We start from the raw sequence: 57247 nt of genomic DNA, 5'->3' as shown, positions 1-57247 counted from the left end.
GGCCGGAATTGTTGCGCGCGATGCGAACGGTTACCGCTTTCACGCCTCGGAAAACGCGTTCAACGATCTCGACGGACGCATCTTCGCCGACCCGCAGGCGGCCGAACGCGCAGCGCGCAAACTCATCGCGCGGCGGCGCGCGGGCAGCACGGCGGCGCGGGAGAATGCGCGCACCGGCGAGCGCGATTATCTGTCCGCGTGAATTCCGGCGTGCCTTGCCGGCCGGAGGACGGGCCGAATTTTGCCGGCCTCTCGTTCGCCGGCCCCTTGCAAGACGCCTTCGCTTCGGTCAGGAAAAGGGACCATGAATAGTCCCTCTCCCGGCCTCTCGTTGCAGCCGCCTCCCGGCGAGGCGGCTGCCCGCCCCGCGATCGTGCGCTTCATCGGGGTGGGCAAGCAGTTTCCCGCGCGCGGGGGAAGCGCTTCCGTCGAGGCGCTGACCGGCATCGATCTGGAGGTGCCGGCGGGCGGCGTGCTGGGTGTGATCGGCCGCAGCGGCGCCGGCAAGTCCACGTTGATTCGCCTCGTGAACGGGCTGGAGCAACCGACCGGCGGCCGGCTCATCGTCGACGGCGTCGATGTGACGCTGCTGCCGGAACGGAAGCTGCGCGATGTGCGCCGCAACATCGGCATGATCTTCCAGCACTTCAACCTGCTGTCGTCGCGAACGGTTTTCGACAACGTCGCCCTGCCGCTCGAAATCGCGGGAGCGCCGTCGCATGTCATTCGCGAGCGCGTCGAGCGGCTGACCGCCCTCGTCGGCCTGGAGGACAAGCGCGGGCGCTACCCGGCGGAGCTTTCGGGCGGGCAGAAGCAGCGCGTGGGCATCGCGCGGGCGCTGGCGACCGAGCCGAAAGTGCTGTTGTCGGACGAAGCGACGTCGGCGCTCGACCCGGAAACGACGTACGCGATCCTGTCGCTGCTCGCGACCATCAATCGCGAGCTCGGCGTCACCATCCTGCTGATCACGCACGAGATGGCCGTGATTCGCGCCATCGCGCGGGACATGGCGGTGCTCGACGGCGGCCGCATCGTCGAGAAGGGCGATGTTTTCGATGTCTTCACCCGGCCGCGGCATCCGACCACGCGTTCCTTCCTCGCCGCCGAGACCGGCCGCGCCCTGCCCTCCTTCGTCGCCGACCATCTGACGCAAACCTGCGCGCCGGGCATGGAAACGGTGATCCGCATCATCTTTCGCGGCCGCTTCGCCACGCATCCCATCCTGGCGCAGGTATCGCGGGAGTTCGGGATCGACGTGAACATTCTCGGCGGCACCATCGACGCCATCGGCGGGCGGCCGTTCGGCGTGCTCATCGTGGGGGTTCCGGGCGGCCCGGACCTGTCGGGGCGCTTCACCGCCTTTCTCGCCGCGCGCGATCTCGATACGGAGGTTCTGGGCTATGTCCCTGTCGGCGCTCTCGCTTGACATCCTGCGCCTCATCGGCGGCGCGACGTGGGACACGCTCTACATGGTGGCGCTGTCGTCGCTGGCGGGCTCGCTCATCGGCGTGCCGCTCGGTATTTTCCTCGCCACCAGCCAGCGGGGCGAATTGTTCGCCGCGCCCGCGATCAACGGCGTCGTCGGCGCGCTGGCCAACGCGCTGCGCTCGACGCCTTTCATCATTCTCGCGGTGTCGATCATTCCGTTCACGCGCCTCGTCGCCGGCACGTCGATCGGCACGACGGCCGCCGTGGTGCCGCTGACGGTCGCGGCCTTTCCCTTCATCGCCCGCCTCGTGGAAAGCGCGGTGCGCGAGGTCGACCAGGGCTTGATCGAGGCCGCCCGCGCCATGGGCGCAAGCCCCTTGCAGATCGTGCGCAAGGTGCTGGTGCCGGAAGCGCTGCCGGGCATCGTGCTCGGTCTCACGCTCGCCGTGGTGAGCCTGATCGGCTATTCGGCGATCGTGGGCGTGGTCGGCGGCGGCGGGCTGGGCGATCTCGGCATCCGCTACGGCTATCAGCGTTTCATGCCGGAAGTCATGATCATCGTCGTGGCGGTGCTGATCGTGATGGTGCAAGCGGTGCAAAGCATCGGCGATCTTCTGGCGCGGCGCGTCAACCGACGGATAAGACACAGCTGAGCGTTTTCGCACCTGAGAGGCCCCGCGGGATTGATCTTGCGGCGGCATGCTCTAGAACGTTGCGATCCGGTTGGGTCGCGCGTGGTGCCGGCGTCAACCCCAGATATGGTGTGAGCATTGGCGTTGCGCGTGGTGGAGACGGTTACCGGGGCCGTCAGGAAACTGGGCTCCCTCCTGGCCGAAGCGGCGATGGTGGGGGCCGTGCGGGGCGTGTTCGGTCTGCTGCGCCTGCTGGGGCCTGATCGCGCCAGCGATCTCGGCGGGACGGTGGCGCGTCTCGTCGGTCCGCGGCTTTCCGTCCACAAGGTCGCGCTCGCCAACATCCGCGCCGCCTTCCCGGACGCCGACGACGCCCGCGTGCGGGAGATAGCGCTCGGCGCATGGGAAAACCTCGGCCGCACCGGCGCCGAATATGCCCATCTCGACACGCTGTTCGACTACGATTATTTCGACCCGAAGCCCGATGCGCGCACGGAAGTGGTCGGCATCGACCATTTCATCGCGCTGCGCGACGACGGCAAGCCGGGCATCGTATTCTCCGCGCATCTCGGCAACTGGGAGTTGCCCGCCATCTGCGCCAGCCGCTACGGGCTCGACACCACGGCGATCTTCCGCGCCCCCAACGATCCCGCCGTCGCGCGGGCGGTGCACGAGGTGCGTTCGCGCACGATGGGCAATCTGGAGGCGGCGCGCCAGGGCGCGGCCTTCGTGATGTCGAGCGTGCTCGAAAAAGGCGGGCATCTCGGCATGCTGATCGACCAGCATTTCACGCGCGGCGTCGCCGTCCGCTTCCTTGGCCGCCCTGCCCTCACGAATCCGATTCTCGGCAAGTTCGCCCGCCGTTTCGACTGCCCTGTGCATGGCGTGCGGGTGATTCGCCTGCCGGACCATCGTTTCCGCCTGGAGCTGACGCCGCCGCTCGACCTGCCGCGCGACGCGGAAGGGCATGTCGATCCCGCCGGGGCAATGGAAGCGATGACGGCGGTCGTGGAAAGCTGGGTGCGCGAGCACCCGGAACAGTGGCTGTGGATGCACCGGCGCTGGCGTCTCCCCGCCGGCGAAAAATACGCGCCCCCGTCACCCTAACGTTACTTTCCTTCCGGGCTGCGTTGCTGTTCACTGTCTCGCAAAAGAACTCCCCCATGAACGGCGCCTCGGCAGGGATGCCGGCAGATTTGGGAAAGAGATGGCCCGACACGTCAACCGCCGCGCGCGATTCGCCTTGAAGCGCTTATCGATTGAATGGAATCGTTTCTCCGTCGGCATGGTCATCGGCGGTTTTCTGGGGGCATGCCTGCTGCTGCCGCTTGCCGCCGCGGCGCAGCAGAACGCGCCGGCAGGCCAGACGCGCGCCGTGGTGGAGCTTTTCACCAGCCAGGGCTGCGCCTCCTGCCCGCCCGCCGATCTGCTGATGTGCGATTACGCGCGCGACGCCAGCGTGGTGGTGCTCACGCTGCCCGTCACCTGCTGGGATTATCTCGGCTGGCGCGACACGCTCGCGAACGAGAAATTCACCAAACGCCAGCGCATCTACGCCAAGCTGCGTGGCGCGCGCCGCATCTACACGCCGCAGGCGATCGTGAACGGCGTGGCGCATGTGATCGGTTCCGACGACACGGCGCTGCGCAAAGCGCTCCACACGCAATCCGTCGCGTCCCGCGCGCCGCTGCCCATCGCCGTCCTCATCGCCCGGAAAGACGGCGGCTTTCGCGTCACCATCACGCCGACCGCGGAGGTGAGCCGCGAACCGGCAACCGTCGTGCTGGCGCCTTTCTACCGCGAACGGACGGTGCGCGTGGAAGGCGGCGAGAACAACGGCCGCGAGTTGCACTACTTCAATGTGGTGCGCGATCTGGTTCCGCTCGCCAGCTTAGCCGCCCAGCCGCACCAGACGCTCGATCTCCCGACGCCCGATGCAATGCCGGACGGCACCGACGGCTTCGCCATCCTGGTGCAGAGCGGCGACCCCGCCGCCCCCGGCCGGATGCTCGGCGCCGCCACGTTCACCGCGCCCGAATAGGGCGGCCCGGCAATTACTGCAATCCCGCCTGCGCCAGCGCTTCGGGAGAAGCGGGGTGGATCTCCACCGATTCGCCGCAGCCGCACGCCGAGGTCTGATTCGGATTGTTGAACACGAAGCCCGACGACAGCTTGTCGACCCGGAAATCCATTTCCGTGCCGAGCAGAAACAGCACCGCCTTGGGATCGACGACGAGCTTCACGCCCTTCTCCTCCACCACATCCTCGCCGGGAGCGATGCTTTCGGCATATTCCATGGTGTATTCCATGCCCGCGCAACCGCCCTTCTTCACGCCGAGGCGCACGGCCGCGACGGGCTTGTCCGTGTTCTCGATGATTTCCCGCAGCCGCTCGGCCGCCGCCTCCGTGAGCGTGAGAACCTGAAAACGGGGCCGCTTCCTCGCGGGAGCCGGCGCGGAACTGGTGACCGATGCCATGACGACGATCCTTCGCTCAGGGTTCAAGGCCCTGCACAAGACGCTTCGCTTCAGAAGATAGGATCGATCCCCGCCGCCGTCGAGGGGCTCACCACATATCCAGCGCTACGCGCGCCTCGTCCGACATGCGGCTTTGATCCCACGGCGGGTCGAACACCATGTTGACGGTGACGCCCTGCACGCCCTGAATGGCGCCGACCGCGTTCTCGACCCAGCCCGGCATGTCGCCCGCCACCGGGCAACCGGGCGCGGTGAGCGTCATGTCGATCTCGATATGACGGTCGTCGCTGATATCGACCCTGTAGATCAGGCCGAGTTCGTAGATATCGACGGGAATCTCCGGGTCGAAGACGGTTTTCAGCGCGGCGATGATGTCTTCGGTCAGCCGGTCGATCTCGCCTTCAGGCAGGCCGGAAGACGCGGGCGCTGCGCCGCTGTCGTTGTTCTTGTCGCTCACGAGTGTCTCCCCAGAACCATCAGGCGAAAAGCTGTTCCGCCTTTTTCAGCGACTCGACCAGAATGTCCACCTCTTCGCGCGTGTTGTACAGGGCGAAGGAAGCGCGGCATGTCGCGGTGGCGCCGAAGCGGGCCAGCAGCGGCTGGGCGCAATGCGTGCCAGCGCGCACCGCCACCCCGGCGCGGTCGATGACGGTCGCCACGTCATGCGGGTGCGCCCCGCGCATCTCGAAGGAGAGGATCGCGCCTTTCTCGCGCGCACGGCCCAGAATGCGGATGGAATTGATCGCGCCGACCTGCTGCATCGCGTAGTCGCGCAACTGCTCCTCGTGATTGAGGATGGCATTGCGCCCGAGGCGCTCGACATAGCGGATCGCCTCCGCAAGCCCGATCGCCTCCACGATGGGCGGCGTGCCGGCCTCGAAACGGTGCGGCGGCGTGTTGTAGGTGACGGAATCGAGCGTGACGCTCTCGATCATCTCGCCGCCGCCGTTGAACGGCGGCAAGGTCTCCAGCCAGCGCGCCTTGCCGTAGAGCACGCCGATGCCCGTCGGCCCATAGACCTTGTGACCGGTGAAGGCATAGAAATCGGCATCGATCTCCCGCACGTCGACCGGCAGGTGCACGGCGCCCTGGCTGCCGTCGACCAGCACCGGAATGCCGCGCGAATGGGCGATGCGCACGATGTCCCGCACCGGCAGGATCGTGCCGAGCACATTGGACATCTGCGAGATGGCGACGATCTTCGTGCGCGGCGTCAGCAGCGCCTCGAACGCGTCGATGAGGAAGTTGCCGTCATCGTCGACCGGCGCCCATTTCAGCACCGCGCCCTTGCGCTCGCGCAGGAAATGCCACGGCACGATGTTGGAATGATGCTCCAGAATGGACAGGACGATCTCGTCGCCCTCGCCGATATGCGCCCGGCCGAACGCATCGGCCACGAGGTTGATCGCCTCCGTCGCGGAGCGGGTGAACACGATCTCGTCGGTGCTTTCCGCGTTCAGAAAGCCGCGCACCGTCTCGCGCGCATCCTCGAAAGCCTCCGTGGCCGCGTTGGCCAGGAAGTGCAGCCCGCGATGGACGTTGGCGTAATGGTTCTCGTAAACGCGGCTCATCGCATCGATGACCGCGCGCGGCTTCTGCGCGGAGGCTGCGTTGTCCAGATAGACGAGCGGCTTGCCGTAGATCTCCCGCGACAGAATCGGAAAATCCTTCCGCACCGCCTCCACATCGTAACTGCCGCTCGCCACCGCGCTACTCATCGATCCCTCATTCCGCACCGCTTCATGTTGCGGTGCACATACCACCTATCAATCTACATTTATGCAAGAATGGCAAGCCTCTCCACCGCAAGGGAGTTCATCGCCGCGCGCAGGGCGTCGTCGGTCACAAGTTCGAGCGCCTCGCCGATGAACGCCTGCAACAGCAGGGCCTGCGCTTCCTCGCGCGGCAGCCCGCGCGCCATCAGGTAGAACAGCAATTCCGCATCCAGCTCGCCGCAGGTCGCGCCATGCGCGCATTGCACGTCGTCGGCCCAGATTTCGAGCTCCGGCTTGTTGTTCATCGTGGCGTCCGGCGACAGCAGCAGCGCCGCCGACATCATGCGCCCGTCCGTCTTCTGCGCGTCGGGACGCACGATGATCTTGCCCTGAAACACGCCGCGCGCCTCGCCGCCGACGACGGTCTTGAAGAGTTCCCGGCTCTCGCCGCCCGGCACCGCATGGTCGACGACGAGCGTTGTGTCGGCGTGGTCGCCGCCGGCAATGACCGTCACGCCGCCGAGCGTCACCCTCGCATCCTCGCCCTCGCAGGCGATGAACAGTTGATGACGCACCACGGCGGCGCCCGCGTGCAGGTTGACCGAGCGGAACGCCGCGCGCGCGCCCACAGCCGCCGTCACGGTGGAAAGCGCCAGCGTTTGCGCCGCCTCCGCATTGACGCGCACATGCTCGACGCGCGCATCATCGTCGAGCACGAACTCGACGACGCTGTTGGGCTGCACGGCTATATCGCCCTCGTGCGATTCGATCACCGTCAGCGCCGCGCCCTTGTCCAGCACCACGAGCACGCGCGGCGCGGTGGCGAAGGAAGCTGTGCCGTGATTGACGAAGCGCAGATGCAACGGCGCGGCCACCTCCCGCCCCGCCGCCACATGCACGACGACGCCGTCCGACAGGAAGGCGCGGTTGAGGTCATACGCGGCATTGCCGGCCGCCACCGTCACCCGGTTCAGGTTCGACAGCGCCGGATGCGCCTCCGCCAGCGCCTGCGCCAGGCCGATCACCGCCACGCCTTCAGGCGCGGCATCGTGCCCGGCGAGATGGCCGTTCACGAAATCGATCCGCACGGCCGCGACATCCGCGAACAGGCGCGCCCGCGCCCGCGCCGCCGCGATCTCGCTTTCCGAAGGGCGAGCGGCGGGGGCGGCCGCCTCGCGCAGCAGGGCGCGCAGGTCGGTATATTTCCATTCCTCGACCCGGCGATTGGGCAGACCGTCGCGCTCAAGGCGGGCCGCGGCGACCGCGCGCCCGATGACGCTGCCGTCGCCGTCAGGCAGACCGGGACGCTGCTCGCGCAGGTAGCCCAGCAACTGGGTCTCGGCCTGCGTGCGGATGGGCGTGATTTCCGTCATGTCTTCTTACGCCGCCTCGTTCACGTAATCGGCATAACCGCTGGCCTCAAGCTCAAGCGCCAGTTCCTTGTCGCCGGTGCGCACGATCCGCCCCTTCGACATCACGTGCACCGTATCGGGCACGATGTGATTGAGCAGGCGCTGGTAGTGGGTGATGACGAGGAACGAACGCTTGCCGTCGCGCAGCGCGTTCACGCCCTCGGAGACGATGCGCAGCGCGTCGATATCGAGCCCCGAATCGGTCTCGTCCAGAATGCAGAAGGAGGGCTCCAGCAGCGCCATCTGGAGGATTTCCATGCGCTTCTTCTCGCCGCCGGAAAAGCCGACATTGAGAGCCCGCTTCAGCATCTCCTGATTGATCTGAAGGCGTTCGGCGGCCCCCTTCACGCGGCGCATGAAGTCGGGCGTGGTCAGTTCCTCCTCCCCGCGCGCCTTGCGCTGGGCATTGAGGACCGCCTTGAGGAACGACATCGTGGCGACGCCCGGAATTTCCAGCGGATACTGGAAGGCGAGGAAAACACCTTTCGCAGCGCGCTCGTGCGGCTCAAGCTCAAGAATGTTCTCGCCGTCGAGCAGGATTTCGCCGTCCAGAACCTCGTATTCCTCCTTGCCGGCGATGACATAGCTCAGGGTCGACTTGCCGGAGCCGTTCGGCCCCATGATCGCGGCCACCTCGCCGTCATGCACCGTCAGGTCCAGACCGTTGAGAATGCGGTTGCCCTCGATTTCCACCACGAGATTCTTGATTTCGATCATTTATCTTTTCCCCATGACCTTCCACGCTGGCAATCGGGAGATCGTGTGTCCCGGCCTTGCCGGACAGCGAACGGATCTTCCGGTATCGGCGCGGCCTATCCAACCGACCCTTCGAGGCTGATCGAAATCAGCTTCTGCGCTTCCACCGCGAATTCCATCGGCAGTTGCTGCAACACGTCCTTGACGAAGCCGTTGACGATGAGCGCGATCGCCTCTTCCTCGTCCAGCCCGCGTTGCAGGCAGTAGAACATCTGGTCGTCGGAGATCTTCGAGGTCGTGGCCTCATGCTCGAAAATGGCGCTGGCGTTCTTCGACTCGATATACGGCACCGTATGCGCGCCGCATTTGTCGCCGATCAGCAGCGAATCGCAGTTGGTGAAGTTGCGCGCGCCGGATGCCCGCCGATGCGCCGAGACAAGGCCGCGATAGGTGTTTTCCGAGCGCCCGGCGGCGATGCCCTTCGAGATGATGCGGCTCGAGGTGTTGCGCCCCAGATGGATCATCTTGGTGCCGGAATCGACCTGCTGGAAGCCGTTCGAGATGGCGATGGAGTAGAACTCGCCGCGCGAATTGTCGCCGCGCAGGATACAGGACGGATATTTCCAGGTGATCGCGGACCCGGTTTCCACCTGCGTCCAGGAGATCTTGGAATCGCGCCCCCGGCAATCGCCGCGCTTGGTGACGAAGTTGTAGACGCCGCCCCTGCCCTCGGAATCGCCCGGATACCAGTTCTGAACCGTGGAATACTTGATCTCCGCCTCGTCAAGCGCGACAAGCTCGACGACCGCCGCGTGCAACTGGTTCTCGTCGCGTGCGGGTGCCGTGCAGCCTTCCAGATAGCTGACGTAGGCGCCCTTGTCGGCGATGATCAGCGTGCGCTCGAACTGGCCGGTGTTGCGCTCGTTGATGCGGAAATATGTGGAAAGCTCCATCGGGCAGCGCACGCCCTCCGGTACGTAGACGAAGGAGCCGTCCGTGAAGACCGCCGAGTTGAGCGTGGCGAAGTAATTGTCGGAGACCGGCACCACCGTGCCGAGATACTTCTTCACCAGTTCCGGGTGCTCGCGGATCGCCTCGGAAATGGAGCAGAAGATCACGCCCGCCTTGCGCAGTTCCTCCTTGAAGGTCGTCACCACCGACACCGAATCGAACACGGCGTCGACCGCCACGCGGCGCGAGGGCTCCACGCCCGCCAGAATCTCCTGCTCGCGCAGCGGAATGCCGAGCTTCTCGTAGGTCTTGATGATCTCGGGATCGACCTCGTCCAGCGACTTCGGCGCCGCGTTCTTCTTCGGCGCGGCGTAGTAGTAGAGTTCCTGATAGTCGATCGCCGGATAGTTCACGCGCGCCCAGGTCGGCTCATGCATGGTCGTCCAGCGCCGGAAGGCTTCGAGACGCCATTGCGTCATCCATTCCGGCTCGCCCTTCTTGGCCGAGATGAGGCGCACGATGTCCTCGTTCAGCCCCTTGGGCGCCTTGTCGACCTCGAGATCGGTCTCGAAGCCGTATTTGTACTGATCGACGTCGAGCGTGCGGACACGCTCGACGGTTTCCTGCACCGCAGGCATGGCATAACCTCCTGTCGCGGGTTCAAGGGCCGCGGGTTGGCAAGGACTGCCCGGTATGTCGCCGTCAGGCCGCGTCGCGGCCTCTCTGACGGGATATAAGCATACCTGCGACTTTTTCCAAAGCCGCAACGAACGAATCGACGTCATCCGCGCGCGACGCCCAGCCGAAGCTGACGCGCAACGCGCCCTCCGCAATATGCGGCGCAACGCCCATCGCCGCCAGCACATGCGAGCGGCGCACCTTGCCGGACGAACACGCCGAGCCGCTCGACACCGCCATGCCGGCGAGATCGAGCGCCATCAGCAGCGTTTCCGCCCTGAGGCCGGAGATGGCGAAGGCGCTGGTGTTGCAGACCCGCGCCGCACCGTCGCCGAAGATCACCGCCTGCGGAAACAGGTTCCGCAACCGGCGCTCGAATCCGTCGCGCAACGCCGCGAGATGCGCTGGATAAGCGCTCATCCCGCGCAATGCAAGCTCTCCCGAGGCAAGCGCCGCGGCGGCGCCGAAGCCCGCGATGCCGGCGACATTTTCCGTTCCCGCTCGCCGGCCGCGCTCCTGCCCGCCGCCGCGCACCAGCGGCGTTCCGGGCTCCACCGCCCCCGACGCCAGCACGAGCGCCCCCACGCCCTGCGGCCCGCCGAGCTTGTGCGCCGAGAGCGTCAGCATGTCGACGCCGAGTTCCCCGATATCGAGCGCCATCCGCCCCGCCGCCTGCACCGCGTCGGTGTGGATGACGCCGCCGGCCTCGCGCACCAGCGCCGCGATTTCCGCCACCGGCTGCAACACACCGGTTTCGCTGTTGGCCACCTGCACGCTGACGAGGAAACCCGCCTCCGGCTCCTCGACGGCGAGACGGGCCAGCCGCTGCGCCAGCCAGTCCGGCCGCAGCACGCCGTCGGCATTAACGGGTATCCGCTCGATCTGCGCCGGCAAGAACCGCCCGCCCGCAAGCACGCTCGGATGCTCGCTATCGCCGATGAAGAGACGCGCCAAGGGGCGGGAATCACCCGTCGCGCAAGTTCCCGCTCCCGCCGCACAGCGTCGCGACACGCGCACGAGCGGCGACAGCGCCATCGTGTTGGCTTCCGATCCGCCGCCGGTGAAGACGACATCCTCTGCCCGCGCGCCGACCAGCGCCGCGACCCGCGCCCGCGCATCCTCCATCAACTTGTGCGCCGCCCTCCCTTCCGCATGCACGGAGGAAGGATTGCCCGCCTGCGCGAGCGCGCGTGTCATGGCCTCCAGCACCTCGGGGCGCATGGGCGCCGTGGCGTTGAAATCCAGATAAACTCGCCTGTCGGTCATGGACTGTCTCACCCGCTCGCGCGAAACCGGCATGCAATGCGCCGGGATATCTCTCGGCCCATAATCTCTCGGCCCATAATCTCTTGGCCCATAATCTCTTGGCCCGCATCACCCGGCCGGCATTCCCTCAGCCACATGCCGCGCAATATGCTTGCTTTTATCCCCCCGGACCGTGATAGAAAGGCGCCGCGATCATTGCTGCGGCCCGTCGCGGGATGGGCGCGCATGCGCCGATTTGCTGATGCGACGTTCTTTCGATCCTCATCGGGATGAATTTGAAGACGACTATAATTATATGACAAAGTATCGTAAATAGACAAGCCATGCAAACACGGAACCGGGCCGGGCTTCGGCATTCGGATCCGCCGCAACCGGGTCTGTCCCGTTGCGATCGTCTGCTTTCCCTGTCGCGCGCTCCCCGCCGCGACGTCGTATATGGTGCCCGATGCCCGAGATCATCTTTTCCGGCCCCGCCGGCCGCATTGAAGGACGTTACCACCCCGCGAAGGAAAAGGGCGCGCCGATCGCGCTCATCCTGCATCCGCATCCGCAGTTCGGCGGCACCATGAACAACCAGATCGTGTACAATTTGTATTACACGTTCGTGAACCGCGGCTTTTCGGCGCTTCGCTTCAACTTCCGCGGCGTGGGGCGCAGCCAGGGCGTCTTCGATCACGGGGCGGGCGAATTGTCGGACGCCGCCGCCGCGCTCGACTGGGTGCAGTCCGTCAACCCGGAAGCGCGCAATTGCTGGATCGCCGGCGTCTCCTTCGGCGCATGGATCGGCATGCAATTGCTGATGCGCCGCCCCGAGATCGAGGGTTTCCTGTCGATTGCGGCGATGGCGAACCGTTATGATTTCTCGTTCCTCGCACCCTGCCCGTCGTCCGGCCTTTTCGTGCACGGCGAACAGGACAGGGTGGCGCCGCTGCGCGAGGTGATCGGCGTGATCGAAAAGGTCAAGACGCAGAAAGGCATCGTGATCGAGCACGCCATCATCCCCGGCGCCAATCACTTTTTCGACGGGCAGGTGGACCCGCTGATCACGACCGTCGAATCCTATCTCGACAAGCGGCTCGGCCCGAAACCGGCCGAAAGCGAAGCCGCCGCCGGCTGACCGCCCGCACCGCTCGCGGATTTTCGCGGCAACCGGCCTCGGCGCCGGACGAGAGCCGGAATCCCCGACCACTCTCAACCCGCCGGTCCTGTCAGGCGTTCTGACAGGACCGGCCTGCTTGCCAGGGAATATACACTCTCCAGAATTCGATCGGCTTCGAGGGCGGATGCATCTCGACGAGCCCTTCGGGGTCGATATCGGCGGTAAAGGCGGCCTCATCGTCAACCAGCCCGGGGGTGGCGCACGCGGTCGCGTGCGCCCGGCTCCACACGGTGTCGAACCGCCGCATCTGCCTGGCCTGACCGGCATTGTGCAAAGATACGAACACCGCAGCCGCTCCCAGCGCAACGCACACGCCCCCCAGCGCAATACGCCGGAACGGCAGTCTTCCCGCAATGGGGAACAGGCACATGACAGCGACGATCACGGCAAGATAGGACATTCTGCTGTCAAGATAGCCGCATTTGCTCCACTCCATACACTCTTGCTGGTACTTCGCGCTGATCGCGATCGGCAAATTCATGTAGATCGCCAGAAAGAGCGATACACCGGCAACGGCCCACGGCGCCCGAATGCGCAGGGCCGGGCCGATCAGGCGGCAGAGGCAAAAGACGACCGCCGCCCCGACGACGATTGCGGCCAGCACGTCGGGAATCTCGGCGGGGGGCAATCCTTCTCTCATGAACCGCGCGGGCGTCCCGGCGACGATGTGCCAGAACGCGGTGCCGAAGACGCGATCCGGTTCCAGCAATCCCCCGATCGAGTTGCCGGCATAGATGCTGGGATGCAACCACCGGAACAGCGCATAGGGAGCAAGCGCGACGCACGCCGCCAGCGCGTCCGAAACAAGGAAACGGCGCGCAAAGGATGCGCGAAACGCGGCAATCCACGTATTACCGGCGGTCCGCTTCCATTGCACCCGCGCCAGATATTCGGCAATCAACAGAGCAGTACCGAGGGCGACCGCAAATTCGCTGATGAACATGCCGAGCGCAAAACCCGCTTGCGCGGCCCCGACCGCTACACGCGAGGCGGTTTCACGCTGCCGCCGATCGAGAATGACCAGTCTCGAAGCCAGCACCAGGATGAAGGGCACCGTGTTCTGTAACGGATAGGCGTTCGGCGGCATGTTGTCAAAAGCAAGCGGATGCAGAACGACCAATAAAAGAAACAGGAGGAGCGCGACGTGCTGCCGGAGAAGCCTGGCGACGAAAGTCGCAAACAGCAGCAGCTGAATGACGTAAAGGGCGAGAAAAACAAAGCGCCACAAAGGGTTCCCGGCCAGAAGCGAGCCGAGAACATTCAGGGGCAACATCAGCAACTGGCCGATACGCCCCTGCTCGGTCGCCACCAGAACGGCGTGGTCGCGGACCGATACCAGCCCTTCCATCCCGACCTTCAGAAACCACACATCGTCGCGGGATAGCCGATAACCTGTGTAATAAGGTTGAAAAACGACGAGAACGAGCACGGCGACGAGCAGGAAGTTCCACGTTGCCGCGCGAAGATCCCCTTGAGGTTGCCCGTTTGTGGTATCACCGGCGGCGAATAAACTGGTCATGTGCGCTCATCTACCTTTGTCTCCATCACACGCCGTTTGCGCTACATCACGCGGGCTTCACCCCGACATGAAACGTAGATTGATATCGGACCCGTTTTACCAGAGCATGCCCCCTTAAACGGAATCATTTAATTGATAAGAATCTTCTGATCATACCCTTCCCTATCCTTTTATTTTCCATTAAAAACGCCGCGGAAGCTTGAAAAGCCGTGGACACGGCGCTTACGGCTGCGAGGAACGGCGCGCTTCAGGCTATCGGATTGCGGCGGATGGAGAAGCGCCCCGGATGCAGGCGCGTGACAGCAGCCGCAAGATATGCGCATCTTTCCCCAGGGAATCTTCGGAAAGCGGCGACGCTTCTTGAAGCGACCGCGTAAATCGGTCTACTCGTATGCAGCATGGCCGGCGTGTGCCCGGACATGAGACCGGAAGACCCTCTTGTGATGCGGACGTGGCGAAATCGGTAGACGCAGCAGACTTTAAAATTGGAGTGCCCGCGGGGAAATCCGCGGCGTAGAACCGCTCAAAGTCGGGGAAAGCTAACGGGCGGCACGCCCCAGGCCAATCCCGAGCCAAGCCCCCCGTGCGGGGAAGGTGTAGAGACTGGACGGGCGGCGCCTAAAACCCCTTGGTCATGGCGAAGGGACAGTCCAGACCACGAACGCCCGGCGCTCCGGGGCGGCGGCGAAAGCCGAAGTGGTATGAAAATCTGCTTCTCTATGAGAGTACGGGTTCGAGTCCCGTCGTCCGCACCATTTTTGTTTGCAAGCAGCCGCCACACCAACCCTGCTTGCGGGTACGGTTCGCGGTTTCACCTCTCATCCGCACCATTTCCCGCACCTCACGCCGTTCGCTGCTCTTGTGGCACGAGATGCGGTTGCGCCGCCGCGAGCGGCACCTTGCGCCCCGTCTCCTTGCCGAAGCAATGCAGGCGCGCCAGCGGCAGATGCAGCGTCACCGTCTCGTCGCCATGGCCCGCCCAGACGCCCGGCGTGCGCAGCACCACGTTCGGCGCCAGACCGGCGACGGATGCGTAGGCGAGGCTTTCCGCGCCGACCATCTCGACCGCCTCGATGCGCGCCGACAGGACAATGCCCGGCACGTCGGCCAGCTGCGCCGCAAGGGCGACGTCCTCCGGCCGGATGCCGACGACGCCCGCGCCCGCCGGCACGGCCTCCGGCAAGGCGGCGCCTGCGGCGCGCAACTGCGCGACATCGAGCAGGTTCATGCCCGGCGAGCCCATGAAACTCGCGACGAACAGCGTCTGCGGATCGGCGTAAAGATCCAGCGGCGAGCCTTGCTGTTCGATGGCGCCGGCGTTCATGACGACGAGCTTGTCCGCCAGCGTCATCGCCTCGAGCTGGTCATGGGTGACGTAAACCAGCGTCGTGCCGAGCGCGCGTTGCAACCGGCGGATCTCCACGCGCATGTGGCCGCGCAGCTTGGCGTCGAGATTCGACAGCGGCTCGTCGAACAGGAACGCCTGCGGTTTGCGCACGATGGCGCGGCCCATCGCCACGCGCTGGCGCTGGCCGCCCGACAACTGGCGCGGCTTCCTGTCGAGAAACGGTTCGATTTCGAGAATGCGCGCCGCTTCCTTAACCCGCGCATCGATCTCGGCGCGCGGCGTGCCGCGGTTCTTCAGGCCGTATTCCAGATTGCCGCGCACGGACATGTGCGGGTAGAGCGCATAGTTCTGGAACACCATGGCGATATCGCGCTCGGCCGGCTCCAGATTGTTGACCACGCGCCCGCCGATGGCGATCGTGCCGCCGGTGATGCTTTCCAGCCCCGCAATCATGCGCAACAACGTGGACTTGCCGCAGCCGGAGGGCCCGACCAGCACCACGAGTTCCCCGGCGCGAATGGAAAGATCGAGCCCCTTGATGACTTCGACGCCGCCGGGATAGGTCTTGCGGACATTCTCGATTGTGATGGTCGCCACTTTATTTCTCCGTCTCGACAAGGCCCTTGACGAACAGGCGCTGCATCAGGATGACGACGATCACCGGCGGCAACATGGCGAGCATGACGGCCGCCATGGCGAGATTCCATTGCGGCTCGGCATCCGACACCGCCACCATCCGCTTGATGCCCATGACGATGGTGTAGTAACGCGGGTCCGTCGTCACCAGTAGCGGCCACAGATATTGCACCCAGCCGTAGATGAACAGGATCACCGACAGCGCCGCGATATTGGTGCGCGACAGCGGCAGCAGGATGTCGCGGAAGAAGCGCAGCGGCCCCGCCCCGTCGACGCGCGCGGCTTCCGTCAATTCGTCCGGCAGCGTCATGAAGAACTGGCGGAACAGGAAGGTCGCGGTCGCGGAGGCGATCAGCGGCAGCGTGAGGCCGGCGTAGGAATTGAGCAGGCCGAGATCGGCGACCACCTTGAAGGTGGGCAGAATGCGCACCTCCACCGGCAGCATGAGCGTGATGAAGATCATCCAGAAAAACACCACCCGGCCGGGAAAGCGGAAGTAAATGATGGCATAGGCCGAGATGATGGAAATGGCGATCTTGCCCACCGTGATCACCACGGCCATGATCAAGGCGTTGCCGAGCATCAGCGTCAGCGGCGGCGTGCCGGCCGTCGCCATGCCGGAGCGGAACATCTCGCCGTAGTTGGCGGCAAGCTCGTTGCCCGGCAGCAACGGCATCATGTCGCTGAAGAAGGCGTTGTTGGGATGCGTCGAGGCGACGAAGGCCAGATAAACCGGCAGCGCCACGATGATGACGCCCGCGATCAGCACGAGATGCGTAAGAACGTTCAACCAGGGCCTGTTCTCGATCATCGTTTCACCTTCAATACTGCACGCGCCGTTCGACGTAGCGGAACTGGACGAAGGTGAGCGCGATCACGATCAGCATCAGGATCACGGACTGCGCGGCGGACGAGCCGATGTTGAGGCCCAGCACGCCGTCCGCGAACACCTTGTACACGAGGATGTTCGTCGCCCCCGCCGGCCCGCCGCCGGTGGTGACGTCGACGATGGCGAACGTGTCGAACATGGCGTAATTGATGTTGATGATCAGCAGGAAGAAGGTCGTCGGCGACAGCAGCGGGAAGATGATCGTCACGAAACGCTTCCACGGCCCCGCGCCGTCGATGGCCGCCGCCTCGATCAGCGACCGCGGAATCGATTGCAATCCGGCGACGAAGAACAGAAAATTATACGAAATCTGCTTCCAGCTCGCCGCCACCACCAGCATGATCATGGCATGGTCGCCGTTGATGCGGTGGTTCCAGTTGACGCCCGCGAACGAGAGCAGATAGGGCAGCAGGCCGATGGTGGGATTGAACAGGAACCACCACAGCACGCCCGCCACCACCGGCGCAACCGCATAGGGCCACACCAGCAGCGTGGTGTAGACGCCGCCCATCCTGATCAGCCGGTTGACCGCCACCGCCAGCAGCAGAGCGATCGACATCGAGCAGAAAGTGACGGCGACGGCGAATACCGCCGTGACCCACAGGGAATCGAGATAGGCCGGGTCGTCGAAAAGCCGCGTGTAGTTGGCGAACCACACGAAGGAGGTGGAAAGCCCGAACGGGTCCTCGCGCAGGAACGACGACACGATCGCCTGCCCCGCCGGCCACAGAAAGAACACCACCGTTATGGCGATCTGCGGCGCGAGCAGCGCGTAAGGCAGGATTTTGTTCGGGAAGATCGTGCGCTTGGTCTGCATGCGGGCGGGCCGATCCCATCGGAAGGCGGGAAGCCCGCGCCGGACCGGCGCGGGCTTCGCTCAGGGTGCCAAAGCTCGTGGTGCGAAAGCTCGTGGCGCCGGAAGCGCACTTACTTGTTGGCGGCCTCGAAGTCGCGCAGGATGCGGTTGCCGCCCGCAACCGCCGCGTCGAGCGCTTCCTTCGCGCTCTTCTTGCCGGCGAGCAGCGCCTCGAACTCGCTGTCGATCACGTCACGCGCCTGCGCGAGGTTGCCGAAGCGGATGCCCTTGGAGTTGACGCTCGGCTCGCCGCGCGTGATCTGGTTGATGGCGATGTCCGCGCCCGGGTTCTTCTCGTAGTAGCCCTGGGTCTTGCCCAGCTCGAAGGCGGCGTAGGTGATCGGCAGATAGCCGGTCGCCTGGTGCCATTCGGCCTGCACCTCGGGCTTCGACAGGTAGGAGAAGAACTTCGCCACGCCCTTGTACTCTTCAGCCGGGCGGCCCTGAAGCGCCCACAGCGTGGCACCGCCGATGATCGAGTTCTTCGGCTCCGCGATCACATCGTCATAGAAGGGCAGCGGCGCGAAGCCGACCTCGAAGGTCTTGGCGTTGGCGACCACGCCGGCGCGCGAGGCGGACGAATTCATGTAGATGGCGCATTCGCCCGAATAGAACTTCGGCGGCGCATCGTTGCCGCCCACCGGGCCGCCGTACTGGAAGATGCCCTCGTCCGACCACTTCTTCAGGTTCGTGAAGTGCTTGACCTGCGCGTCGCCGTTGAAGGTGAACTCCGCGCCCAGGCCGCCGAAGCCGTTCTCGAGCGTGCCGTAGGGCTTGTCGTGCAGGGCGGAGAAGTTCTCGAGCTGCACCCACGACACCCAGCCGGTGGTGAAGCCGCACTTCGCGGCGCCGGATTCCTTGATCTTCTTCGAGAAAGCCTCGACCTCGGCCCAGGTCCTGGGCGGCGTGTTGCGGTCGAGACCGGCCTTCTCGAACGCGTCCTTGTTATAATAGACGATCGGCGAGGAGGAGTTGAAAGGCAGCGACAGGATGTTGCCCTGCGTATCGGTGTAATAGCCCACCACCGGCGCGAGGAAGCTCTTCGGATCGAAGGGCTCGTCGTGATCGGCCATCAGCTTGTAGACCGGATAGACGGCGCCCTTGGCGGCCATCATCGTGCCCGTGCCGACCTCGAACACCTGCACGATCGCCGGCTGCTGCTTGGCGCGGAAAGCCGCGATGGCGGCCGTCAGCGTCTCGGGATAGCTGCCCTTGTAGACCGGAACGATCTTGTAATCTGCCTGCGTGGCGTTGAAGTTCTGCGCGATCTGCTCCAGCTTGACGCCAAGCTCGCCGCCCATCGCATGCCACCACTGGATTTCCGTCGCCGCGAGCGCGGGCGCGGTCAGCGCGAGCGAGACGGCAAGCGCCGCAACCGAGGTCATCACCTTGTTCGCCATTGTCATATCCCCCAAAGCCGGATGACCCCGCAACGCGCAGGGATGCATCGTCAATCCCACAAACACAGCACCACGCGCCCCTCGGGACGCGCGGCGCTCGATCCATTTGCTGATGCAATAGGCTGACGGGATGATGATTAGTTGACAGGGAGATGACGCTTTGACGACAGTCTCGGCGCATTGTGGAAGAAAACGTAAGCCGCCTCACGTCTGCGCGCGCCGATGCCGGGTAAGCCCGGGCGTTTCGCCCGTCCACAGGCGGAAGGCGCGCGAGAAGCTCTTTTCATTCTGAAACCCCACCAGATGCGCGATCTGTTTCAGCGGCCGGTCGCTGCGCTGCATCAGTTCGATGGCGCGTTCGCGCCGTACTTCGTCCTTGATCCGCTGGAGCGACGCGCCTTCCTCGCGCAACTGGCGGTGCAGGGTGCGGCTCGACATGTTCAGCATTGCGGCGAGTTCCTCCGCGTCCGGCAGGCCCGGCGCGGGGCTGTGGACATGGGCGCGGCCGGCCATCCGCGCCCTTAGCAGCATGCGCACGCGGTTCACCAGCAGGCGGTCGCGGCGGTATTGCAGCACGGTCAGCGTCAGCGCCTTTTGCAGCATCGTCCGTGTCGCCGCCTCGTCGCGCAAGGGCGGCAGCGCGAGATAATTGGCGTCGAAGCTGAAACCGGCTTCCGCCGCATCGAACCGCGCCACGCCCGGAAACATCGCCCGATAGGCGTCCGCGTGCGCGGGACGCGGGAACGGAAACGACAACGCGTTGAGCGGAATGCGCGAGTCGATCAACCAGCAGGCAAAGCCGTGCACCATGCGCAGCACGGACACGAGGCAGAATTCGCGCAGCGATTCCGGCACGCCTTTCCGCCCCGGCGCGCGGCGCTCGCGGATGGCAATGGTCGCCGCCCCGCCCCTCACGCTGAGCGCGAGCCGGATATCCTCGACCAGCAACCCGTGGCAACGGCACCAGCGCTTGAGCGCCACACCGAGGTCCGGCGCGGTGACGGAAGCCCGGCACAGCATGCCGTGGCTGCCCCACGGCAGGCGGCGCGAGAACCAGCCGAGCGCCTCGTCGTCCAGCTCGCGCATCGCATGGCCGGACAGCGCCTCGAACTGTTCGGCCGTGACGCGCGCGCTCTCGTCGCCCAGCAACGGCGGCGCAATCCGTGCCACCTCCAGGGCCCGGCCGAAGGGCATCCCGCGGCGTTCATAAGCCATTGATATGGCATTGACAAAGGCAATCGGCGTAATCGCCGCCGGCTTGTTTTCACGGCAATCCCTCATGGCTTCATCATTTCTCAGGATGGCGGAAATTGCAACCATTGTGGCGACAATCGGCGCGGAAGGCGGACTAGTCTTGCTCGAAACGAGCCGGCAACCGGCATGCATGCAATCGGGAGAAGCGCCATGACATCATCCCTCCTGGGCCTCGATTTCGATCTCGGCGAGGATATCGAAGCACTGCGCGAGGCGGTGCGCGCGTTCGCCGCGAAGGAGATCGCGCCCATCGCCGCCGATGTCGACGGAGACAACCTCTTTCCCGCCCCGCTGTGGCGCAAGCTCGGCGATCTCGGCCTGCACGGGCTCACCGTGAGCGAGGAATACGGCGGCACCGGCCTGGGCTATCTGGCGCATATCGTCGCCGTCGAGGAAGTCTCGCGCGCCTCGGGCGCGATCGGCCTGTCGTATGGCGCGCACTCCAACCTGTGCGTGAACCAGATCAACCGCAACGGCAACGCCGCGCAGCGTGCGCGATACCTGCCCAAGCTCGTTTCCGGCGAGCATGTCGGGGCGCTGGCCATGAGCGAGCCGGGCGCGGGCTCGGATGTGGTCGGCATGACGCTGCGCGCGGAGAGGAAAGGCGACCGCTTCGTCCTCAACGGCTCCAAGATGTGGATCACCAACGGCGGCGACGCCGACACGCTGGTGATCTACGCGAAGACCGATCCGGCGGCCGGGCCGAAGGGCATCACCGCTTTCATCGTGGAGAAGGATTTTTCGGGCTTCTCGGCCGGCGCGAAGCTCGACAAGCTGGGCATGCGCGGCTCCAACACCTACCCGTTGTTCTTCGACAATGTGGAAGTGCCGGAGGAAAACGTGCTCGGCGGCGTGGGCAACGGCGTGCGCGTGCTGATGTCGGGCCTCGACTACGAGCGGGCGGTGCTTTCCGGCGGGCCGCTCGGGCTGATGGCGGCGGCCGTCGACGCCATCGTGCCCTATCTGCACGAGCGCCGGCAGTTCGGCCAGGCCATCGGCGAATTCCAGCTCATGCAGGGCAAGGTGGCCGACATCTATACGACGTGGCAGGCGGCGCGCGCCTATGTCTACGCGCTCGGCAAGGCGTGCGACCGCGGCAATCACGCACGCACCTTGCGCAAGGACGCGGCCGGTGCAATCCTCTTCGCGGCCGAAAAGGCGACATGGCTCGCCGGCGAGGCCATCCAGACGCTCGGCGGCGTGGGCTATACGAAGGAATTTCCGGTCGAACGCCTGTGGCGCGACGCCAAGCTTTACGAGATCGGCGCCGGCACGTCGGAAATCCGGCGCATGCTGATCGGCCGCGAACTGTTCAACGAAACAGGAAACTGATCATGGCGGCCATCGACAGCAGGATCAGCCCCCGCGGCGCGGATTTTCAGGCGAACAGCGACGCCATGCAGGCGTTGGTGGACGACCTGCGCCGGCGCCTTGCGGAAGTGGCGCTCGGCGGCGGCGCGGCGGCGCGCGAAAAACATGTGGCGCGCGGCAAGCTGCTGCCGCGCGAGCGGGTGGAACTGCTGCTCGATCCCGGCACGCCCTTCCTCGAAATCTCAGCCCTCGCCGCCTTCAACGTCTACAAGGAGAAGGACGGCGGCGATTCCGCCCCTTCCGCCGGCGTCATCGCCGGCATCGGGCGCATAGCGGGGCGCGAATGCGTCATCGTCTGCAACGACGCCACCGTGAAGGGCGGCACCTATTTTCCGCTCACCGTGAAGAAACACCTGCGGGCGCAGGAGATAGCGCAGCAGAACAACCTGCCCTGCGTCTATCTGGTGGATTCGGGCGGCGCGAACCTGCCCAATCAGGATGAGGTTTTTCCCGATCGCGATCATTTCGGCCGTATCTTCTACAATCAGGCCAACATGAGCGCGGAAGGCATCGCGCAGATCGCCGTCGTCATGGGCTCCTGCACGGCGGGCGGCGCCTATGTGCCGGCGATGAGCGACGAAACCATCATCGTGAAAAATCAGGGCACGATCTTTCTCGCCGGCCCGCCGCTGGTGAAGGCCGCCACCGGCGAGGTGGTGAGCGCCGAGGCGCTCGGCGGCGGCGACGTGCATACGCGCCTGTCCGGCGTCGCGGACCATCTCGCCAACGACGACACGCATGCGCTGGCGCTGGCCCGCCGGGCGGTGGCCAACCTCAACCGCACCAAGAAAATCCCGCTCGACGTCATCGAGGCCAGACCGCCGAAATACGACACGCGCGAGATCTACGGCATCATCCCCACCGACACGCGCAAGCCCTTCGACGTGCGCGAGATCATCGCCCGCATCGTGGACGCTTCCGAGTTCGACGAGTTCAAGGCCCGTTTCGGACCGACGCTGGTGACGGGCTTCGCGCATATCGAGGGACTGCCGGTCGGCATCGTCGCCAACAACGGCATCCTGTTTTCGGAGAGCGCGGCCAAGGGCGCGCATTTCGTGGAGCTGTGCTGCCAGCGGCGCATTCCGCTCGTGTTCCTGCAAAACATCACCGGCTTCATGGTCGGCCAGAAATACGAGAACGAGGGCATCGCCCGCCATGGCGCGAAAATGGTGACGGCGGTGGCCTGCGCCAATGTGCCGAAGTTCACCGTCATCATCGGCGGCTCGTTCGGCGCCGGCAATTACGGCATGTGCGGACGCGCCTATTCACCGCGCTTCCTGTGGATGTGGCCCAACGCGCGCATCTCCGTGATGGGCGGCGAACAGGCAGCCGCCGTGCTCGCCACCGTGCGCCGCGACGGCATCGAGGCGAAGGGCGGCACCTGGAGCGCGGAGGATGAAGCCGCCTTCCGCGAGCCCATCCGACAGCAATACGAGCGCCAGGGCCATCCCTATTACGCCAGCGCGCGCCTGTGGGACGATGGCGTCATCGACCCCGCCGACACGCGCCGCGTGCTGGCGCTCGGCCTTTCCGCCAGCCTCAACGCGCCCATTCCCGAACCGCGCTTCGGCGTGTTCCGCATGTGAGGGAAGCATGAGCAACCTGCTGATCGACAGGAACGGCCCGCTCGCCACGGTGACGCTGAACCGCCCGGACGTGCGCAACGCCTTCGACGACGCGCTGATCGTGGCGCTGACGGACGCCTTCGCCACGCTTGGCCGCGACGAGGCAATCCGCGCCGTGGTGCTCGCCGCAAACGGCAAGGCGTTCTGCGCCGGGGCGGATCTCTCGTGGATGCGCCGCATGGCGGATTACACCCACGCCGAAAATCTCGCCGACGCGAGCGCGCTCGCCACCATGCTGCGCACCATCCACGAATGCCCGAAGCCGGTCGTCGCGCGCGTACAGGGCGACGTGTTCGCCGGCGGCATGGGGCTGGTCGCCGCCTGCGACATCGCCGTGGCCGCCGACACGGCCCGCTTCTGCCTGAGCGAGGTGAAGCTCGGCCTGATCCCGGCCACCATCGCGCCCTATGTCATCGCGGCGCTCGGCGCACGGGCGGCGCAGCGGTTTTTCCTCACGGCGGAAGTGTTTTCGGCGCAAACAGCCGCGGCCATCGGCTTCGTACATGACGCCGTGCATGCGGACGCGCTGGACGAGACGGTGACGCAAGTGCTGAAGCACTTCCTCGCCGCCTCGCCCGACGCGCTCGCCGCCTGCAAGCGGCTGCTGCGGGAAGTCGGCGGACGCGCCATCGACGATGTGCTCGTCGCGGACACCGCCGCCCGCATCGCGGATATCCGCGCCTCGGAGCAGGGCCGCGAGGGCGTGCAATCCTTCCTCAACAAGACGAAGCCGTCATGGCTGGCGCAATCATAGGCGGAGGATGACATGACAAGAAGAATCAAGAAAATCCTCATCGCCAACCGTGGCGAGATCGCCTGCCGCGTGGCGGCGACAGCCCGGCGCATGGCGATCCGCACCGTCGCCGTCCATTCCGACATCGACGCCCACGCGCAATTCGTCGCCGCCTGCGACGAGGCCGTGCCGCTCGGCGGCAACGCACCGAAGGACAGCTACCTGCGGGCGGAGAAAATCATCGCAGCCGCAAAAGCAACGGGCGCGGACGCCATCCACCCCGGCTACGGCTTCCTGAGCGAGAACGCGGACTTCGCCGCCGCCTGCGCGGAAGCGGGGCTCATCTTCATCGGCCCGCCGGCCGCCGCCATTTCGGCCATGGGGCTGAAGGCGGAATCGAAGCGCCTCATGGAGAAGGCCGGCGTGCCGCTGGTTCCGGGCTATCACGGCGCGGATCAGGATTTCGACCTGCTGGCGGCGGAGGCGGAGCGCATCGGCTATCCGCTGATGATCAAGGCGAGCGCCGGCGGCGGCGGCAAGGGCATGCGCATCGTCGCCTCCGCCGATGCATTCGCGGAAAACCTCGCCTCCTGCCAGCGCGAGGCCATCAACAGCTTCGGCAGCGCCGCCGTGCTGATCGAGCGCTATGTGCAGCGTCCGCGCCATGTGGAAATCCAGGTGTTCGGCGACGCGCACGGCAATTACGTCTATCTGTTCGAGCGCGACTGCTCGGTGCAGCGCCGCCACCAGAAGGTGCTGGAGGAGGCCCCGGCCCCGGGCCTGAGCGCAGCACGACGCCGGGAAATGGGCGAGGCCGCCATCGCCGCCGCGCGCGCGGTGGGTTATGTCGGCGCGGGCACGGTCGAGTTCATCGCCGAGCCCGGCTGCGACGGCGATCTCTCCTTCTATTTCATGGAGATGAATACCCGCCTTCAGGTGGAACATCCGGTGACGGAGGCGATCACCGGGCTCGATCTGGTGGAATGGCAAATCAGGATCGCGGGCGGCGAGCCGCTGCCGCTGCATCAGGACGAGTTGACCATCACCGGCCACGCCATCGAGGCGCGCATCTGCGCCGAGAACCCCGACAACGACTTCTTGCCGGCAACGGGCCGTCTCGACATTCTCCGCCTGCCGGCGCACGCGGCTTTCGCCGCCAACCCCAACGGCGCGCGCATCGACTCCGGCGTGCGCGAGGGCGACGACATCTCGCCGTTCTACGATCCGATGATCGCCAAGCTCATCGTTCACGGCGAAACGCGCGAGGAAGCGCTGGCGCGGCTCGATGCGGCGCTGGCGCAGACGCATATCGTCGGCGTCGCCACCAACGTGGCTTTTCTGCGCCGCGTGGCGGCCAGCCGCGCTTTCGCCACCGCCGATCTCGACACGGCGCTGATCGAGCGCGAGCGCGAGGCGCTGTTCGGCGTCGAGGGCCTGCCGTTCGCGACTACGGCCGCCGCCACGGTCGCGCATATCCTGCAAGCGGAACGGGCGCTGGCCGATGCCGATGCCCGCAAGGACCCCTGGTCGCACCGCGACGGCTGGCGCATCAGTGGGCCGGTGACGCGCCGGCTCGTGCTGGAACACGGCGAGGCGCGGGAAACCGTCGCCTTCACCGCCCTCGACGCGCGCAACGCGCGGCTCGACATCGCCGGAACGACGCACGATCTCGCCTTCGACAATGCCGGCGACCTCGTTCTCGACGGCCGGCCGCTGCATGTCGTCACCTACCGCACGGGTGAAATCTTCTCCGTTTTCGCCAATGCCGGCAGCGCCGTCGTTCATCTCGTCGATCCGCTGGCGCATGCGGGCGAGGCGGAGCAGGAGGCGGGCCGCCTCACCGCGCCGATGCCGGGCAAGGTCGTCGCCCTTCTGGTCGCGGCGGGCGACACGGTGGCGAAGGGCCAGCCGCTCGCGGTGATGGAGGCGATGAAGATGGAGCACACCATCAAGGCGCCCGTCGACGGCACCGTCGCGGAATTTTTCTATCAGATCGGCGATCAGTTGACGGAGGGCGTGGAACTGCTGCGCCTCGAAGCCATCCAGCAGGCGGGGTGAACCATGAGCGCGTTACCCGAAAAGGTAGGGATCGTGGAAGTCGGCCCGCGCGACGGGCTGCAAAACGAAAAACAGTTCGTGTCGACGGCGATCAAGGTGGAACTCATCGACCGCTTGCAGGCCGCGGGAATAAAGCACATCGAGACGACGAGTTTCGTGAGCCCGAAATGGGTGCCGCAAATGGCGGACAACGCCGCCGTGATGGCCAACATCACGCGCCGCGACGATGTGGTCTATTCCGTGCTGGTGCCCAACATGAAGGGGTATGAAGCGGCGTTGCCGACCGGCCCCACGGAAATCGAGGTGTTCGGTTCGGCGAGCGAAGCTTTCAGCCGGAAGAACATCAACTGTTCCATCGCGGAAAGCATCGAGCGCTTCGCGCCCGTCGTGGCGGCGGCGCGGGAGGCGGATATTCAGGTGCGCGGCGCCATCTCCTGCGCGCTGGGATGCCCATACGAGGGCGAGATCGCGCCGGACAAGGTCGCCTACGTGGCACGGCTGATGAAGGACATCGGCGTGCAGCATGTGGGCATCGCGGACACCATCGGCGTCGGCACGCCGCGCGAGGCGCGGGCGGCGGTGGAGGCGGCGCTCTCCGTCTACGACGTCGCGGACGTATCAGGGCATTTCCACGACACCTACGGACAGGCGCTCGCCAATATCCATGCCGTGCTGGCGCTCGGCATCCGCCAGTTCGACGCCTCGGTCGCCGGGCTCGGCGGCTGCCCCTATGCCAAAGGGGCCACCGGCAACGTGGCGACGGAGGATGTCGTCTACATGCTCCACGGCCTCGGCATCGAGACCGGTATCGATCTCGACGCGCTGGTGGATGCCGGCGCCTTCATCTCGGAGGCGATCGGCAGGCGCAACGGCTCGAAGGTCGCCAACGCGATTCTCGCCAGACGCGCGGGCTGATCATTTGATGAGCGCAATCGCCTCGCGGAAGGCGGGATGGTCGGCATTCTCCAGCCACTCGAAAATCACCATCTCGCCGGTCACGATTTCGATACCGTGATGCGCCAGCCGCCGCAGCGCGATCTCCTTGTTGAAGGAGGCGCGCGAGCCGATCGCATCCGCCGCCACCACGGGCCTGAAGCCGAGCCGCAGCAGCCCGAGGGCGGTTTGCAGCACGCAGACATGCGCTTCCCAGCCCGTCACCACCACTTGCCCGCGTTTCAGATCGAGGGCTTGCGGAAGGCCGGGCTCGCCGGCGGCGTCGAATGTGCGCTTGGCGATCACCTGCCCGGCCAGCGGCAGCAATTCCGGGCTCGTCGCGCCGAGTTTCTCGGGAATCTGCTCCGTGGCGATGACCGGCACGCCGACGAGCCCCGCCACACGCGCCAGACGTCCGGCAACGTCGATGGTCTGTTGCGCCCCGTCAATGACAGGGGCAAGGCGATGCTGAAAATCCACAAGCAACAGGGTCGAGTGTCGTGCAACCAGCATGGTTCCTCCCGTTCTACGATAGCGCCGACAATCGGGCGCGCCCGTTATGTGCTCCGCCTGCCCGGGCGCGAATCTCCCGGCGGAGATCCTGACGGCGCCGGGAGCGCGCGAGGGGCTTGAGCAAAAATGCGCGTCAGACAATACTGCCTCCGGACAACGCGCGAAAGTTCTGCAATCGGTTGATATATTGCCGATGAACAGCCGATACGGGATAAGACGCACGAGGCCGGCAGAAAGCGGGAACACCCTTGATAACCGCAGACTATCTTTCCAGCATCGCCCCCTGGGCGCAAGACCTGACGGCCGCCGAGCGCGAACGCGCGGCGCGCGGCAGCGTGGAGAAGCATTTCGCCAAGGGTGATTACATCTGCCACGAGGGCGGCCGCATGAACTACTGGTGCGGCGTGGCGAGCGGCATCGTCAAGGTCGGCACCATCTCGACGCACGGCAAGGCGGTCACTTTCGCGGGCGTTCCGCCGTCCGGCTGGGTCGGCGAGGGCTCGGTGCTGAAGGACGAAATCCGCCAGTACGATATCGTCGCCCTGCGCGATTCGCGCGTGGTGCTGATGCAGAAGACCACCTTCCACTGGCTGTTCGAGAACTCGGTGGGCTTCAACCGCTTTCTGGTGCGCCTGCTCAACGAGCGGCTGGGGCAATTCATTGCCACGGTGATCAGCGACCGCATGTTCGATGCCCGCGCCCGCGTGGCGCGGTCGCTCGGCTGGCTGTTCAACCCGATACTCTATCCCGGCGTCGGGCGCTTCCTCGACATCAGCCAGGAGGAACTCGCGCTGCTGTGCGGCCTGTCGCGCCAGGCCGTCAACAAGGCCCTGAAGGAACTGGAGGAAGAGGACCTGCTCACCCTGGACCGCAACGGCATCCGCGTCGTCGATCTTGCCGGCCTGTCCCGATACGGCGCATGAATGCGACAAGACATTTCGTCAAAAGCGCAGAATAAGCAACAATACCATTAAACAGAACATTCTGTCTGTCAAGCGGACGGTTGCAAAGAAAACCAATCCGCGCGATTTTGCAGCATAAGAGAGAGAAGCCGGGCGTTGCGCCACGGCCTCCGGAGGAAACGTCATCAAGCCTTTTCAAGGCTTTACAGGAGGGTTGCGCGTCATGACGACGAACGCTTCCGCACGTCTCGACACCTTTCCGAAGCTACTTGCGCACAATGCAGCCGTGCGCGGCACGCGGCCTGCCATTCGCCACAAGGACTACGGCATCTGGCAGACATGGACCTGGGCCGAGAGCCTCGAGATCGTCCGCGCCTATGCGGCGGGTCTCTCCGGCATCGGCGTGCGCCGCGGCGACGCCGTCGCCATCGTCGGCAGCAACCGGCCCAAGCTCTACTGGTCGGTCATGGCGGCGCAATGGCTGGGCGCCGTCCCCGTGCCGGTCTATGCCGACGCGGTGGCGGACGAACTCGCCTATGTGCTCGCCAACGCCGAAGTCAAATATGCCGCCGTGCAGGATCAGGAGCAGGTCGACAAGCTGCTGTCGGTCTCGGACCGTCTGCCGCACCTGGCGCATCTTTTCTACGACGAGCCGCGCGGCCTGCGCGAATACGACCACGAGAAGCTGCACGCCATCGACGAAATCATCAGCATCGGCCGCGACGCGCTCACCGAGAACGCGGTGCGCGAGCGCATCGACGCCAGTCTCGAACGCGGCTCGGGCGACGACGTCTCGATCATTCTCTACACCTCCGGCACCACGGGCCGCTCCAAGGGCGTGGTGCTGACGGCGAAGGGCTGCATCGACGCCGCCACCGACACGGTGAAGTTCGACAGGCTCACCGACCGCGACGAGGTGCTGGCCTACCTGCCGCTGGCCTGGGTGGGCGATCACTATCTCAACTATGCGCAGGGGCTGGTGGCGGGCTTCTGCATGGCCTGCCCGGAATCGCCGGAAACGGCGGAGCAGGATCTGCGCGAGATCGGCCCCACCTTCTACTTCGCGCCGCCGCGCGTGTTCGAGTCGCTGCTGACCCGCGTCATGATCCGCATGGAAGATGCGGGGCCGACGAAGCGCAAGCTGTTCCACTATTTCATCGGCGTGGCGAAGAAATACGGCGAGAAGCTGCTCAACGGCGAATCCGTGCCGCTCGCCGGGCGCCTGCTCTACGGGCTCGGCAGTATCCTCATCTACGAGCCGCTCAAGAACGTGCTCGGCTTCACCCGCATCCGCGTCGCCTACACGGCGGGCGAGGCGATCGGGCCGGACCTGTTCTCCTTCTACCGCTCGCTGGGGATGAACCTGAAGCAGCTCTACGGCCAGACGGAAGCCTTCCTCTACGTCACCGCCCAGCCCGACGGCCAGATCCGCGCCGACACCGTCGGCCCGCCCACGCCCAACGTCGAGATCCGCATCGCGGAGAGCGGCGAGGTTCAGTTCCGCTCGCCGGGCCAGTTCCGCGAATATTACAAGGACCCGGAAAAGACCGCCGAGACGCTGACGGAAGACGGTTTCGTCAAGACGGGCGACGCCGGCTTCTTCGAGCCCAACGGGCACCTGCGGATCATCGACCGGGCGAAGGATGTCGGGAAGCTGTCGCAAGGCGCGCTGTTCCCGCCCAAATACGTCGAGAACAAGCTGAAGTTCTTCCACAACATCAAGGAGGTGGTGGCCTTCGGCGACAGCCGCGATTTCGTCACCTGCTTCCTCAACATCGATCTCACTGCCGTGGGCAACTGGGCGGAGCGCAACAACGTCTCCTACGCCTCCTATCAGGAGCTCGCCGGCCATCCGCGCGTCTACGACATGTTGCAGAAGAACATCGAGGAGGTGAACCGGGCGCTGGCGCAGGAGCCGATGATGGCGGGCGCGCAGGTGCATCGCTTCCTCATCCTGCACAAAGAACTCGACGCCGACGACGGCGAACTGACCCGCACGCAGAAGGTGCGCCGCTCCTTCATCGCCGATCGCTACAAGCCGCTCATCGACGCGCTCTACTCCGGCAAGACGGAAGAGGACATCACCACCGAAGTGACCTTCGAGGACGGCCGCAAGGGCTCCATCTCGGCGCGCGTGAAGATCCGCGACGTGGCGGTGGTCCCGGCCGCCCCGGCGAAGAAGGCGGCATGAGGGGGCAAGCATGAGAACGCCAGACATCACGGGAGCGCCGCATATGGGAACGCCGAACTCCGGCAGCACGGGAGGCGCGACGGGCGCGCTGCACAAGGGCGACCTCCTGCTCAGCGTCGAAAACGTCTCGCTGCGCTTCGGCGGCGTCAAGGCCATCACGGATGTCTCCTTCGACATCCGCAAGGGCGAGATCCGCGCCATCATCGGGCCGAACGGCGCGGGCAAGACCTCGATGCTCAACGTCATCAACGGCTTCTACAATCCGCAGGAAGGGCGCATCACCTTCCGCGGCGAGACGCGCGCCCGCATGCGGCCGAGCGTGGCGGCGGCGCAGGGCATCGCCCGCACCTTTCAGAACGTGGCGCTGTTCAAGGGCATGTCGACGCTCGACAACATCATGACAGGGCGCACGCTGAAGATGCATCGCGGCTTCTTCTGGCAGGTGCTGCGCCACGGCCCCGCCTTGCGCGAGGAAATCGAGCACCGCAAGTTCGTCGAGGAAATCATCGACTTCCTCGAAATCGAGGCCATCCGCAAGACGCCGGTCGGCCGCCTGCCCTACGGCCTGCAAAAGCGCGTGGAACTCGGCCGCGCGCTCGCCATGGAGCCGGAGCTGCTGCTGCTCGACGAGCCCATGGCCGGCATGAACCTGGAGGAGAAGGAGGACATGTGCCGCTTCATCCTCGACGTCAACAACCAGTTCGGCACCACCATCGCGCTGATCGAGCACGACATCGGCGTCGTCATGGACCTCTCCGACCGCATCGTGGTGCTGGAATACGGCCGCAAGATCGCCGACGGCACGCCGGACGTGGTGAAGAGCGATCAGAAGGTCATCGACGCCTATCTCGGCGTGGCGCATTGAGGAGGAAGCCATGGAAATCCTGTACAATATCTTCCTCGATCCCTTCGTGCAGATGGCCGGCGCACCGGACCTGCTCGTCCAGACGCTGTGGGAGGGGCTCGTCTCCGGCGTGCTCTACGCGCTGATCGCGCTCGGCTTCGTGCTGATCTTCAAGGCGTCGGGCGTGTTCAACTTCGCGCAGGGCATCATGGTGGTGTTCGCGGCCCTCACCCTGGTGGGCCTGTTCGAGATCGGCGTGCCGGCGCTGATCGCCCTCGTGCTCACCGTGGCCATCATGTACGGGCTCGCGGTCGGCGTGGAACGGGTGATGCTGCGCCCGCTCGTCAACCAGCCCGACATCATCCTGTTCATGGCCACCTTCGGCCTGACGTATTTCCTCATCGGCCTCGGCGAGCTGGTGTTCGGAGGCAATCCCAAGTCCATGATCACGCAGGAGCTTTACCTGCCCACGGGCTCCGTCGACTTCGATATCCTCGGCGGCTTCGTCTCGTTGCAGAAGCTCGACATCGCCGCGGCGCTGATCGCCTCGATCATGGTGGCGGGGCTTGCCGTCTTCTTCCAGAAGACGCGCATCGGACGCGCCCTGCGCGCGGTGGCGGACAGCCACAAGGCCGCGCTGTCGGTGGGCATCTCGCTCAACCAGATCTGGGTGATCGTGTGGTTCACGGCGGGCGTGGTGGCGCTGACCACCGGCATCATGTGGGGCGCGCGCTCGGACGTGTCCTTCGCGCTCCAGATCGTCGGGCTCAAGGCGCTGCCGGTGCTGATTCTGGGCGGGTTCACCTCGGTGCCAGGCGCCATCGTCGGCGGGCTCATCATCGGCATCGGCGAGAAGCTCGGCGAATTCTACTGGGGGCCGCTGGTGGGCGGCGGCATCGAGAGCTGGCTCGCCTATTTCATCGCCCTCGTCTTTCTGCTGTTCCGGCCGCAGGGCCTGTTCGGCGACAAGATCATCGAACGCATCTGAGGAGGATCGGACATGTTTTACCGTGAGGCCGGTCAGTTCAAGACCAATTACGCCGACGACATGGCGATCTTCCCGATCCTTCAGGACAAGATCGGCGTGGCGATCATCCTCGCCGCCGCCTTCGTGGCCGTGCCGCTCCTGGGGGGCAGCTTCTTCATCAACGCGGTGATGATCCCGTTTCTTGTCTATGCGCTCGCCGCGATCGGGCTCAACCTGCTCACCGGCTATACCGGGCTGCTGTCGCTCGGCACCGCCGGATTCATGGGCGTCGGCGCTTTCGCCTGCTACAAGCTCACCACCGCCTTTCCGGGCGTGAACATCATCGTCTGGGTGCTGGCGTCGGGCTTCTTCTCGGCTCTGGTGGGCGTGTTCTTCGGCCTGCCCAGCCTGCGCATCAAGGGCTTCTACCTCGCGGTGACGACGCTCGCGGCGCAGTTCTTCCTGCAATGGTGCTTCGTGCGCATCCCGTGGCTGACCAACAACAACATCTCGGGCGCGATCGAGGTGCCCACGCGCACGTTGTTCGGCGTCGCCATCACCGGCCCCAACGCCGCCCCCGAGGTGCGCTACCTCGTCGTGCTGTCGGTCGTGGCGCTGCTGACGCTCGCGGCCGCCCATCTGGTGCACGGACGCATCGGGCGCATGTGGATGGCGGTGCGCGACATGGACATCGCGGCCGAACTCATGGGCATCAAGCTGCTGCCGACGAAGCTGCTCGCCTTCGCCGTCTCGTCCTTCTACGCCGGCGTGGCGGGGTCGCTGATGGTGTTCCTCTATCTCGGCTCGGCGGAGCCGGACGTGTTCTCCATCCACCTGTCGTTCCTGATCCTGTTCATGGTCATCATCGGCGGGCTGGGCAGCCTCATCGGCTCGTTCATGGGCGCGGCCTTCATCTTCATCCTGCCGATCATCCTGCGCTACCTGCCCGAAAGCCTCGGCATCGCGGTGAGCGCGGCGACCATCGAGCACCTCAACCACATGATCATCGGCGCGCTCATCATCGCGTTCCTGATCGTGGAACCGCACGGCCTCGCCCGCCTTTGGCAGACGGCCAAGCAGAAACTGAGAACGTGGCCGTTCCCCTACTGAGAACGCGCCATCCAACGAAGCCGCAAGAGCTTCACCCAAGGGAGAGAGAAATGTCCAACAAAAGCAAGCTACTGACGCTTTCCGCCATTCTCGCCGCATCGACGGCGCTCGCGGCCCTCGCGCCGGCGCCGGTGCACGCGCAGGAAGAGATCTACGTGCCGCTGTTCACCTACCGCACCGGGCCGTTCTCGGGCTCGGGCATCCCGATCGCCAACGGCATGCACGACTACCTGGCGCTTCTCAACGAGCGCGACGGCGGCATCGGCGGCATCAAGCTGCGCCTTGAGGAATGCGAGACGGGCTACGACGCCAAGAAGGGCGTGGAATGCTACGAGGCCGTGAAGGGCAAGAAGCCCGTCATGGTCAACCCGTGGTCGACAGGCACGACGCTCTCGCTCATTCCCAAGGCCGGCGTCGACAAGGTGCCGGTGCTGTCCATGGCCTACGGCCTTTCCGCCTCCGCCGACGGCGAGAGGTTTCCGTGGATCTTCAACCCGCCGAACACCTACTGGGACGGCATTTCGATGATCCTCTCCTATATCGGCCAGCAGGAGGGCGGGCTCGCGAAGCTCAAGGGCAAGAAGATCGGCTACATCTATCTCGACGCCGGCTTCGGCAAGGAACCCATTCCGCTGCTCGAATCCCTGTCGAAGGAAATCGGCTTCGACCTCAAGCTCTATCCGGTGCCGGCCGACAACATCCAGAACCAGTCCTCGCAATGGCTCAGCGTGCGCCGCGACCGGCCGGACTACATGGTGCTGTTCGGCTGGGGCGCGCTCAATCCGACCGCGGTCAAGGAAGCGATCAAGATCAACTATCCGATGAACAGGTTCGTCTCGATCTGGTGGCCGGGCGACGATGACGTGCGCTCCGCCGGCCCCGGCGCCAAGGGCTTCAGGACCCTCAACTGGCACGGCGTCGGCGCCGGCTTCCCCGCGCTGGAGGACATCAAGAAGCATCTCGTGGACGCGGGCAAGAGCAAGACCGACAAGGCCAAGGTCGGCGAGGTGCTCTACAACCGCGGCGTCTACAACGCGCTGCTGATCGCGGAAGGCATCGCCAACGCGCAGAAGATCACCGGCAAGACGGCCGTCACCGGCGAGGACGTGCGCCGCGGGCTCGAATCCATCGACATCACGCCCGAGCGCCTGAAGGAACTGGGCCTCGAAGGATTCACCGAGCCGCTGAAGCTCACCTGCAAGGACCACAACGGCCACAAGGCCACCTTCCTCCAGGAGTGGGACGGCGAGAAATGGGTGCGCGCCACCGATCTCGTCGAGCCGCTGCACGACCGCGTGAAGCCGCTGCTTCAGGCGGCCGCGAAGGAATACGCCGAGAAGAACACCGGCTGGCCGACGCGCACCGAGCCCTGCGACCAGCCCGCCTGACCTTTCCCTGCAAGAAATCCCTCTCCCCGCGCGGGAGAGGGACGGAGGGTTTTCGAATGAGCCTCAATCCCGCACCCATCGCGACGCCGGAAGCGGCGGCCGACACCATCCTGTCGGTGAACAACATCGAGGTCATCTACGACCACGTCATCCTCGTGCTCAAGGGCGTGTCGCTGACCGTGCCGAAGGGCGGCATCGTGGCGCTGCTCGGCGCCAACGGCGCGGGCAAGACGACGACGCTCAAGGCCGTCTCAAACCTGCTGCATGCGGAACGCGGCGAAGTCACCAAGGGCAACATCGCCTTCAAGGGCGAGCGCGTCGACCGCCTGTCGCCCAACGAGCTGGTGCGGCGCGGCTGCATCCAGGTGATGGAGGGCCGCCATTGCTTCGGCCACCTCAACATCGAGGAAAACCTGCTCACCGGCGCCTTCACCCGCCGCGACGGCTGGGGCGCGGTCAAGCGCGACCTCGAAAAGGTCTACGACTACTTCCCCCGCCTGCGCCAGCGCAAGAACTCGCAGGCCGGCTACACCTCTGGCGGCGAGCAGCAGATGTGCGCCATCGGCCGCGCCATGATGTCGAAGCCCTCCATGATCCTGCTCGACGAGCCGTCCATGGGCCTCGCGCCGCAGGTGGTGGAGGAAATCTTCGAGATCGTGCGCGAGCTCAACACGAAGGAGGGCGTCTCCTTCCTGCTTGCCGAGCAGAACACCAACATCGCGCTGCGCTACGCCACCTATGGCTACATCATGGAGACGGGCCGCATCGTCATGGACGGCGAGGCGGCGGCGCTGCGCGAGAACGAGGACGTGAAGGAATTTTATCTGGGCGTCGGCGGCGCGGACCGGAAATCCTTCCGCGAGGTGAAAAGTTACAAGCGCCGCAAGCGCTGGCTGTCCTGACGGATCGGCCGCCGGCGCTGCAAGCCCCCACAGTTCCCGAAATTCCAAAAATGCGGAGAAACGGCATGACCGCCTTCAACCACCAGATCGAGACCCGCGATCCTGCCGAGCGGGAAGCCGATCTTTTCGCCGCGCTTCCGGCCGTGCTCGACGCGGCGCGGGAGCTTCCCGCCTGGGCCGAGCGCCTTGCGGAAATCGACCCCGCTGCCGTCCGCGACCGGGCCGCGCTCGCCCGCCTGCCGGTGCTGCGCAAATCGGACCTGCCTTCGCTGCATGCGGCCCAGTTGCCCTTCGGCGGGCTGCTGGCGCCGCCCTCGCCCGTCTACTCGCGCCTGTTCGCCTCGCCCGGCCCCATCTTCGAGCCCGAGGTGAACGGCCGCGACGCCTGGCGGTCTGCCCGCGCGCTCTATGCCGCCGGGTTCCGCGAGGGCGAGATCGTGCTCAACACCTTCTCCTATCATCTCACGCCCGGCGGCTTCATTTTCGATTCCGGCGCCCATGCCCTCGACTGCCCGGTGATCCCGGCCGGGCCGGGCAACACCGAGACGCAACTCCAGATCATCGCCGCCTATCGGCCCGCCGGCTATACCGGCACGCCGGACTTCCTGAAGATCCTCCTCGACACCGCCCGCGACAGGGGCGCGGACGTCTCATCGATCAGGAAGGCGGTGGTCTCCGGCGCGGCCTTCCCGCCCTCGCTGCAAAAGGAGATCGCGGAGCGCGGCGTCGAAGCCTATCAGGCTTATGCCACCGCCGAGATCGGCGTCATCGCCTATGAGTCCTCCGCCCGCGAGGGGCTCATCGTCAACGAAGGGCTCATCGTCGAAATCGTGCGTCCCGGCACCGGCGATCCGGTGGCGGAGGGCGAGATCGGCGAGGTGGTGGTGACGGCGCTCGATCCGCTGCACCCGATCATCCGGCTGGCGGTGGGCGACCTCTCCGCCATCCTGCCGGGCGCCAGCCCCTGCGGGCGCACGAACCAGCGCATCCGCGGCTGGCTGGGCCGCGCGGACCAGACGACGAAGGTCAAGGGCATGTTCGTGCGCCCCGAGCAGATCGCCGAAATCGGCCGCGCCCACCCCGGCATCGGCAAGCTGCGCCTCGTCGTCTCCCGCGCCGGCGAGGCCGACCACATGACGCTGCACGCAGAAACGCCCGTCACCGATCCCGCCGAGGCCAAGGCGCTGATCGGCGCGCTGACCGCGACCCTGCAAGACATCACCAAGGTGCGCGGCACGGTCGAGATCGCCGCGCCGGGCGAATTGCCCAACGACGGCAAGGTCATCGCCGACGAACGCGACTATAAATAAGCAGGAAGGCAGACAGAAGCCGGGGCGCTTCCGTTTCAAGCGGAAGTGCCCCGGCCTGCATCGGATCAGATCGCGCCGGCCTCGCGCAGCGCCGCGATGCGGGCGTCGTCGAAGCCCCAGCCGGCCAGCACGGGGGCGGCATCCTCCGCCGGCGCTTGCGGCGGCGAGGCCACCGCGCCGGGCGTGCGGCCGAAGCGCGGCGCGGGGGCGGGCTGCGTCACGCCCGCCACCTCCACGTAGGTGCCGCGCGCCGCGTAATGCGGATGCGCCTGCGCCTCCTCCCAATCGAGCACCGGCGCCACGCAGGCGTCGGTGCCGTCATAAATGGCAGCCCATTCGTCGCGGGTCTTCCGGCGTATGCGTGCGGCGATCCTGTCGCGATAGACGGGCCACAGCGCCTCGTTGTGCTGATCGGCGAAGTCGTCGAACGGCAGTTCCGCCAGTTCCAGAAACAGCCGGTAGAACTGCGGCTCGATGGCGCCGACAGAGAGCCATTTGCCGTCGGCGCATTCGTAGACGCCGTAGTAGTGCGCCCCGCCGTCGAGCTGGTTCTCGCCGCGCCTTTTGTTCCACAGGCCGGCGGCGCGCATGCCGATGATCATGGCGGAGAGCGTCGCCACGCCGTCGACCATCGCCGCGTCCACCACCTGCCCCTTGCCCGATCCGCGCGCCTCAAGCACCGCGCTGACGATGCCGAGCGCCAGAAACGCGCCGCCGCCGCCGAGATCCGCGACGAGGTTGAGCGGAATGGCGGGCGGCCCGCCCTTCGTGCCGATGGCGTTGAGCGCACCGGTGAGCGCCAGATAGTTGATGTCGTGGCCCGCCGTCTTCGCCAGCGGCCCCGTCTGCCCCCAGCCGGTCATGCGGCCGTAGACGAGACGCGGGTTTCTGGCCAGCGCGACATCCGGCCCCAGCCCGAGCCGCTCCATCACGCCCGGCCGGAAACCCTCGATGAGCGCATCCGCGGCGCCGATGAGGTCGAGCACGGCCGCCTTGCCCGCCTCCGACTTGGCGTCGATGGCGACGGAGGGACGGCCGCGCGCCAGCAGATCGTGCGGCCCGTTCAGAAACGGCAGCGCCGGGCGCGCGTTCTTCGGGTGAATGCGCAGCACCTCCGCGCCCAGATCGGCGAGCAACATCGCGGCGAACGGCCCCGGCCCGAGGCCGACCATCTCCACGATGCGCACGCCGGCAAGCGGCCCGCGCGAAACGGGTTCCGTCATATCGGTCTCCTCACAGATCGCGGGCGATGACGATACGCTGCACGTCGCTGGTGCCCTCGTAGATCTGGCACACGCGCACGTCACGGTAAATACGCTCGACGGGGAAATCGGCCAGATAGCCGTAACCGCCGTGGATCTGGATGGCGTCCGAGCACACCCGCTCCGCCATTTCGGAAGCGAAGAGCTTGGCCATGCTCGCCTGCTTCAGGCACGGCAGGCCCGCTTCCTTCAGCGCGGCGGCGGAAAGCACCAGCCCGCGCGCCGCCTCGATCTGCGTCGCCATGTCGGCAAGGCGGAAGGCGACCGCCTGATGCTCGACGATCGGCTTGCCGAACGTCACCCGATCGCGCGCATAATCGCGCGCCGCCTCGAAAGCGGCGCGGGCCATGCCGACCGACTGCGCCGCGATGCCGATGCGCCCGCCCTCCAGATTGGACAGCGCGATGGCGTAGCCCTGCCCTTCCCTGCCGAGCAGCAGGCTCTCGTGGATGCGCATATCGTTGAAGGCGAGCTGGCAGGTGTCGGACAGGTGCAGGCCGAGCTTGTGCTCGACGCGCACCACCTCGTAACCGGGCGTGTCGGTGGGCACGATGAAGGCGCTGATGCCCTTCTTGCCCGCCGCCGGATCGGTCACCGCGAACACGATGATGACCTTGCCCGTCTTGCCCGAGGTGATGAACTGCTTGGCGCCGTTGATGACGTAGTGATCGCCGTCCTTCACCGCGCGCGTTTTCAGGGCGCTGGCGTCGGAGCCCGCCTGCGGCTCGGTGAGGGCGAAGCCGCCGATGGCCTCGCCGCTCGCCAGCGACGGCAGGAAGCGCTGCTTCTGCTCCTCGGTGCCGTAACGGTAGATCGGCATGTAGCCCACCGACGAGTGCACGCTCATGATGGTGGAAATCGCCCCGCAGCCGGCGGCGATCTCCTCGATGGCGAGCGCGTAGGCGACCTGCCCGGCGGCCGAACCGCCGTATTCCTCCGGCAGCAGCATGCCGAGGAAGCCGAGCTCGCCGAGTTCCCGCATGGCCTCGCGCGGGTATTCGCTCGTGCGGTCCCATTCCTCCGCGAAGGGCTTCAGCCGCTCCTGCGCGAACTGGCGCGCGGCCTCCTGAATGGCGGCCTGATCTTCCGTCAGGATCATGGTTTCTTCCTCCCTCTCACGTTTTTCAGTTCAGCCGCTCGACCGCGATGGCCGTGGCCTCGCCGCCGCCGATGCACAGCGAGGCGACGCCGCGCTTCAGGCCGTGGGTTTTCAGCGCCGCGAGCAGCGTCACGATCACCCGCGCGCCGGATGCGCCGATGGGGTGGCCGAGCGCGCACGCGCCGCCGTGGACGTTGACCGTCGCGGCATCGAGGCCCAGATCGTGGATCGCCGCCATGGCGACGACCGCGAACGCCTCGTTGATCTCGTAAAGGTCGACGTCGTTCTTCGTCCAGCCGGTGCGCTCGAACAGTTTCCGGATCGCGCCGATAGGCGCGGTCGGGAACAGGTTCGGCGCATGCGCGTGGGTGCTGTGGCCGCGGATCGCCGCCAGCGGCGTAAGCCCGCGCTTCTGGGCCTCCGACAGGCGCAGCAGCACCAGCGCCGCCGCGCCGTCCGAGATCGACGAGGAATTGGCCGCCGTCACCGTGCCGCCCTCGCGGAAGGCGGGGCGCAGCGTCGGGATCTTGTCGAATTTCGCCTTCGGCGGCTGCTCGTCGTCGGATACGACGCGCTCCGCCTTGCCGGCCTTGACCGTCACCGGCGCGATCTCGTCGCGGAACAGGCCGTCGGTGATCGCCTTCTGCGCCTTCGTCAGCGAGCCGATGGCGTATTCGTCCTGCGCCTCGCGGGTGAACTGGTAGCTTTCCGCGCAATCCTCGGCGAAGGTGCCCATCAGGCGGCCCTTGTCGTAGGCATCCTCAAGGCCGTCGAGGAACATGTGGTCGAGCACCCGTCCGTGGCCCATGCGGTAGCCGGCCCGCGCCCGGTCGAGCAGATAGGGGGCGTTGCTCATGCTTTCCATGCCGCCCGCCACCGCGACCGTGGCGCTGCCGGCGAGGATGAGGTCATGGGCGAGCATGGCGGCCTTCATGCCCGAGCCGCACATCTTGTTGACGGTGGTCGCGCCCGTCGACAGCGGCAGGCCGGCGCCGAGCGTCGCCTGGCGCGCGGGGGCCTGCCCCTGCCCCGCCGGCAACACACAGCCGAACACGACTTCCTCAACCTGTTCGCCGGCGACACCGGCGCGCGCCAGCGCGGCGCGGATGGCGTCGGCACCGAGCTGCGCGGCGGCGACATCCTTGAAATCGCCCTGGAAACCGCCCATCGGCGTGCGGGCGTAGCCGGCGATAACGATCGGGTCCTGTGCACTCATGACTGTTCCTCCCTCGCAGTAGCGTATGATTTCGGCGTCCGTTTACCTGAGCACCAGCTTATTTCGGCGCCATCCGCAGCGCGCCGTCGAGGCGGATGACCTCGCCGTTGAGATAGGTGTTTTCCACGATATGCTGCACCAGCGCCGCGTATTCCGGCGGCTTGCCGAGCCGCGCCGGAAAGGGCACCGTCGCGTTGAGCGAGGCGCGCACTTCCTCCGTCATCGCGGCCATCATCGGCGTCTCGAAGATGCCGGGGGCGATGGTGACGACGCGGATGCCGAAGCGGGCGAGTTCGCGCGCCACCGGCAGCGTGAGGCCCGCCACGCCCGCCTTGGAGGCGGCATAGGCCGCCTGCCCGATCTGCCCGTCGAAGGCGGCCACGGAAGCGGTGTTGACGATCACGCCGCGCTCACCGTCCTCGCCCGGCTCGTTGCGGGAGATGGCCTCCGCCGCGAGCCGCAGCACGTTGAAGGTGCCGACCAGATTGATGTTGATGACACGGGCGAAGCTTTCAAGCGCATGCGGCCCGGCCCGGCCGATGACGCGCTCGCCCGGCGCGACGCCGGCGCAATTGACCAGCCCGTCGAGCCGGCCGAAGGCCTCGACCGCCACCTGCACCGCCGCCTGCGCCTGAGCGGCGTCGGTGACATCGGTGGCGATGAAGCGGGCCGCCTCGCCCAGTTCCCGCGCCTTCGCCTCGCCGGCCTCGCGGCCGATGTCGGCGAGCACCACCTTCCCGCCCAGCGCGACGAGATGGCCCGCCACCGTCGCGCCCAGGCCCGACGCGCCGCCGGTGATGAGAAAGACTTTTTCCGCGATCTGCATGTCGTCCGTTCCTTGTCCTTACGCGCCCTGCGCTTCCCTGGCCTTGGCGATCTCCTGATTGCGCAGGATGAAGCGTTGCAGCTTGCCGCTCGGCGTTTTCGGCAGTTCGGCCACGAACTCGATCTCGCGCGGGTAGGAATGCAGCGACAGGCGCTTGCGCACATACTGGCGCAGTTCCTCGGCCAGTTCGTCCGAGGGCGCATATTTATCCGACAGCACCACGAACGCCTTGACGATCTCGGTGCGCTCGGGATCGGGCTTGCCGACGACGGCCGTCTCAACCACCGCCGGATGCTCGATGAGCGCGCTTTCCACGTCGAAGGGGCCGATGCGGTAGCCCGACGAGGTGATCACGTCGTCAGAGCGGCCGACGAAGGCGACGCTGCCGTCTTCCGCCATCTCCATCACGTCGCCGGTGAGGTAATAGCCGCCGGTGATGGCCGGCGTCGGCTGGTTGAGATAGCCGGTGAACCATAGTAGCGGCGAGCGCGCGATGTCGATGGCGAGCACGCCCGGCGTTTGCGGCGGCAGTTCCTTCCGGTTCTCGTCGAGGATCGCCACGCGGTAGCCGGGCAGCGGCACGCCGGCCGAACCCTGATGCACCGTATGCTTGAGGCGATGATGGTTGCATACTACCATGCCGAGTTCCGTCTGGCCGTAATGGTCGTAGATCGGCGCATCGAGATGCTCGGCGAACCAGCGGATCACTTCGGGATTGAGCGGCTCGCCGGCGCTGCTCACGCGCCGCAACTGCCCCTTGACGATCGCGGCCTCCTCGGGACCGGCGGCGATCAGCAGACGGTAGGCGGTGGGCGAGCCCGCAAGGCTGGTGACGCCGTACTTCTTGATGATGCGGTAGGTGTCCTTCACCGTGAAGCCGCCGTCGTAGAACATCGTGGCGTGGCCGAGCAGCAGCGGCCCGGTGACGGCGTAGTAAAGGCCGTAGGCCCAGCCGGGATCGGCGATGTTCCAGAAAACGTCGTCCGGGCGCAGATCGACGGATTCACGCATGTAGGCGGCGAAGCTCAGCAGCGCGTTGAGCGGCACCGGCACGCCCTTGGGCAGGCCCGTCGTGCCCGATGTCGACATCAGCAGGAAGAGGTCGCCGCCCCGGCGCAGCACCGGCTCGAAGGTGTCGGACTGCCGGTCGAGTTCCGCCGCGAGGTCGATGTCGCCCTCGGGCAGCGGCGCATCGGCGGGCACGCGCGCGATCCTGAATGTCAACCCCTCCACCTCGTCGAGCTTGGCGCGGTTCGCGGTGTCGGTGACGATGAGCTTCGCGCCGCTGGTGCGCAGGCGGTGCTCGATGGCCTTGGGACCGAAGGCGGTGAACAGCGGCTGGTAGACCGCCCCCGCCCGCCACGTTCCCAGAATGGTGATCAGGAGATCGGGCGTGCGCGGCAGCAGGCCCGCCACCACATCGCCCGCGCCGATGCCGTGCGCGGTGAGGAAATGGGCGAAACGCGCCGAAAGCCGCTGCAATTCGGCGAAGGTATATTGCGCCGAGCGGCCGTCCTGGCTTTCCCAGTAAAAGGCGACGCGGCCCGTATCCGCCCAGCGGTCGATGGTCTCGACGCAGGCGTTGACGCCGTCCGCCAGATTGCCCGCGAGCGTCGCCGCAGCCGCGTCCGGATCGAAAGCCGCATAAGCCTGGGCGTAATCGCGCTCGAACGTGTCGGTTTGATGCACCACGATAAACCTCCCACAAGTCCGTGATTGTTTGTCGACATGCGCCGGAAGGCCGTTCCGGGACTGGCCGGGGCTCCCCTATGGCCGGGGCTGCCCGTGGCCAAGATTACCCATAACCAAGATTACCCATAGCCAGGATTACCCGTGGCGATGAACAGCAATTGGTCGCACGTAAAACTTCTCTTTGCCCATTGTGCTATCGCGCAACGATGTGGCATTCAATGACGGAACTTGCAGGAATGATATGAGCGATTTTGCCATAAAATCTCCGGCCGCCGACCCACGGCCCGCCCTCCAGACGGGAGCCCGCCCGGAGCGGCGGATGATCACCCTCGGCTTCGTGCAGGAGGCGCTGGAGCCGATGCGCGAGCGCGGGCTCGATGTCCTGCCGGTGCTGCGGATGGCGGGCATCACGCCGAGCGAGCTTGCCCGGCCGCAGGGGTATGTCACGGCGGATCAGTACGGCGCCCTGTGGCTCGGCATCGCCGACGCCCTGCGGGACGAATATTTCGGCTTCGGCGCGCGCGCCATGCGGCCGGGCAGCTTCACCATGATCGGCCGCGCGGTGCGCGACAGTCCCGATCTGGAGCGGGCGCTGCGGCGGACGCTGCGGTTCCTGACGCTGATCATCGACGAGCCGCGCGGCGTGCTCACGGTGGAAGACGGCCTCGCCATCATCACCCTGCACGAGACGTCGCCGGCGCGTTCGGCCTTCGCCTACCGCGCCTACTGGATCGTGCTACATGGCCTTGCCTGCTGGCTGGTGGGGCGGCGGCTGCCGCTGCGGCGCGTGGATTTTCGCGGGCCGGAGCCGCAAAGCGGCAGCGACTATCGCCTGTTCTTCGGCGCGCCCGTCACCTTCGATTGCGCGCGTAGCGTGCTTGCCTTCGACGCGCGTTTCCTGCGTCTGCCGGTCAACCGCACGGAAGCGGCGCTGAAGGAGTTCCTGCGCCGCGCGCCCGCCAACATCCTCATCCGCTACCGCTACGATTCCGGCCTCAACGCCGATGTGCGGGCGCGACTCAACGGCATGCCGCCGGCGCTGTGGCCCGACTTCGAGGGCATGGCGAAAATCCTGCGCGTGCCGCCCTCCACCCTGCGCCGCAAGCTGCGGCGGGAGGGCGAGGGCTATGCCGAGATCAAGGACGAACTCCGCCGCGAGCTGGCGTTCACGGCGCTTGCGTCAACCGACAGACGCATCGGCGACATCGCCGCCGATCTCGGTTTCGCCGAGCCCAGCGCCTTTCACCGCGCCTTTCGCAAATGGACGGAGCTGACGCCCGACGCCTACCGCCGGCAGAAACGAGCGGATGGCCAGCCTTCATTCTGACGCGGGCAGGAACAGCGCCTTCGCCCGGCGCACCTCGTCGGCGATGAAATCGGCGGTGACGCGGATGCGCGCCAGATCGCGCATGTCGCTGTGCACCAGCAGCCAGAAGCTGCGCGTCAGTTCCACACCGGGCAGCACGCGCGCCAGCCGCGCGTCGCCCGCCACGAGAAAACACGGCAGCACGCACAGGCCCGCGCCCGCCACCGTCGCCTGATACTGCGCGATGAGGTTCGAACTCTTGATGCGCGGCACGATGCCGCGCGCCACCGACGACAGATAGTCGAGCTCCGGCGCGAAGATCATGTCGTCGATGTAGCTGATGAAGGGTTTCGCGGCGCAATCCTCCACCGTGGCAATGTCTTGCCATAATTCCCGCCGGTCGGCGGCGGCGTAGAGCCCGAGCGCGTAATCGGTGAGCAGCCGCGCGTGAAGACGGCCATGGGAAGGGCGCGACAGGGTGATGGCGATATCCGCCTCCCGCTGCGACAGGCTGAAGTTGCGCGGCGTCGCGACGATCTGGATGTCGAGCCCCGGATGCGCCTGCGACAGCCGCCCCACGGCGGGCGCGAGGAAGGCGGTGCCGAAACCGTCCGGCGCGCCGATCCGCACCGCGCCCGAGACGGTGGAGCGGCTGTCGGCCATCTCCGATTGCAGCGCGATCACGGTGCTTTCCATGCCTTCCGCGTGCCGGAGCAGGTTTTCCCCGTGGGTGGTGAGCGTGTAGCCGGTCATGGTGCGCTCGAAGAGCGTCGCGCCGAGCGAAGCCTCCAGCGCGGCAAGGCGCCGGCTCAGGGTGGAATGGTCGATGCCCAGACGCCGCGCCGCCACGGTGAGCCGGCCCGCGCGCGCGATGGCGAGAAAGGATTGCAGCAGATCCCAGTTGAACGGCTGGACCAACGTATGCGTCTCCCCGACGTTTCCTATGCGAATCCTTGCACAACGATGCCGGAATTTTGCCGGTACCGCCATGCAGAAATCCATGCCAAACAAATCGGACCGACTGCAACGACAAGAAATGCAGAATTTCCAAATGCGGCACTTTCATCAATCCGCATCAGCTTCCGGGAGCGACATCATGAACGACATCGGACATTTCATCGGCGGCCGCCGCGTGGCCGGGCGCAGCGGGCGTTTCGCGGACGTCTACAATCCTTCCACGGGTGAAGTGCAGGCGCGCGTGGCGCTGGCGAGCCGCGAGGAACTGCGCGAGGCGGTGGAGAACGCCAGGGCCGCGCAGCGCGGCTGGGCGGCACAGAACCCGCAGAAGCGCGCCCGCGTGCTGATGAAGTTCCTCGAACTCGCCCACAAGGAATACGACTCCCTCGCGGAACTGCTCGCCAGCGAGCACGGCAAGACCGTGCCGGACGCGAAGGGCGACATTCAGCGCGGGCTGGAAGTGGTGGAGTTCGCCATCGGCATCCCGCACCTGCTCAAGGGCGAGTACACCGATTCCGCCGGCACCGGCATCGACGTCTATTCCATGCGCCAGCCGCTCGGCGTGGTGGCGGGCATCACGCCCTTCAACTTCCCGGCCATGATCCCGCTGTGGAAGGCGGCGCCCGCGCTTGCCTGCGGCAATGCCATGATCCTGAAGCCGTCCGAGCGCGACCCCTCCGTGCCGCTGCGCATCGCCGAACTGTTCCTCGAAGCGGGCCTGCCGGCGGGCGTGCTCAATGTGGTGAACGGCGACAAGGAGGCGGTCGACGCCATCCTCGACGACGCGGACATCAAGGCCGTCGGCTTCGTCGGCTCCTCGGCGATCGCGCAATACATCTACACGCGCTCGGCCGAGACCGGCAAACGCGCCCAGTGCTTCGGCGGCGCGAAGAACCACGCCCTCATCATGCCCGACGCCAACCTCGACCAGACGGTCGACGCCCTCATCGGCGCGGGCTACGGCTCGGCGGGCGAGCGCTGCATGGCGATCTCCGTCGCGGTGCCGGTGGGCAAGGAGACGGCGGACCGGCTCATCGAGAAGCTCGCGCCGCGCGTGGAAAAGCTGCGCATCGGCCCGGCCACCGACGCCGCCGCCGACTACGGCCCGCTGGTGACGCGCCAGGCGCTGGAGCGCGTCGAATCCTACATCGACGCCGGCGTGAAGGAAGGCGCCTCGCTGCTCGTGGACGGGCGCGGCTTCAGGCTGCAAGGCTATGAGAACGGCTTCTACATCGGCGGCTCGCTGTTCGACAACGTGACCACCGACATGACCATCTACAAGGAAGAGATCTTCGGGCCGGTGCTCTCCGTGGTGCGCGCGGAGAACTATGAGGAAGGGCTCGCGCTCGCCTCCGACCACGAATACGGCAACGGCGTCGCCATCTTCACCCGCGACGGCGATGCGGCGCGCGACTTCGCGGCGCGCGTCAACGTCGGCATGGTGGGCGTCAACGTGCCGATCCCGGTGCCGATCGCCTATCACACCTTCGGCGGCTGGAAGCGCTCGGGCTTCGGCGACCTCAACCAGCACGGCCCGGATTCGATCCGCTTCTACACCAAGACGAAGACGGTGACCTCCCGCTGGCCCTCGGGCATCAAGGACGGGGCGGAATTCGTCATCCCGACCATGCGCTGATTTTCCGGATTTCGGCCGGCGGGGCTTCGCCGGCCGTTTCCATCTTCAACCAAGAACACGGAAAAATCGGGGAGAAGACAGATGAGCACGACTATCGGTTTCATCGGGCTCGGCAACATGGGCGGGCCGATGGCGGCCAATCTGGTCAAGGCCGGCCACGCGGTGACGGGCTTCGATCTCGTGCCCGCAGCCCAGGAGACGGCGAAGGCCGCGGGCGTCTCCATCGCGGCCTCGGCGGCGGAGGCCGTGGCGAATGCGGACATCGTCATCACCATGCTGCCGAACGGCCGGCTGGTGCTGAACGTCTGGAACGAGATCGCGCCGCATGTCAAGGCCGGCGCGCTGGTGATCGACAGTTCCACCATCGACGTGGACAGCGCCCGCCGGGCGCATGCATTGTTGGCGGGCAAGGACGTGCTCACGCTCGACGCGCCGGTGTCCGGCGGCACGGTGGGCGCGGCGGCGGCCACGCTCACCTTCATGGCCGGCGGCGCGGCGGCGGCCTTCACGCGCGCGGAGCCGGTCCTGCTGGCGATGGGCCGGCGCGCCGTGCATTGCGGAGACGCGGGCGCGGGCCAGGCGGCCAAGATCTGCAACAACATGATTCTCGGCATTTCGATGATCGGCGTCGCGGAAGCCTTCGTGCTGGGTGAGAAACTCGGCCTCACCCACGAGGCGCTGTTCAACGTGGCCTCCACGTCGTCGGGCCAGTGCTGGGCGCTGACGACGAACTGCCCGGTGCCCGGCCCCGTGCCGGCCTCGCCCGCCAACCGCGATTACAAGCCCGGCTTCGCGGCGGCCTTGATGCTCAAGGACATGAAGCTGTCGCAGGACGCGGCGCTCTCGGCAGGGGCCGCGACGCCGCTCGGCGCGCACGCCACACAACTGTTTGACCTCTTCGCCAAATTGGGCCATGGCAATGAGGATTTCTCAGCCATCATCCGCTTCCTGCGCGGCGAACCCGCCGGCAGGAGCGAAGGCGGCAAGGAAGGAGAGCAGGCATCATGACTTATGAGACGATTCTCACCGAAGTGCGCGGCGAAGGCGAGCGTGGCCGCGTCGGCCTGATCACGCTCAACCGCCCCAAGGCGCTGAACGCCATCAACCGCCAGTTGACGGAGGAAGTGCTTCACGCCGCGGCCGCTTTCGACAGCGATCCGTCTGTCGGCGCCATCGTCATCACGGGCTCGGAAAAGGCGTTTGCCGCCGGCGCGGACATCAAGGAGATGCAGCCGCAGGGCTACATCGACATGTATCTCGCCGACTGGTTCGGCGCGTGGGAGCGCTTCGCCGCCACCCGCAAGCCGGTGATCGCGGCGGTGGCGGGCTTCGCGCTCGGCGGCGGCTGCGAGCTCGCCATGACGGCGGACTTCATCATCGCCGCCGATACGGCGAAATTCGGCCAGCCGGAGATCAAGCTCGGCGTCATCCCCGGCATGGGCGGCAGCCAGCGCCTCACCCGCCTCGTGGGCCGCGCCAAGGCGATGGACCTCGTGCTCACCGGCCGCATGATGGGGGCGGAGGAAGCCGAGCGCGCGGGGCTCGTGGCGCGCGTGGTGCCGGCCGACAAGCTGCTCGACGAGGCCATCGAGGCCGCGCGCACCATCGCGTCCTACTCGCTGCCCGTGGCGCTGATCGCCAAGGAAGCGGTGGACCGCGCGACGGAGACCACGCTGGCGGAGGGCCTGCGGTTCGAGCGGCGCGTGTTCCACTCGCTCTTCGCGCTCGACGACCAGAAGGAAGGCATGACCGCCTTCATCGAGAAGCGCCCGCCCGTCTTCACCGACAAATGAGAACTTGCAAATGAGAACTTGCAAGTGAGAACCTGCCGATGGCGGCGGCGCGGGCCGCCGTCATCGGCGACGCCGGGTTGCGCGGTCGGGTTTTTGCGGTTATGCGCAATACCACAAGCATCGACCGCATTATCCGGGCCGGCCGGTCAGGCTGACTGCGCCCTGCCGCGCCGCCCGCATTTCGGAGGCAACCGTGGCAGGACATTCGCAGTTTAAAAACATCATGCACCGCAAGGGCAAGCAGGACGCGGTGCGCTCCAAGCTGTTCGCCAAGCTTGCGCGTGAAATCACCGTCGCCGCCAAGCTCGGCTTGCCCGATCCCGGCATGAACCCGCGCCTGCGCGCCGCGATCCTTGCCGCGCGGGCCGAAAACATGCCCAAGGACAATATCGAGCGCGCCATCAAGAAGGCGGCCGGTAACGACGGCGAGAACTACGAGGAAATCCGCTACGAAGGCTACGGCCCCGGCGGCACCGCCCTCATCGTCGAGGCGATGACCGACAACCGCAACCGCACCGCCTCGGACGTGCGGTCCTCCTTCACGAAGGCGGGCGGCAATCTGGCCGAAACGGGCGCGGTGTCGTTCATGTTCGACCGCGTCGGCTTCATCGAGTTCCCCGCGAGCGTCGGCGACGCCGACACGGTGCTGGAAGCCGCCATCGACGCGGGCGCGGACGATGTGGCCTCCAACGAGGAGACGCACGAGATCTATTGCGAGCAAAGCTCGCTCGCCGCCGTCTCGAAGGCGCTGGAAGCGAAGTTCGGCGAGCCGCGCGCCTCGAAGCTGATCTGGAAGGCGCAGAACGACGTGGCGGTCGACGACGAGGCGGGCGAAAAGGTGCTGCGTCTCATCGAAGTGCTCGAAGACGGCGACGACGTTCAGAACGTCTACACGAACGCGCAGTTCTCCGACACGCTGCTCGCCAAGCTGGCGGGATGACGGCCGCGCCGTTGAGGGGAAAACGGTCAGCGCGAATGAAGGATCGGGGGCGCCATCCCCGATCGACGGCGCTTTTCGCATTTTTGCGTGAGGGATCAATTGCCATTTCGGCCGCCCTTGCCTATATTCGGAACAGTCTTCCCATCAATCTGGTGGTCGCTGACCGCCCCGGCCGAAAAGGCCGGGCCGGAACGCGGGGAATTTTGCCTTGCCTCCATGCCGCGCGGGATGCCGCGCGCGGCGTCGGGCAGGCGGCGTTCCCCGCCCGGCGGCCCATAGCCGCAACATCGCCGCGCCGCGATGGACAATGCAAGGAGCCAACCTCATGAGCACCGGACCGCTGATGCCCAAGGCGACGGCCGTTTGGCTCGTCGACAACACGGCCTTGACGTTCACGCAGATCGCCGAATTCTGCAAGCTGCATCCGCTTGAAGTGAAGGGCATCGCCGACGGCGAGGTTGCGGCCGGCATCAAGGGCCTCGATCCCACCGTCACCGGCCAGCTCACGCGCGAGGAGATCGCACGCGGCGAGGCGAATGCGGCCCATGTGCTGCGCCTCGCGCCGCCCAAGGTCAAGCTGCCGGAGGCCAAGCGCCGCCGCGGGCCGCGCTACACGCCCGTCTCCCGCCGGCAGGACAGGCCGAACGCCATCCTGTGGCTGCTGCGCAACCACCCGGAGCTGAAGGACGCGCAGATCATGCGCCTCGTCGGCACCACCAAGACGACCATCGAGCAGATCCGCGACCGCACGCACTGGAACTCGGCCAACCTGACGCCTTCCGACCCGGTGACGCTGGGCCTGTGCTCGCAGATCGATCTCGATTTCGAGGTTTCCCGCTCGGCCAAGGACGCACCGCCGCGTCCGCAGGTCGACAGCGGCCAAAGCCTCCTGCCCACGGAAATCTCGACCGCACCGGACAACCGGGAGGGTGGCTTCGGCCAGCCCTTCGGCGATGCCGCCCCGTCCCGTCGCGGAGAGGAAGAAATCGACGTCGACAGCGTGTTCGCCAAGCTCAAGACTCTCAAGCGCGACGATGAAGACGGCGCGGAAGATGACGATGCGCACGACAGCGCCGATTCGGTCGACCTCGGCGGCGTCTTCTCCAGCAACCGCGACAACGACGACCAGCCCTGACCGACGGGCGACACCCGCCCCGCCATCATCCCGCCCGCCGCAACACCGTTGCGGCGGGTTTTTTGCGCCCATTCGCAACAGCCATTGCGCGCCGCCGTTACTCCTGCGCCGGGCCGGGGGAGACGGGCGTCGGAAGCGCTGCGGGCGTGGTCCCGAGCCGGTCGGCCGGCCAGTCTGACGATCAGCGTCAGCGACGGGTTCCGCCTTCACGTTCTCAGCCAGGACATTCCGGTAGTCCAACATGCAGGCATAGCGCCGGCACGCAGACGGATCGTCGACGGACTGATCGTCACATTGCGGCGCGTATTCAGGTGGAGTCGTCACGCCGCTCCAAATTCTATATTTTTACCGCAACTTGCGTTCAAATCGATCGATCGGCTTGAACGCAAACCGCTCTATCCGGCCGGCATGGTGCGGCGCAGGCCGGCGCCGTCGCGCCCCGGCGGAGCGCCGAACAGGCGGCGGTAGTCGCGGCTGAACTGCGAGGCGCTTTCGTAACCGATGGCGAACCCCACCTGTGCGACGCCCGCGCCTTGCGCCAGCAGCAGCCGGCGCGCCTCCTGCAAACGAAGCTGCTTCTGGTACTGCACCGGCGTCATGGCCGTCGCCGCCTTGAAATGGCGGTGGAACGTCGCCGGGCTCATGCCGGCGAGGGCGGCGAGAGCAGGCACGCTCAAGGGTTCGGCGAAGCTCTCGCGGATGCGGGCGACGGCCCTGCCGATCCGCGCCATGCGGCTGTCGGCAAGGCCGATCTCGCGCAGCGCGGCGCCCATCGGCCCATTGAGCAGCAACCAGGTGATCTCGCGGCGGATCAGCGGCGCCAGCACGGCGATGTCCCGCGGCCGGTCGGGCAGCGCCAGCAACCGGTGCAGCGGATCGACGAGATCGGCCGTGAGCGTGTGAATGCCAAGGGCTATATGGCCGGAAGCAGCGCTCCCGATCGCCGCGCCCTCGGTGGCGTCTTCGCCGGGCGCGGCTTCCTCGCCGTGTTCCAGCAGCAGTTCGGCGACCTCGGCGGGATCGACGGCGAGGCTGAACGCCAGATAGGGCTCGCTCGCCGAGGCGCGGGTGATGTGGGCGCGCACCGGCACGTCGAGCGATGCGATCAGGCATTGCCCCGCCTCGTAGCGAAAGGCGCGCTCGCCCAGCATGCTCGTCTTGCCGCCCTGTAGCACGACGCACAGCGACGGACGATAGACGGCGTGCAGCGGCCCCTCGGGCGCGCGGGCGCAGGTCAGCAACAGCCCGTCGACGGGGTGTTCCCGCCCGTGCGCCTGCCATTGGCGCAGGGTTGCGGTTTTCAGGCGTTCGAAGGCGTCGTTCTTCATGGCCGCCAATCTGGCACGGAACGACGCCGGCCGCATCCCCGCGAGGCGGCGATTGAGAGGATCAGGCATGATTTCGACAGGATCGGCGTAGCGCGCCGCCCTGCCGCAGCCCTATGTTTCCTGCGGCGGACATTCGAACGGAATCGCGCCGCCACTCTGTCCTTTTGTTTACGCATCAGGCTCTTCCGAAAAGCACACACGCTTTCCGGCCTGATGTCACAGGAGATTCCCATGCGCTACCGCAGACTTGGCCAAAGCGGCCTGCTCGTTTCCGAACTTTGCCTCGGCACCATGACCTTCGGCGGCACGGACGGCATGTGGGGCCAGATCGGCCAGTTGCGTCAGGACGACGCCGACGCGCTGGTGAAGGCCGCCGTCGACGCGGGCATCAACTTCATCGACACCGCCAACATATATGCCGGCGGCGAGAGCGAGCGCATCCTCGGCCGCTCGCTGCGCAACCTCGGCATCGCGCGCGACGAGGTGGTGATCGCCACCAAGGTGCTCGGCGTCATGGGCGATGGGCCGAACGCGCGCGGCGCCTCGCGCTACCATATTCTTCATCAGGCGAAGGCCAGCCTCGAACGGCTGCAACTCGACCACATCGATCTCTACCAGATTCACGGCTTCGATCCCGTGACGCCGATCACGGAGACGCTGGAAGCGCTCGATACGCTCGTGCGGCAGGGATACGTGCGCTACATCGGGTTGTCGAACTGGGCCGCGTGGCAGGTGGTGAAGGCGGTGGGAATCGCGCAGGCGCGCACGCTCGCGCCGATCCTCTCGCTGCAAGCCTATTACACGCTCGTGGGGCGCGATCCGGAGCGCGAGATCGTGCCGATGCTGCGCGCGGAAGGCATCGGCCTCATGGTCTGGAGCCCGCTCGCCGGCGGCTTCCTCTCCGGCAAATACAGCGGCGGCGACGCCGATGGACGGCGCGCCACCTTCAACTTTCCGCCCGTGAACCTGGAGCGCGGCGACGCGGCCATCGCGGCCATGCGCGCCATCGCCGCCGACAAGGGCTGCACCGTGGCGCAGGTGGCGCTGGCGTGGCTGCTGCATCAGGATGTCGTGACGAGCGTCATCGTCGGCGCGAAGCGGCTGGACCAGCTTCACGACAACATCGGCGCGGCCGACGTCCGCCTCTCCGCCGACGACCTCGCGGCGCTCGACGCCGTCACGCGGCTGCCGGCCGAATATCCCGGCTGGATGCTGGAGCGGCAGGCCGAGTATCGCGCGCCGTTCCTCACGCCGGCCACGCGGAACTGAAACACGGCGCGCTGGCAAAGGCGCAGCGGTTGCAGTAGGGTGCGCCGGCCCAACACCTTCCGCCTCCCGCAACAAGCGGAAGGCGGCAACCGCCGGTGGATCCCATGATGTCACGCGCCGTTCTCGCCCTCGCCCTGCTATGGCCGGCCGCGGTCGCCGCCGAGCCCGTCACGGGCTTTCGCGAACTCGCGCTGTCGCAGCCGGGCGACGGCCGCCCGCTGCAAGGCGCGATCTGGTATCCCGCCGCTTCCGGCTCGCCCACCGCGCTCGTCGGCGACAATCCGGCCTTCGTCGGCACGCCCGCCGCGCGCGACGCGGCCGCGGAGCCCGGCCGCCGCCCGCTCGTCGTGCTGTCGCACGGCTACGGCGGCAATATCCTGAATCAGGCCTGGCTCGCGGACGAACTGGTGCGACACGGCTATATCGTCGCCGCCGTCAACCATCCGGGCACCACCAGCCGCGACCGCTCTCCGGCGGCGGCCGAAAAGCTCATCGAGCGCCCGCATGACCTCAGCCGCGCCATCGACACCCTCACCGCCGACGCCGCCCTGTCTGCGCTGATCGATACGGACAGGATCGCCGTCGTCGGCCATTCGCTCGGCGCATGGACCGTCACGTCCATCGCGGGCGGGCGCTTCGACGCCGGCCGCCTCGATGCCGATTGCAAGGCGCATCCGGCGCTTGCCGCCTGCGACGTCTTCGCGGCGCTGGGCGCGGGCCGCACGGCCGCCGGCCGCGCCGCCCTCGGCGGGGATGCGCGGGATGCGCGCGTCAAGGCGGCCGTCATGCTCGACATCGGGCTCGCGCGCGGCTTCACACCCGAGAGCCTCGGCGCCATCGGGATTCCCGTGCTCGTCATCGCGGCCGGCAGCGACGACCTCAAGATTCCGGCGGCGCTGGAATCCGGCTATCTGCTGCAACACCTGCCGGCCGGCGCCACGCAGAGCCTGACCATCGGCGACGCCACGCATTTCAGCTTCCTGCCCGTCTGCAAGGACGGCGCCGCCGCCCTGCTCGAAGCGGAACAGCGGGGCGACGGCGTCGTCTGCATCGACGGCGGCAAGGGAGACCGGAAGACCATCCACCGGCAGGCCGGCGAACGCATCCTGACGTTTCTGGCGCAGGCGCTGGGGCGCTGACGTTCACACCACCACGCCCTTACCCATTTCGGTCGCCTGCCGCTCGAACAGCGCGCGGTAGGCGCCGTCCGGCTTCGCCAGCAGGACATCGTGGCTGCCCTCCTCCACCACGCGGCCGCGGTCGAACACGAGGATGCGGTCCATCGCGCGCACCGTGGAGAGCCGATGCGCGATCACGATGGTGGTGCGCCCCTGCATCAGCCGCTCGATCGCCTGCTGGATCAGCGCCTCCGATTCGGAATCGAGGCTCGACGTCGCCTCGTCGAGAATGAGGATCGGCGCATCCGCCAGAAAGGCGCGGGCAAGCGCCACGCGCTGACGCTCGCCGCCGGAGAGCTTCACGCCCCGCTCGCCCACCAGCGTGGCGTAGCCCTTCGGCAGGCGCATGATGAAATCATGCGCGTTGGCGAGGCGCGCCGCGTGCTCGATGTCCGCCGGTAACGCGCCCGGCCGGCCGTAGGCGATGTTTTCCACCAGCGAGCGGTGGAACAGCACCGGCTCCTGCTGCACGATGGCGATGTTCGCGCGCAGGCTCGCCTGCGTCGCCGCCGCGACGTCGCATCCGTCGATGGTGACGCGCCCGCCCGTGACGTCGTAAAGACGCTGGATCAGCTTGACGAAAGTCGTCTTGCCCGAGCCCGAGCGCCCGACGAGCCCGACTTTCTCGCCGGCCCGGATGGAGAGCGAGAAGTCGCGGTAAAGCGGCTCGTCATGGCCGGCGTAGTGGAAAGTGACATTCTCGAACGCGATCGCGCCGCCCTGCACCGCCATGTCGGCCGCGCCGGCGTGATCCTCGACGCCGAGCGCAACCGCGTGCATCGCCACGAGTTCCTCCATGTCGTTGACCGACCGCTGGAGATTGTGGACGTGCTGCCCCACGTCATACAGATAGCCATGCACGAGCGCATAACTCGTGAGCACGAAGGCGGCGTCGCCCGGCGTGGCGTCGCCCTGCATCCACAGCCAGATGACGAGGCCGACAACGGCGGCCTGCAAGGCCAGCAGCACCGTATCCTCCGCCGTGCCGGCGCAGGTGCCGCGTATCCAGGTGCGGCGCGTGCGCCGGCGCCACTTCGCCAGCACCTGCGCCAGCCGCGCATCCTCGCGTCCCTCCGCCCCGAAAGCCTTGACGACCGCGTTGCACGATACGGCGTCGGCGAGCGCGCCGCCGAGCCGCGTGTCCCACGCATTGGCCAGCCGCGCCGCCGGCGCGATCCAGCGCAGCGACAGCAGCAGCGTCACACCGACATAAAGCACCGCGCCCACGAGCACGACGAGCCCCATCACCGGCCAGCGCCACGCCAGCAGCACCGTGGTGCCGAACAGCACCACCAGCGAAGGCAGCAGCGCGATGAGCAGCGTGTCGGTGAGCAGATCCAGCGCCCACATGCCGCGCGTCACCTTGCGGACGGTGGAGCCGGCGAAATTGTTCGCGTGCCAGTCGGTCGAAAAGCGCTGGAGACGCGCGAAGGCATCCTGCGCCACCCGCTCCATGGTGGAGAGGGTCAGGCGCGTGATGCACAGAAAGCCGACATGGCGACAGACCACCGCCGCCGCGCCGACCGCGACGATGGATGCCAGCGCCCGCAGGGCGCTGTCCAGCGCGCCGGGCCCCGCATGGGCGATGGCGTCCACGAGATGCCCGGCGAAGACCGGCACGAACAGATTGGCCGCCGTCATCAGCGCAATGGCCCCGACGATGGCCGCAACGGTCAGGGGCTGGCGCCCCCAATGACGAAAGGTGAAGGCGAGAACGGCCCGGAACGGCTCCGGCCGCCCGGTGGAGATATCGATGGACATGGAATGGCCCGGCGCCGCGCGGCAGCCGACTCCCGGTTGGCCGAAGCAGCGAACGCGCGCAAGCCCGGCGTCAATGATCTTCTGGTGGAAATTCAGGCCGAAAGTCCCGCCCGACGGCGGGTCACGGCATCGCCCGGCTTAACGCAGGGGCTGCCCGGCGAGGGCGACGAAAATCGTGATATCCATCGAGCCCTCCTTGAAGCGCCTTCAAGCGAAGCGGATGCCGTCCCGGGTGAAGAAAACGCGTCGAATCAAAAGCATGGAAGATGCTTGCGTTTCAGCGAAACGTGGGCATCCTCCGCATCCGATACAAAGCCTGCTGTCGGGAAAATGCCATAACCCGCATGCTATGGCAAGCCGCTTGTGGACCGCTTGACAGCGGGACGCGGATCGTGCCGATAACCGCGTCGGCTCGACAATGCATGCCGCTTCCGGGTGCGTCCGTTTCAGGGACGAAAGGCCGGAAGCGGGTTCCGAATTCATCATCAAGGCGTTCTGCTCCAGGAATTCCCGTCCCGCATGAGCAAGCTTCCCGATCTCGAAGCCTGGGCCGTTTTCGCCCGTGTCGCGGAAACCGGATCCTTCGCCGCCGCGGCGAAATCGCTCGGCCTGTCGCAGCCCACGGTGTCGAAGGCCATCACGCGCCTTGAGCGGCGCGTGGGCGCGGCGCTGCTGCATCGCACCTC

The 57247-nt window shown here is 66.5% G+C and carries 50 protein-coding genes and 1 pseudogene (2 of these 51 only partly in view); 29 read left to right on the top strand and 22 right to left on the bottom strand.

Features of this window, described 5'->3' with window-relative positions:
- From ACOYJQ_RS04010 to ACOYJQ_RS03990, 5 genes are all read left to right on the top strand, one after another.
- Positions 1 to 202 carry the 3' portion of a hypothetical protein gene (locus ACOYJQ_RS04010; protein WP_433456628.1) on the top strand. Its footprint begins 38 nt before the window's first position, so the window shows 202 of its 240 coding nt (coding positions 39-240); its start codon lies off the left edge, out of view; it ends in the stop codon at positions 200 to 202.
- A 102-nt stretch (positions 203 to 304) separates the two neighbouring features.
- Positions 305 to 1426, top strand: coding sequence for a methionine ABC transporter ATP-binding protein (locus ACOYJQ_RS04005; protein ID WP_433456626.1), 1122 nt, complete (start codon positions 305 to 307; stop codon positions 1424 to 1426).
- The gene (locus ACOYJQ_RS04000) at positions 1401 to 2081 is read left to right on the top strand and encodes a methionine ABC transporter permease (RefSeq protein ID WP_433456624.1); all 681 of its coding nucleotides are present in this window, start codon (positions 1401 to 1403) and stop codon (positions 2079 to 2081) included. Before ACOYJQ_RS04005 ends, ACOYJQ_RS04000 begins: the two co-directional genes overlap by 26 nt.
- A gap of 123 nt (positions 2082 to 2204) precedes the next feature.
- Positions 2205 to 3167 carry a lipid A biosynthesis lauroyl acyltransferase gene (locus tag ACOYJQ_RS03995; protein WP_433457175.1) on the top strand — a complete coding sequence of 321 codons (963 nt, stop codon included), beginning with the start codon at positions 2205 to 2207 and terminating at the stop codon, positions 3165 to 3167.
- 136 nt (positions 3168 to 3303) lie between these two features.
- The gene (locus ACOYJQ_RS03990) at positions 3304 to 4101 is read left to right on the top strand and encodes a DUF1223 domain-containing protein (RefSeq protein ID WP_433456622.1); all 798 of its coding nucleotides are present in this window, start codon (positions 3304 to 3306) and stop codon (positions 4099 to 4101) included.
- Positions 4102 to 4114: 13 nt separating this feature from the next.
- Here the strand turns inward: ACOYJQ_RS03990 and ACOYJQ_RS03985 are convergent, their stop codons facing one another.
- The 7 genes from ACOYJQ_RS03985 to ACOYJQ_RS03955 form a co-directional block, all read right to left on the bottom strand.
- On the bottom strand, positions 4115 to 4537 hold the full coding sequence (locus ACOYJQ_RS03985) for a HesB/IscA family protein (RefSeq protein WP_433456620.1): 423 nt from the start codon (positions 4535 to 4537) through the stop codon (positions 4115 to 4117).
- 88 nt (positions 4538 to 4625) lie between these two features.
- A complete protein-coding gene (locus ACOYJQ_RS03980; RefSeq protein WP_433456618.1) occupies positions 4626 to 4994 on the bottom strand; it encodes an SUF system Fe-S cluster assembly protein in 369 nt (122 codons plus the stop codon).
- A 19-nt stretch (positions 4995 to 5013) separates the two neighbouring features.
- The gene (locus ACOYJQ_RS03975; protein WP_433456616.1) at positions 5014 to 6255 is read right to left on the bottom strand and encodes a cysteine desulfurase; all 1242 of its coding nucleotides are present in this window, start codon (positions 6253 to 6255) and stop codon (positions 5014 to 5016) included.
- 59 nt (positions 6256 to 6314) lie between these two features.
- Positions 6315 to 7625, bottom strand: coding sequence for a Fe-S cluster assembly protein SufD (gene sufD, locus ACOYJQ_RS03970; RefSeq protein ID WP_433456614.1), 1311 nt, complete (start codon positions 7623 to 7625; stop codon positions 6315 to 6317).
- Positions 7626 to 7631: 6 nt separating this feature from the next.
- Positions 7632 to 8381, bottom strand: a complete 750-nt coding sequence (gene sufC, locus ACOYJQ_RS03965) for a Fe-S cluster assembly ATPase SufC (RefSeq protein WP_433456612.1) — start codon at positions 8379 to 8381, stop codon at positions 7632 to 7634.
- Between the two features lie 95 nt (positions 8382 to 8476).
- Complete coding sequence (gene sufB, locus ACOYJQ_RS03960; protein WP_433456610.1) at positions 8477 to 9949, bottom strand: Fe-S cluster assembly protein SufB; 1473 nt, start codon at positions 9947 to 9949, stop codon at positions 8477 to 8479.
- A gap of 64 nt (positions 9950 to 10013) precedes the next feature.
- The gene (locus tag ACOYJQ_RS03955) at positions 10014 to 11255 is read right to left on the bottom strand and encodes a cysteine desulfurase family protein (RefSeq protein WP_433456608.1); all 1242 of its coding nucleotides are present in this window, start codon (positions 11253 to 11255) and stop codon (positions 10014 to 10016) included.
- A 445-nt stretch (positions 11256 to 11700) separates the two neighbouring features.
- Between ACOYJQ_RS03955 and ACOYJQ_RS03950 the strand changes: the two genes are divergently transcribed.
- Positions 11701 to 12372, top strand: coding sequence for an alpha/beta hydrolase (locus ACOYJQ_RS03950; RefSeq protein WP_433456606.1), 672 nt, complete (start codon positions 11701 to 11703; stop codon positions 12370 to 12372).
- A gap of 91 nt (positions 12373 to 12463) precedes the next feature.
- On the opposite strand, the gene ACOYJQ_RS03945 is transcribed toward ACOYJQ_RS03950, so the two are convergent.
- The 6 genes from ACOYJQ_RS03945 to ACOYJQ_RS03920 all read right to left on the bottom strand — a co-directional run bounded on the left by ACOYJQ_RS03945 (position 12464) and on the right by ACOYJQ_RS03920 (position 20256).
- On the bottom strand, positions 12464 to 13933 hold the full coding sequence (locus ACOYJQ_RS03945) for a hypothetical protein (RefSeq protein WP_433456604.1): 1470 nt from the start codon (positions 13931 to 13933) through the stop codon (positions 12464 to 12466).
- 841 nt (positions 13934 to 14774) lie between these two features.
- Complete coding sequence (ugpC, locus tag ACOYJQ_RS03940) at positions 14775 to 15878, bottom strand: sn-glycerol-3-phosphate ABC transporter ATP-binding protein UgpC (RefSeq protein WP_433456602.1); 1104 nt, start codon at positions 15876 to 15878, stop codon at positions 14775 to 14777.
- A 1-nt stretch (position 15879) separates the two neighbouring features.
- Positions 15880 to 16728 carry a sn-glycerol-3-phosphate ABC transporter permease UgpE gene (gene ugpE / locus ACOYJQ_RS03935; protein ID WP_433456600.1) on the bottom strand — a complete coding sequence of 283 codons (849 nt, stop codon included), beginning with the start codon at positions 16726 to 16728 and terminating at the stop codon, positions 15880 to 15882.
- 10 nt (positions 16729 to 16738) lie between these two features.
- Entirely contained in the window at positions 16739 to 17623 is an 885-nt protein-coding gene (gene ugpA / locus ACOYJQ_RS03930) for a sn-glycerol-3-phosphate ABC transporter permease UgpA (protein WP_433456598.1), read from the bottom strand.
- Between the two features lie 110 nt (positions 17624 to 17733).
- Positions 17734 to 19047, bottom strand: coding sequence for a sn-glycerol-3-phosphate ABC transporter substrate-binding protein UgpB (ugpB, locus tag ACOYJQ_RS03925; RefSeq protein ID WP_433457174.1), 1314 nt, complete (start codon positions 19045 to 19047; stop codon positions 17734 to 17736).
- 219 nt (positions 19048 to 19266) lie between these two features.
- Positions 19267 to 20256, bottom strand: coding sequence for an AraC family transcriptional regulator (locus ACOYJQ_RS03920; protein ID WP_433456596.1), 990 nt, complete (start codon positions 20254 to 20256; stop codon positions 19267 to 19269).
- Between the two features lie 210 nt (positions 20257 to 20466).
- On the opposite strand from ACOYJQ_RS03920, the gene ACOYJQ_RS03915 reads away from it, so the two are divergent.
- The 5 genes from ACOYJQ_RS03915 to ACOYJQ_RS03895 are packed head-to-tail and all read left to right on the top strand — an operon-like array spanning position 20467 to position 27018.
- Entirely contained in the window at positions 20467 to 21648 is a 1182-nt protein-coding gene (locus ACOYJQ_RS03915) for an isovaleryl-CoA dehydrogenase (RefSeq protein WP_433456594.1), read from the top strand.
- Positions 21649 to 21650: 2 nt separating this feature from the next.
- A complete protein-coding gene (locus ACOYJQ_RS03910) occupies positions 21651 to 23273 on the top strand; it encodes a carboxyl transferase domain-containing protein (RefSeq protein WP_433456592.1) in 1623 nt (540 codons plus the stop codon).
- 7 nt (positions 23274 to 23280) lie between these two features.
- Positions 23281 to 24066, top strand: coding sequence for an enoyl-CoA hydratase/isomerase family protein (locus ACOYJQ_RS03905; RefSeq protein WP_433456590.1), 786 nt, complete (start codon positions 23281 to 23283; stop codon positions 24064 to 24066).
- Positions 24067 to 24078: 12 nt separating this feature from the next.
- Complete coding sequence (locus ACOYJQ_RS03900; protein WP_433456588.1) at positions 24079 to 26103, top strand: acetyl/propionyl/methylcrotonyl-CoA carboxylase subunit alpha; 2025 nt, start codon at positions 24079 to 24081, stop codon at positions 26101 to 26103.
- Positions 26104 to 26106: 3 nt separating this feature from the next.
- The gene (locus tag ACOYJQ_RS03895; RefSeq protein ID WP_433456586.1) at positions 26107 to 27018 is read left to right on the top strand and encodes a hydroxymethylglutaryl-CoA lyase; all 912 of its coding nucleotides are present in this window, start codon (positions 26107 to 26109) and stop codon (positions 27016 to 27018) included.
- Here the strand turns inward: ACOYJQ_RS03895 and ACOYJQ_RS03890 are convergent, their stop codons facing one another.
- The gene (locus ACOYJQ_RS03890) at positions 27019 to 27549 is read right to left on the bottom strand and encodes an isochorismatase family protein (RefSeq protein WP_433456584.1); all 531 of its coding nucleotides are present in this window, start codon (positions 27547 to 27549) and stop codon (positions 27019 to 27021) included. It abuts the gene before it with no gap.
- A gap of 248 nt (positions 27550 to 27797) precedes the next feature.
- Between ACOYJQ_RS03890 and ACOYJQ_RS03885 the strand changes: the two genes are divergently transcribed.
- From ACOYJQ_RS03885 to ACOYJQ_RS03850, 8 genes are all read left to right on the top strand, one after another.
- The gene (locus ACOYJQ_RS03885) at positions 27798 to 28472 is read left to right on the top strand and encodes a Crp/Fnr family transcriptional regulator (RefSeq protein WP_433456582.1); all 675 of its coding nucleotides are present in this window, start codon (positions 27798 to 27800) and stop codon (positions 28470 to 28472) included.
- Between the two features lie 202 nt (positions 28473 to 28674).
- Positions 28675 to 30642 carry an AMP-dependent synthetase/ligase gene (locus ACOYJQ_RS03880; protein WP_433456580.1) on the top strand — a complete coding sequence of 656 codons (1968 nt, stop codon included), beginning with the start codon at positions 28675 to 28677 and terminating at the stop codon, positions 30640 to 30642.
- A gap of 43 nt (positions 30643 to 30685) precedes the next feature.
- Entirely contained in the window at positions 30686 to 31507 is an 822-nt protein-coding gene (locus ACOYJQ_RS03875; protein WP_433456578.1) for an ABC transporter ATP-binding protein, read from the top strand.
- Positions 31508 to 31517: 10 nt separating this feature from the next.
- On the top strand, positions 31518 to 32474 hold the full coding sequence (locus ACOYJQ_RS03870; RefSeq protein ID WP_433456576.1) for a branched-chain amino acid ABC transporter permease: 957 nt from the start codon (positions 31518 to 31520) through the stop codon (positions 32472 to 32474).
- A gap of 12 nt (positions 32475 to 32486) precedes the next feature.
- Complete coding sequence (locus ACOYJQ_RS03865; protein WP_433456574.1) at positions 32487 to 33563, top strand: branched-chain amino acid ABC transporter permease; 1077 nt, start codon at positions 32487 to 32489, stop codon at positions 33561 to 33563.
- Between the two features lie 50 nt (positions 33564 to 33613).
- A complete protein-coding gene (locus ACOYJQ_RS03860; protein ID WP_433456572.1) occupies positions 33614 to 34951 on the top strand; it encodes an ABC transporter substrate-binding protein in 1338 nt (445 codons plus the stop codon).
- A 56-nt stretch (positions 34952 to 35007) separates the two neighbouring features.
- A complete protein-coding gene (locus ACOYJQ_RS03855) occupies positions 35008 to 35853 on the top strand; it encodes an ABC transporter ATP-binding protein (protein ID WP_433456570.1) in 846 nt (281 codons plus the stop codon).
- 65 nt (positions 35854 to 35918) lie between these two features.
- The gene (locus tag ACOYJQ_RS03850) at positions 35919 to 37163 is read left to right on the top strand and encodes a phenylacetate--CoA ligase family protein (protein WP_433456568.1); all 1245 of its coding nucleotides are present in this window, start codon (positions 35919 to 35921) and stop codon (positions 37161 to 37163) included.
- 65 nt (positions 37164 to 37228) lie between these two features.
- Here ACOYJQ_RS03850 and ACOYJQ_RS03845 read toward each other — a convergent pair whose 3' ends face one another.
- The 5 genes from ACOYJQ_RS03845 to ACOYJQ_RS03825 are packed head-to-tail and all read right to left on the bottom strand — an operon-like array spanning position 37229 to position 43258.
- A complete protein-coding gene (locus tag ACOYJQ_RS03845) occupies positions 37229 to 38386 on the bottom strand; it encodes a CaiB/BaiF CoA transferase family protein (RefSeq protein ID WP_433456566.1) in 1158 nt (385 codons plus the stop codon).
- Between the two features lie 10 nt (positions 38387 to 38396).
- Positions 38397 to 39524 carry an acyl-CoA dehydrogenase family protein gene (locus ACOYJQ_RS03840; protein WP_433456564.1) on the bottom strand — a complete coding sequence of 376 codons (1128 nt, stop codon included), beginning with the start codon at positions 39522 to 39524 and terminating at the stop codon, positions 38397 to 38399.
- Positions 39525 to 39549: 25 nt separating this feature from the next.
- Positions 39550 to 40740: an acetyl-CoA C-acyltransferase gene (locus ACOYJQ_RS03835; RefSeq protein WP_433456562.1), complete on the bottom strand. Its 1191-nt coding sequence runs from the start codon at positions 40738 to 40740 to the stop codon at positions 39550 to 39552.
- Positions 40741 to 40798: 58 nt separating this feature from the next.
- Entirely contained in the window at positions 40799 to 41566 is a 768-nt protein-coding gene (locus ACOYJQ_RS03830; RefSeq protein WP_433456560.1) for an SDR family NAD(P)-dependent oxidoreductase, read from the bottom strand.
- A gap of 18 nt (positions 41567 to 41584) precedes the next feature.
- On the bottom strand, positions 41585 to 43258 hold the full coding sequence (locus ACOYJQ_RS03825) for an acyl-CoA synthetase (protein WP_433456558.1): 1674 nt from the start codon (positions 43256 to 43258) through the stop codon (positions 41585 to 41587).
- A gap of 319 nt (positions 43259 to 43577) precedes the next feature.
- On the opposite strand from ACOYJQ_RS03825, the gene ACOYJQ_RS03820 reads away from it, so the two are divergent.
- Positions 43578 to 44585, top strand: coding sequence for an AraC family transcriptional regulator (locus ACOYJQ_RS03820; protein ID WP_433456556.1), 1008 nt, complete (start codon positions 43578 to 43580; stop codon positions 44583 to 44585).
- Here the strand turns inward: ACOYJQ_RS03820 and ACOYJQ_RS03815 are convergent.
- Positions 44577 to 45482, bottom strand: coding sequence for a LysR family transcriptional regulator (locus ACOYJQ_RS03815; RefSeq protein WP_433456554.1), 906 nt, complete (start codon positions 45480 to 45482; stop codon positions 44577 to 44579). The genes ACOYJQ_RS03820 and ACOYJQ_RS03815 overlap by 9 nt on opposite strands.
- Before the next feature lie 178 nt (positions 45483 to 45660).
- On the opposite strand from ACOYJQ_RS03815, the gene ACOYJQ_RS03810 reads away from it, so the two are divergent.
- The 5 genes and pseudogenes from ACOYJQ_RS03810 to ACOYJQ_RS03790 all read left to right on the top strand — a co-directional run bounded on the left by ACOYJQ_RS03810 (position 45661) and on the right by ACOYJQ_RS03790 (position 51025).
- Positions 45661 to 47157 (top strand): CoA-acylating methylmalonate-semialdehyde dehydrogenase, encoded by a 1497-nt coding sequence (locus tag ACOYJQ_RS03810; RefSeq protein ID WP_433456552.1) that lies wholly within the window; start codon positions 45661 to 45663, stop codon positions 47155 to 47157.
- A gap of 51 nt (positions 47158 to 47208) precedes the next feature.
- A pseudogene (mmsB, locus tag ACOYJQ_RS03805) lies at positions 47209 to 48165 on the top strand (3-hydroxyisobutyrate dehydrogenase); the annotation flags it as partial.
- Positions 48162 to 48950, top strand: a complete 789-nt coding sequence (locus tag ACOYJQ_RS03800) for an enoyl-CoA hydratase (RefSeq protein WP_433456550.1) — start codon at positions 48162 to 48164, stop codon at positions 48948 to 48950. The pseudogene mmsB and the gene ACOYJQ_RS03800, both read left to right, overlap by 4 nt.
- A 193-nt stretch (positions 48951 to 49143) precedes the next feature.
- Positions 49144 to 49890, top strand: a complete 747-nt coding sequence (locus ACOYJQ_RS03795; protein ID WP_433456548.1) for a YebC/PmpR family DNA-binding transcriptional regulator — start codon at positions 49144 to 49146, stop codon at positions 49888 to 49890.
- Between the two features lie 325 nt (positions 49891 to 50215).
- A complete protein-coding gene (locus ACOYJQ_RS03790) occupies positions 50216 to 51025 on the top strand; it encodes a DUF1013 domain-containing protein (protein WP_433456546.1) in 810 nt (269 codons plus the stop codon).
- 395 nt (positions 51026 to 51420) lie between these two features.
- Here the strand turns inward: ACOYJQ_RS03790 and ACOYJQ_RS03785 are convergent, their stop codons facing one another.
- Positions 51421 to 52353, bottom strand: coding sequence for an AraC family transcriptional regulator N-terminal domain-containing protein (locus tag ACOYJQ_RS03785; protein WP_433456544.1), 933 nt, complete (start codon positions 52351 to 52353; stop codon positions 51421 to 51423).
- Positions 52354 to 52584: 231 nt separating this feature from the next.
- Between ACOYJQ_RS03785 and ACOYJQ_RS03780 the strand changes: the two genes are divergently transcribed.
- Together ACOYJQ_RS03780 and ACOYJQ_RS03775 are read left to right on the top strand one after the other, a co-directional pair.
- Positions 52585 to 53622 carry an aldo/keto reductase gene (locus tag ACOYJQ_RS03780; protein WP_433456542.1) on the top strand — a complete coding sequence of 346 codons (1038 nt, stop codon included), beginning with the start codon at positions 52585 to 52587 and terminating at the stop codon, positions 53620 to 53622.
- Positions 53623 to 53726: 104 nt separating this feature from the next.
- A complete protein-coding gene (locus ACOYJQ_RS03775; protein WP_433456540.1) occupies positions 53727 to 54761 on the top strand; it encodes an alpha/beta hydrolase family protein in 1035 nt (344 codons plus the stop codon).
- Between the two features lie 3 nt (positions 54762 to 54764).
- Here the strand turns inward: ACOYJQ_RS03775 and ACOYJQ_RS03770 are convergent, their stop codons facing one another.
- On the bottom strand, positions 54765 to 56561 hold the full coding sequence (locus ACOYJQ_RS03770) for an ABC transporter ATP-binding protein (RefSeq protein WP_433456538.1): 1797 nt from the start codon (positions 56559 to 56561) through the stop codon (positions 54765 to 54767).
- Between the two features lie 3 nt (positions 56562 to 56564).
- On the opposite strand from ACOYJQ_RS03770, the gene ACOYJQ_RS03765 reads away from it, so the two are divergent.
- A complete protein-coding gene (locus tag ACOYJQ_RS03765) occupies positions 56565 to 56900 on the top strand; it encodes a hypothetical protein (protein ID WP_433456536.1) in 336 nt (111 codons plus the stop codon).
- A gap of 180 nt (positions 56901 to 57080) precedes the next feature.
- Positions 57081 to 57247: the beginning of a LysR family transcriptional regulator gene (locus tag ACOYJQ_RS03760; RefSeq protein WP_433456534.1), read on the top strand. Its footprint extends 751 nt past the window's final position; 167 of the gene's 918 nt are visible here — the first part of the coding sequence; its start codon is at positions 57081 to 57083; its stop codon lies off the right edge, out of view.

Origin of the sequence: Pseudochelatococcus sp. (assembly GCF_050946405.1) — a bacterium.
Lineage (GTDB): Bacteria > Pseudomonadota > Alphaproteobacteria > Rhizobiales > Beijerinckiaceae > Pseudochelatococcus.
The sequence above is the reverse complement of the archived record's forward strand: the minus strand, read 5'-3'. Positions and strand labels throughout refer to the sequence as shown.

Coding starts and splice junctions, on each gene's coding strand:
- ACOYJQ_RS03870 (WP_433456576.1), top strand. CDS start 31,518: ATGGAAATCCTGTACAATATCTTCCTCGATCCCTTCGTGCAGATGGCC.
- ACOYJQ_RS03880 (WP_433456580.1), top strand. CDS start 28,675: ATGACGACGAACGCTTCCGCACGTCTCGACACCTTTCCGAAGCTACTT.
- ACOYJQ_RS03770 (WP_433456538.1), bottom strand. CDS start 56,561: ATGTCCATCGATATCTCCACCGGGCGGCCGGAGCCGTTCCGGGCCGTT.
- ACOYJQ_RS03835 (WP_433456562.1), bottom strand. CDS start 40,740: ATGAGTGCACAGGACCCGATCGTTATCGCCGGCTACGCCCGCACGCCG.
- ACOYJQ_RS03775 (WP_433456540.1), top strand. CDS start 53,727: ATGATGTCACGCGCCGTTCTCGCCCTCGCCCTGCTATGGCCGGCCGCG.
- ACOYJQ_RS03785 (WP_433456544.1), bottom strand. CDS start 52,353: ATGAAGAACGACGCCTTCGAACGCCTGAAAACCGCAACCCTGCGCCAA.
- ACOYJQ_RS03945 (WP_433456604.1), bottom strand. CDS start 13,933: ATGACCAGTTTATTCGCCGCCGGTGATACCACAAACGGGCAACCTCAA.
- ACOYJQ_RS03800 (WP_433456550.1), top strand. CDS start 48,162: ATGACTTATGAGACGATTCTCACCGAAGTGCGCGGCGAAGGCGAGCGT.
- ACOYJQ_RS03955 (WP_433456608.1), bottom strand. CDS start 11,255: ATGACCGACAGGCGAGTTTATCTGGATTTCAACGCCACGGCGCCCATG.
- ACOYJQ_RS03985 (WP_433456620.1), bottom strand. CDS start 4,537: ATGGCATCGGTCACCAGTTCCGCGCCGGCTCCCGCGAGGAAGCGGCCC.
- ACOYJQ_RS03900 (WP_433456588.1), top strand. CDS start 24,079: ATGACAAGAAGAATCAAGAAAATCCTCATCGCCAACCGTGGCGAGATC.
- ACOYJQ_RS03890 (WP_433456584.1), bottom strand. CDS start 27,549: ATGCTGGTTGCACGACACTCGACCCTGTTGCTTGTGGATTTTCAGCAT.
- ACOYJQ_RS03920 (WP_433456596.1), bottom strand. CDS start 20,256: ATGCCCTTCGGCCGGGCCCTGGAGGTGGCACGGATTGCGCCGCCGTTG.
- ACOYJQ_RS03895 (WP_433456586.1), top strand. CDS start 26,107: ATGAGCGCGTTACCCGAAAAGGTAGGGATCGTGGAAGTCGGCCCGCGC.
- ACOYJQ_RS03790 (WP_433456546.1), top strand. CDS start 50,216: ATGAGCACCGGACCGCTGATGCCCAAGGCGACGGCCGTTTGGCTCGTC.
- ACOYJQ_RS03830 (WP_433456560.1), bottom strand. CDS start 41,566: ATGCAGATCGCGGAAAAAGTCTTTCTCATCACCGGCGGCGCGTCGGGC.
- ACOYJQ_RS03875 (WP_433456578.1), top strand. CDS start 30,686: ATGGGAACGCCGAACTCCGGCAGCACGGGAGGCGCGACGGGCGCGCTG.
- ACOYJQ_RS03915 (WP_433456594.1), top strand. CDS start 20,467: ATGACATCATCCCTCCTGGGCCTCGATTTCGATCTCGGCGAGGATATC.
- ACOYJQ_RS03820 (WP_433456556.1), top strand. CDS start 43,578: ATGATCACCCTCGGCTTCGTGCAGGAGGCGCTGGAGCCGATGCGCGAG.
- ACOYJQ_RS04005 (WP_433456626.1), top strand. CDS start 305: ATGAATAGTCCCTCTCCCGGCCTCTCGTTGCAGCCGCCTCCCGGCGAG.
- ACOYJQ_RS03905 (WP_433456590.1), top strand. CDS start 23,281: ATGAGCAACCTGCTGATCGACAGGAACGGCCCGCTCGCCACGGTGACG.
- ugpA (WP_433456598.1), bottom strand. CDS start 17,623: ATGCAGACCAAGCGCACGATCTTCCCGAACAAAATCCTGCCTTACGCG.
- ACOYJQ_RS03950 (WP_433456606.1), top strand. CDS start 11,701: ATGCCCGAGATCATCTTTTCCGGCCCCGCCGGCCGCATTGAAGGACGT.
- sufD (WP_433456614.1), bottom strand. CDS start 7,625: ATGACGGAAATCACGCCCATCCGCACGCAGGCCGAGACCCAGTTGCTG.
- ACOYJQ_RS03765 (WP_433456536.1), top strand. CDS start 56,565: ATGGCCCGGCGCCGCGCGGCAGCCGACTCCCGGTTGGCCGAAGCAGCG.
- ugpB (WP_433457174.1), bottom strand. CDS start 19,047: ATGACCTCGGTTGCGGCGCTTGCCGTCTCGCTCGCGCTGACCGCGCCC.
- ACOYJQ_RS03840 (WP_433456564.1), bottom strand. CDS start 39,524: ATGATCCTGACGGAAGATCAGGCCGCCATTCAGGAGGCCGCGCGCCAG.
- sufC (WP_433456612.1), bottom strand. CDS start 8,381: ATGATCGAAATCAAGAATCTCGTGGTGGAAATCGAGGGCAACCGCATT.
- ACOYJQ_RS03845 (WP_433456566.1), bottom strand. CDS start 38,386: ATGACGGAACCCGTTTCGCGCGGGCCGCTTGCCGGCGTGCGCATCGTG.
- sufB (WP_433456610.1), bottom strand. CDS start 9,949: ATGCCTGCGGTGCAGGAAACCGTCGAGCGTGTCCGCACGCTCGACGTC.
- ACOYJQ_RS04000 (WP_433456624.1), top strand. CDS start 1,401: ATGTCCCTGTCGGCGCTCTCGCTTGACATCCTGCGCCTCATCGGCGGC.
- ACOYJQ_RS03855 (WP_433456570.1), top strand. CDS start 35,008: ATGAGCCTCAATCCCGCACCCATCGCGACGCCGGAAGCGGCGGCCGAC.
- ACOYJQ_RS03850 (WP_433456568.1), top strand. CDS start 35,919: ATGACCGCCTTCAACCACCAGATCGAGACCCGCGATCCTGCCGAGCGG.
- ACOYJQ_RS03780 (WP_433456542.1), top strand. CDS start 52,585: ATGCGCTACCGCAGACTTGGCCAAAGCGGCCTGCTCGTTTCCGAACTT.
- ACOYJQ_RS03910 (WP_433456592.1), top strand. CDS start 21,651: ATGGCGGCCATCGACAGCAGGATCAGCCCCCGCGGCGCGGATTTTCAG.
- ACOYJQ_RS03865 (WP_433456574.1), top strand. CDS start 32,487: ATGTTTTACCGTGAGGCCGGTCAGTTCAAGACCAATTACGCCGACGAC.
- ACOYJQ_RS03860 (WP_433456572.1), top strand. CDS start 33,614: ATGTCCAACAAAAGCAAGCTACTGACGCTTTCCGCCATTCTCGCCGCA.
- ACOYJQ_RS03975 (WP_433456616.1), bottom strand. CDS start 6,255: ATGAGTAGCGCGGTGGCGAGCGGCAGTTACGATGTGGAGGCGGTGCGG.
- ugpE (WP_433456600.1), bottom strand. CDS start 16,728: ATGATCGAGAACAGGCCCTGGTTGAACGTTCTTACGCATCTCGTGCTG.
- ACOYJQ_RS03810 (WP_433456552.1), top strand. CDS start 45,661: ATGAACGACATCGGACATTTCATCGGCGGCCGCCGCGTGGCCGGGCGC.